Source organism: Pseudacidovorax sp. RU35E, from assembly GCF_900156165.1.
In the GTDB taxonomy this organism is placed as follows: Bacteria; Pseudomonadota; Gammaproteobacteria; order Burkholderiales; family Burkholderiaceae_C; genus Xenophilus.
Window position 1 is genome coordinate 108,707 of the sequence record NZ_FTMY01000009.1, and the last position, 56,735, is coordinate 165,441.

The 56,735-nt window shown below is 70.3% G+C and carries 46 protein-coding genes (2 of these 46 running past the window's edge); 26 read left to right on the plus strand and 20 right to left on the minus strand.

What is annotated here, in order from left to right; all coding sequences use genetic code 11:
- The 6 genes from tmk to BXA03_RS17250 all read left to right on the plus strand — a co-directional run.
- Positions 1-647, plus strand: the 3' portion of a protein-coding gene (tmk, locus tag BXA03_RS17225) for a dTMP kinase (RefSeq protein ID WP_076510078.1). 4 nt of this gene lie to the left of the window's left edge; only the last 647 of its 651 coding nucleotides appear in the window; its start codon lies beyond the left edge, outside the window; its stop codon occupies positions 645-647.
- Positions 635-1,660: a DNA polymerase III subunit delta' gene (locus BXA03_RS17230; RefSeq protein WP_076510423.1), complete on the plus strand. Its 1,026-nt coding sequence runs from the start codon at positions 635-637 to the stop codon at positions 1,658-1,660. Before tmk ends, BXA03_RS17230 begins: the two co-directional genes overlap by 13 nt.
- Positions 1,657-2,028: a PilZ domain-containing protein gene (locus tag BXA03_RS17235; RefSeq protein ID WP_076510080.1), complete on the plus strand. Its 372-nt coding sequence runs from the start codon at positions 1,657-1,659 to the stop codon at positions 2,026-2,028. Before BXA03_RS17230 ends, BXA03_RS17235 begins: the two co-directional genes overlap by 4 nt.
- A gap of 54 nt (positions 2,029-2,082) precedes the next feature.
- Positions 2,083-2,889 carry a TatD family hydrolase gene (locus BXA03_RS17240; protein WP_076510082.1) on the plus strand — a complete coding sequence of 269 codons (807 nt, stop codon included), beginning with the start codon at positions 2,083-2,085 and terminating at the stop codon, positions 2,887-2,889.
- Positions 2,886-3,575 (plus strand): ankyrin repeat domain-containing protein, encoded by a 690-nt coding sequence (locus BXA03_RS17245; protein ID WP_076510084.1) that lies wholly within the window; start codon positions 2,886-2,888, stop codon positions 3,573-3,575. Before BXA03_RS17240 ends, BXA03_RS17245 begins: the two co-directional genes overlap by 4 nt.
- A 214-nt stretch (positions 3,576-3,789) precedes the next feature.
- Positions 3,790-5,787: a putative bifunctional diguanylate cyclase/phosphodiesterase gene (locus BXA03_RS17250; RefSeq protein ID WP_083716149.1), complete on the plus strand. Its 1,998-nt coding sequence runs from the start codon at positions 3,790-3,792 to the stop codon at positions 5,785-5,787.
- Positions 5,788-5,835: 48 nt separating this feature from the next.
- Here BXA03_RS17250 and mdeB read toward each other — a convergent pair whose 3' ends face one another.
- Positions 5,836-8,499: an alpha-ketoglutarate dehydrogenase gene (mdeB, locus tag BXA03_RS17255; protein WP_076510088.1), complete on the minus strand. Its 2,664-nt coding sequence runs from the start codon at positions 8,497-8,499 to the stop codon at positions 5,836-5,838.
- Positions 8,500-8,601: 102 nt separating this feature from the next.
- Here mdeB and BXA03_RS17260 point away from each other — a divergent pair, with 102 nt between their 5' ends.
- From BXA03_RS17260 to BXA03_RS17270, 3 genes are all read left to right on the plus strand, one after another.
- Complete coding sequence (locus tag BXA03_RS17260; RefSeq protein ID WP_076510090.1) at positions 8,602-9,078, plus strand: Lrp/AsnC family transcriptional regulator; 477 nt, start codon at positions 8,602-8,604, stop codon at positions 9,076-9,078.
- Between the two features lie 100 nt (positions 9,079-9,178).
- The gene (locus BXA03_RS17265; RefSeq protein ID WP_076510092.1) at positions 9,179-10,690 is read left to right on the plus strand and encodes a DegQ family serine endoprotease; all 1,512 of its coding nucleotides are present in this window, start codon (positions 9,179-9,181) and stop codon (positions 10,688-10,690) included.
- A 262-nt stretch (positions 10,691-10,952) separates the two neighbouring features.
- Positions 10,953-11,735: a 3-hydroxybutyrate dehydrogenase gene (locus BXA03_RS17270; protein ID WP_076510094.1), complete on the plus strand. Its 783-nt coding sequence runs from the start codon at positions 10,953-10,955 to the stop codon at positions 11,733-11,735.
- Here BXA03_RS17270 and BXA03_RS17275 read toward each other — a convergent pair.
- From BXA03_RS17275 to BXA03_RS17300, 6 genes are all read right to left on the minus strand, one after another.
- Positions 11,725-12,693 carry a bifunctional helix-turn-helix transcriptional regulator/GNAT family N-acetyltransferase gene (locus tag BXA03_RS17275; protein WP_076510096.1) on the minus strand — a complete coding sequence of 323 codons (969 nt, stop codon included), beginning with the start codon at positions 12,691-12,693 and terminating at the stop codon, positions 11,725-11,727. The two genes, BXA03_RS17270 and BXA03_RS17275, sit on opposite strands and share 11 nt — an antisense overlap.
- A gap of 69 nt (positions 12,694-12,762) precedes the next feature.
- Complete coding sequence (locus BXA03_RS17280; RefSeq protein WP_076510098.1) at positions 12,763-15,882, minus strand: efflux RND transporter permease subunit; 3,120 nt, start codon at positions 15,880-15,882, stop codon at positions 12,763-12,765.
- A 13-nt stretch (positions 15,883-15,895) separates the two neighbouring features.
- Positions 15,896-17,026 (minus strand): efflux RND transporter periplasmic adaptor subunit, encoded by a 1,131-nt coding sequence (locus BXA03_RS17285; protein ID WP_076510100.1) that lies wholly within the window; start codon positions 17,024-17,026, stop codon positions 15,896-15,898.
- The gene (locus tag BXA03_RS17290; RefSeq protein WP_076510102.1) at positions 17,023-17,589 is read right to left on the minus strand and encodes a hypothetical protein; all 567 of its coding nucleotides are present in this window, start codon (positions 17,587-17,589) and stop codon (positions 17,023-17,025) included. The genes BXA03_RS17285 and BXA03_RS17290 overlap by 4 nt, the downstream gene beginning before the upstream one ends.
- A gap of 22 nt (positions 17,590-17,611) precedes the next feature.
- Positions 17,612-18,943, minus strand: a complete 1,332-nt coding sequence (locus tag BXA03_RS17295) for a TolC family protein (RefSeq protein ID WP_076510104.1) — start codon at positions 18,941-18,943, stop codon at positions 17,612-17,614.
- Positions 18,944-19,087: 144 nt separating this feature from the next.
- The gene (locus BXA03_RS17300; RefSeq protein ID WP_076510106.1) at positions 19,088-19,435 is read right to left on the minus strand and encodes a hypothetical protein; all 348 of its coding nucleotides are present in this window, start codon (positions 19,433-19,435) and stop codon (positions 19,088-19,090) included.
- 180 nt (positions 19,436-19,615) lie between these two features.
- On the opposite strand from BXA03_RS17300, the gene BXA03_RS17305 reads away from it, so the two are divergent.
- Together BXA03_RS17305 and BXA03_RS17310 are read left to right on the plus strand one after the other, a co-directional pair.
- Complete coding sequence (locus tag BXA03_RS17305) at positions 19,616-22,054, plus strand: YgiQ family radical SAM protein (protein WP_076510108.1); 2,439 nt, start codon at positions 19,616-19,618, stop codon at positions 22,052-22,054.
- A gap of 76 nt (positions 22,055-22,130) precedes the next feature.
- Complete coding sequence (locus tag BXA03_RS17310) at positions 22,131-23,231, plus strand: DNA glycosylase AlkZ-like family protein (RefSeq protein WP_076510110.1); 1,101 nt, start codon at positions 22,131-22,133, stop codon at positions 23,229-23,231.
- 37 nt (positions 23,232-23,268) lie between these two features.
- Here the strand turns inward: BXA03_RS17310 and BXA03_RS17315 are convergent, their stop codons facing one another.
- On the minus strand, positions 23,269-24,243 hold the full coding sequence (locus BXA03_RS17315; RefSeq protein ID WP_076510112.1) for a LysR family transcriptional regulator: 975 nt from the start codon (positions 24,241-24,243) through the stop codon (positions 23,269-23,271).
- 152 nt (positions 24,244-24,395) lie between these two features.
- Between BXA03_RS17315 and BXA03_RS17320 the strand changes: the two genes are divergently transcribed.
- The 6 genes from BXA03_RS17320 to BXA03_RS17345 all read left to right on the plus strand — a co-directional run bounded on the left by BXA03_RS17320 (position 24,396) and on the right by BXA03_RS17345 (position 30,768).
- Positions 24,396-25,403 carry a Bug family tripartite tricarboxylate transporter substrate binding protein gene (locus tag BXA03_RS17320; protein ID WP_076510425.1) on the plus strand — a complete coding sequence of 336 codons (1,008 nt, stop codon included), beginning with the start codon at positions 24,396-24,398 and terminating at the stop codon, positions 25,401-25,403.
- A 60-nt stretch (positions 25,404-25,463) separates the two neighbouring features.
- A complete protein-coding gene (locus BXA03_RS17325) occupies positions 25,464-26,180 on the plus strand; it encodes an arylmalonate decarboxylase (RefSeq protein WP_076510114.1) in 717 nt (238 codons plus the stop codon).
- Positions 26,173-27,084 carry a LysR substrate-binding domain-containing protein gene (locus BXA03_RS17330; protein ID WP_159444729.1) on the plus strand — a complete coding sequence of 304 codons (912 nt, stop codon included), beginning with the start codon at positions 26,173-26,175 and terminating at the stop codon, positions 27,082-27,084. Before BXA03_RS17325 ends, BXA03_RS17330 begins: the two co-directional genes overlap by 8 nt.
- A 118-nt stretch (positions 27,085-27,202) precedes the next feature.
- Positions 27,203-28,357, plus strand: coding sequence for a mandelate racemase/muconate lactonizing enzyme family protein (locus tag BXA03_RS17335; RefSeq protein WP_076510118.1), 1,155 nt, complete (start codon positions 27,203-27,205; stop codon positions 28,355-28,357).
- Between the two features lie 199 nt (positions 28,358-28,556).
- Complete coding sequence (locus BXA03_RS17340; RefSeq protein ID WP_076510120.1) at positions 28,557-29,540, plus strand: Bug family tripartite tricarboxylate transporter substrate binding protein; 984 nt, start codon at positions 28,557-28,559, stop codon at positions 29,538-29,540.
- A gap of 46 nt (positions 29,541-29,586) precedes the next feature.
- Complete coding sequence (locus BXA03_RS17345) at positions 29,587-30,768, plus strand: alpha-hydroxy acid oxidase (protein WP_076510122.1); 1,182 nt, start codon at positions 29,587-29,589, stop codon at positions 30,766-30,768.
- Between the two features lie 30 nt (positions 30,769-30,798).
- Here the strand turns inward: BXA03_RS17345 and BXA03_RS17350 are convergent, their stop codons facing one another.
- Together BXA03_RS17350 and BXA03_RS17355 are read right to left on the minus strand one after the other, a co-directional pair.
- Positions 30,799-31,491, minus strand: a complete 693-nt coding sequence (locus BXA03_RS17350; RefSeq protein ID WP_076510124.1) for a P-loop NTPase family protein — start codon at positions 31,489-31,491, stop codon at positions 30,799-30,801.
- A 144-nt stretch (positions 31,492-31,635) separates the two neighbouring features.
- Positions 31,636-32,367: a hypothetical protein gene (locus BXA03_RS17355; protein ID WP_234983725.1), complete on the minus strand. Its 732-nt coding sequence runs from the start codon at positions 32,365-32,367 to the stop codon at positions 31,636-31,638.
- Positions 32,368-32,494: 127 nt separating this feature from the next.
- Between BXA03_RS17355 and smc the strand changes: the two genes are divergently transcribed.
- The 5 genes from smc to def all read left to right on the plus strand — a co-directional run bounded on the left by smc (position 32,495) and on the right by def (position 40,643).
- Complete coding sequence (smc, locus tag BXA03_RS17360; protein WP_076510128.1) at positions 32,495-36,010, plus strand: chromosome segregation protein SMC; 3,516 nt, start codon at positions 32,495-32,497, stop codon at positions 36,008-36,010.
- A 52-nt stretch (positions 36,011-36,062) separates the two neighbouring features.
- Positions 36,063-37,172: a cell division protein ZipA C-terminal FtsZ-binding domain-containing protein gene (locus BXA03_RS17365; protein ID WP_076510130.1), complete on the plus strand. Its 1,110-nt coding sequence runs from the start codon at positions 36,063-36,065 to the stop codon at positions 37,170-37,172.
- A 17-nt stretch (positions 37,173-37,189) separates the two neighbouring features.
- Complete coding sequence (gene ligA / locus BXA03_RS17370) at positions 37,190-39,349, plus strand: NAD-dependent DNA ligase LigA (protein ID WP_076510132.1); 2,160 nt, start codon at positions 37,190-37,192, stop codon at positions 39,347-39,349.
- 128 nt (positions 39,350-39,477) lie between these two features.
- Positions 39,478-40,029, plus strand: a complete 552-nt coding sequence (locus BXA03_RS17375; RefSeq protein WP_143476350.1) for a hypothetical protein — start codon at positions 39,478-39,480, stop codon at positions 40,027-40,029.
- Between the two features lie 74 nt (positions 40,030-40,103).
- Complete coding sequence (gene def / locus BXA03_RS17380; RefSeq protein ID WP_076510136.1) at positions 40,104-40,643, plus strand: peptide deformylase; 540 nt, start codon at positions 40,104-40,106, stop codon at positions 40,641-40,643.
- Positions 40,644-40,712: 69 nt separating this feature from the next.
- Here the strand turns inward: def and BXA03_RS17385 are convergent, their stop codons facing one another.
- The 4 genes from BXA03_RS17385 to mfd form a co-directional block, all read right to left on the minus strand.
- Positions 40,713-41,108, minus strand: a complete 396-nt coding sequence (locus BXA03_RS17385; RefSeq protein WP_076510138.1) for a DoxX family protein — start codon at positions 41,106-41,108, stop codon at positions 40,713-40,715.
- Positions 41,109-41,186: 78 nt separating this feature from the next.
- Positions 41,187-41,912 carry a phosphoserine phosphatase SerB gene (gene serB / locus BXA03_RS17390; protein ID WP_076510140.1) on the minus strand — a complete coding sequence of 242 codons (726 nt, stop codon included), beginning with the start codon at positions 41,910-41,912 and terminating at the stop codon, positions 41,187-41,189.
- Between the two features lie 93 nt (positions 41,913-42,005).
- A complete protein-coding gene (locus tag BXA03_RS17395; protein ID WP_076510142.1) occupies positions 42,006-42,983 on the minus strand; it encodes a Bug family tripartite tricarboxylate transporter substrate binding protein in 978 nt (325 codons plus the stop codon).
- Between the two features lie 139 nt (positions 42,984-43,122).
- Positions 43,123-46,650, minus strand: a complete 3,528-nt coding sequence (mfd, locus tag BXA03_RS17400; RefSeq protein ID WP_076510144.1) for a transcription-repair coupling factor — start codon at positions 46,648-46,650, stop codon at positions 43,123-43,125.
- Between the two features lie 225 nt (positions 46,651-46,875).
- On the opposite strand from mfd, the gene ispD reads away from it, so the two are divergent.
- Entirely contained in the window at positions 46,876-47,601 is a 726-nt protein-coding gene (ispD, locus tag BXA03_RS17405; protein ID WP_076510145.1) for a 2-C-methyl-D-erythritol 4-phosphate cytidylyltransferase, read from the plus strand.
- Positions 47,602-47,615: 14 nt separating this feature from the next.
- Positions 47,616-48,149: a 2-C-methyl-D-erythritol 2,4-cyclodiphosphate synthase gene (gene ispF / locus BXA03_RS17410; RefSeq protein WP_076510147.1), complete on the plus strand. Its 534-nt coding sequence runs from the start codon at positions 47,616-47,618 to the stop codon at positions 48,147-48,149.
- On the opposite strand, the gene BXA03_RS17415 is transcribed toward ispF, so the two are convergent.
- The 3 genes from BXA03_RS17415 to BXA03_RS17425 all read right to left on the minus strand — a co-directional run bounded on the left by BXA03_RS17415 (position 48,136) and on the right by BXA03_RS17425 (position 51,420).
- The gene (locus BXA03_RS17415) at positions 48,136-49,857 is read right to left on the minus strand and encodes a tannase/feruloyl esterase family alpha/beta hydrolase (protein ID WP_076510149.1); all 1,722 of its coding nucleotides are present in this window, start codon (positions 49,855-49,857) and stop codon (positions 48,136-48,138) included. The genes ispF and BXA03_RS17415 overlap by 14 nt on opposite strands.
- A 3-nt stretch (positions 49,858-49,860) precedes the next feature.
- Complete coding sequence (locus BXA03_RS17420; RefSeq protein WP_083716151.1) at positions 49,861-50,850, minus strand: Bug family tripartite tricarboxylate transporter substrate binding protein; 990 nt, start codon at positions 50,848-50,850, stop codon at positions 49,861-49,863.
- Between the two features lie 93 nt (positions 50,851-50,943).
- Positions 50,944-51,420: a DUF3237 domain-containing protein gene (locus BXA03_RS17425; protein ID WP_076510429.1), complete on the minus strand. Its 477-nt coding sequence runs from the start codon at positions 51,418-51,420 to the stop codon at positions 50,944-50,946.
- A gap of 96 nt (positions 51,421-51,516) precedes the next feature.
- Between BXA03_RS17425 and BXA03_RS17430 the strand changes: the two genes are divergently transcribed.
- A complete protein-coding gene (locus BXA03_RS17430) occupies positions 51,517-52,317 on the plus strand; it encodes a helix-turn-helix transcriptional regulator (RefSeq protein WP_200803395.1) in 801 nt (266 codons plus the stop codon).
- Positions 52,318-52,380: 63 nt separating this feature from the next.
- Here the strand turns inward: BXA03_RS17430 and BXA03_RS17435 are convergent, their stop codons facing one another.
- From BXA03_RS17435 to ompR, 3 genes are all read right to left on the minus strand, one after another.
- Positions 52,381-53,340 (minus strand): aldo/keto reductase, encoded by a 960-nt coding sequence (locus tag BXA03_RS17435; protein WP_076510151.1) that lies wholly within the window; start codon positions 53,338-53,340, stop codon positions 52,381-52,383.
- Between the two features lie 4 nt (positions 53,341-53,344).
- Positions 53,345-54,757: a sensor histidine kinase gene (locus BXA03_RS17440; protein WP_083716152.1), complete on the minus strand. Its 1,413-nt coding sequence runs from the start codon at positions 54,755-54,757 to the stop codon at positions 53,345-53,347.
- 92 nt (positions 54,758-54,849) lie between these two features.
- Positions 54,850-55,581, minus strand: a complete 732-nt coding sequence (gene ompR, locus BXA03_RS17445) for an osmolarity response regulator transcription factor OmpR (RefSeq protein ID WP_017759953.1) — start codon at positions 55,579-55,581, stop codon at positions 54,850-54,852.
- Between the two features lie 566 nt (positions 55,582-56,147).
- On the opposite strand from ompR, the gene BXA03_RS17450 reads away from it, so the two are divergent.
- Positions 56,148-56,735, plus strand: the 5' portion of a protein-coding gene (locus BXA03_RS17450; protein WP_369822447.1) for an SIMPL domain-containing protein. It continues 129 nt past the right edge of the window; only the first 588 of its 717 coding nucleotides appear in the window; the start codon lies at positions 56,148-56,150; its stop codon lies off the right edge, out of view.

The following is a 56,735-nucleotide window of genomic DNA, read 5'->3' on the forward strand; positions in this document are numbered from 1 at the left end:
GTCAGCAGCCGGGCCAGGGGCGCTTCATCAGCCTGGAAGGCATCGACGGCGCAGGCAAGTCCAGCCATCTCGACGCCATCGAACAGCGCCTCACTGCGACGGGCCGCGAGGTGGTGCGCACGCGCGAGCCTGGCGGCACGCCGCTGGCGGAGTCGCTGCGGGCGCTGGTGCTCAACGCGCCCATGGATCCGCTGACCGAGTCGCTGCTGGTCTTCGCGGCCCGGCGCGATCACGTCGTGCAGGTGATCCAGCCCGCCCTTGCACGCGGCGCGGTGGTGCTGTGCGACCGTTTCACCGACGCCACCTTCGCCTACCAGGGCGCCGGCCGCGGTTTCGACCTCGACGTGCTGCAGACGCTGGAGCGGTGGGTGCAGCAGCAGGAAGCCGGCGCTGCGCTGCTGCAGCCCGAACTCACGCTGTGGTTCGACGTGGCACCCGAGGTCGCCGCCGAGCGCCTGGCTGGCGCCCGGCTGCCCGACCGTTTCGAGGCGCAGCCCGCCGAGTTCTTCCGCCGCGTGCGCGACGGCTATGCCCGCCGTGCCGCGCAGGAGCCCGACCGCTTTGCCCGCATCGACGGCGGCGTGCGCCGAGAGGCCGTCTGGGCCCAGGTCGAAGCCGCCTTGCAGGAGCGCGGATGGCTGAACTGAACGAGGCGCCGGCGCTCTCGCCCTGGCTGGCCCGCGCGCGCGACCAGCTGCTGCGTCAGCGAGGCCACGCACTGTTGCTGCAGGGGCCATCGGGCCTCGGCCAATACGACTTGGCGCTGGCTCTGGCCGCAGCCTGGCTGTGCGAGCAGCCCACGCCCGAGGGCGCGTGCGGCCATTGCGCCAGTTGCCATGCCATCGCCGTGCGCACCCACGCCGATCTGGCGGTGCTGATGCCCGAGGTGGCCATGATGGAACTGGCCTGGCCGATCGACGAGAAGGCCCAGGCCGAGATCGACGACAAGAAGCGCAAGCCCAGCCGCGAGATCCGTGTCGAGGCCATGCGCGACGCGGTCGGCTTTGCCCAGCGCACCAGCGGCCGCGGCCGCGGCAAGGTCGTGCTGGTGTACCCGGCCGAGCGCATGAACGCCATCTCGGCCAATGCGCTGCTCAAGACGCTGGAGGAACCCGTGGGCGACGTGCGCTTCGTGCTCGCCACCGAGGCCGCCTGGCAGTTGCTGCCCACCATCCGCAGCCGCTGCCAGGCCTTCACGCTGCCGTGGCCGGCCGAGGGCGAATCCGAAGCCTGGCTGGCCGCGCAGGGCGTACCGGCGGCCGAGGCGCCAGCGCTGCTGCGGGCGGCGGGCGGGCGACCGTCCGACGCGCTGCGGATGGCGCGCAGCGGCACATCCGCCAGGGCGTGGTCGCTGCTGCCGCAGGCCATGCGCCGCGGCGACGTCACGGCGCTGGCCGACCAGCCGCCTCCCGCGGCCATCGACACGTTGCAGAAGCTGTGCCACGACCTGATGGCCGTGGCGGGCGGCGGGCAGCCGCGCTTCTTCGAGGCCGCGTCGCTGCCGCCACCGCCTTCGGCGCCCGTGCTCGCGCGTTGGTCGGCGTCGCTGCTCAAGGCGGCGCGTACCGCCGAGCACCCATTCAATGCGGGGTTGATGATCGAGGCGCTGGTGAGCGAGGCGCACGCCGCCCTAAACTCCCGCAGCCCCGAACGCCCATGAACGCGACCGCCGCCCCGTCCGCCCCCCTGCCGCGGCCCAGCGTCATCCAGCTGGCGATCAAGGAGAAGGGCGCGCTGTATGCGGCCTACATCCCGCTGTTCGCCGAGGGCGGCATCTTCATTCCCACTTCGCGCGAGTACCGCCTCGGCGACGACGTCTACGTGCTGCTGAGCCTGCCGGAGGATCCCCAACGCTATCCGGTGGCCGGCAAGGTGGCGTGGATCACGCCGCCACGGGCGGCGGGCAATCGCTCGCCCGGCATCGGCATCCGCTTTCCGGGCGACGAGAAGTCGCGCCAGCTCAAGGCCCGCATCGAGGAGATCCTCGGCGCCAGCCTGGCCTCCGACCGGCCGACCCAGACCCTCTGACGCGCCGGCCTCGTACGAGGCGCCGCGTCCCTTGCCTTCCTCTTCGCTTCGCCCATGTTCGTCGACTCCCATTGCCATCTGACCGAGCCCTCGCTGCTGCAGGACATCGACCGCATCCGCGCCGACATGGCGCAGGCGCAGGTCGACCGCGCGCTGTGCATCTGCACCACGCTGGAGGAGTTCGAGGCCGTCCAGGGCCTGGCTGCGCGCTTCGACAACTTCTGGGCCAGCGTGGGTGTGCATCCGGACAACGAGAACGTGCGCGAACCCGACGTGGACATGCTGGTCGCGCTGTCGGCGCAGCCCAAGGTGGTGGCCATCGGTGAGACCGGTCTGGACTACTACCAGATGGACGCCCGCAAGGGCGGCCGCAGCGTGGCCGACCTAGACTGGCAGCGCGAGCGATTCCGCGTGCACATCCGCGCGGCGCAGCGGGTGGCCAAGCCGCTGGTGATCCACACGCGCGAGGCCTCGGCCGACACACTGGCCATCCTGCGCGAGGAGGGCGAAGACGGCCGCGAGCGCGCCGCCGGTGGCGTCTTCCATTGCTTCACCGAGACGGCCGAGGTGGCGCGTGCCGCGCTCGACCTGGGCTTCTACATCTCCTTCTCGGGCATCCTGACCTTCAAGAACGCCCAGCACCTGCGCGATGTGGCCGCCTTCGTGCCCATGGACCGCGTGCTGATCGAGACCGACAGCCCTTACCTGGCGCCCGTGCCCTTCCGTGGCAAGACCAACAACCCATCCTACGTGCCCTACGTGGCCCAACAGATCGCGCAGTTGCGCGGCATGACGGTCGAGGCGGTGGCCAAGGCCACCAGCCGCAATTTCGAACAGCTTTTCAAGGTCCCCGCCCCATGAGCCTTCCTGCCCGCGCTTCCATCGCCCGCCGCACGCTGCTCGCCTTCGCGGCGGCACTGGCTGCGGCCTCCTGCGCCACCGCGAGTCCCAACGACGACTTCTTCCGTGCCGTCATCAGCGACAACCCCGGGGCGGTGGAGCGGCTGCTCAAGCAGGGCTTCGATCCGAACGGCCGCGACCCCAAGGGTCAGACCGGGCTGATCCTCGCGCTGCGTGAGCCCTCGCCGCGCGTGGCCAAGGTGCTGATCGCGTCGCCGCGCGTGAATGTCGATGCCACCAACGGCAGCGACGAGACACCGCTGATGATGGCGGCGCTCAAGGGCCAGCAGGAGTACGTCAACCTGCTGCTGGCGCGGGACGCGGCGGTCAACAAGCCGGGCTGGGCGCCGCTGCACTACGCCGCCACCAACGGCCACATCGCGATCATGAAGCAGCTGCTGGAGCAGCATGCCTTCATCGATGCCCAATCGCCCAACGGCACCACGCCCTTGATGATGGCCGCGATGTACGGCTCGGCCGAGGCCGTGAAGCTGCTGCTGGACGAGGGCGCCGACACCGCCATCAAGAACCAGCTCGGCATGACCGCGCTGGACTTCGCCAAGCGCGGCAACCGGCCCGATGCGATCGAAATGCTGAGTCGCGCGCAGCAGCTCAAGCCCCGTCCGGCGGGCAGCGGCAAGTGGTGAGCCGCGCAGCGTAGAACTTTCGGATTCAAGCAGTCGACCGGGTGACGGGCCCGGCGCGAAAGTGCTTGCAAGCGGGCGGCAAGCGATGGCCCAATGCCTCTGTTACCTCCCGTTTCAGGCTGACATCGGGCGCCCGTCATGCCTTGCCATGGCGAGCCTCGGCTGTGTGCTCCTGCCCTGTGGTCCGCCTGCGCGTGGCCGCCGTCCTGTGTCTATGAGTTCCCTTTCCGTCCCTGCTCCGGCGGCTCCTGCCGAGCATCTCGACGCGGCCGAGCTGCGCAGCATGGTGCAGCACGACCAGATGGTCTCCGTGCGCCAGAGCGTGCGGGCGGCCATTCCCATCAATGCAGTGCTGACGCTTGCGGCGCTGCTCATGGCCTACAGCGGCGACAAACTCGCGCTGGGCCTGCTGTGGGCCTTGCTGTCCGCCCTCGTCAATGTGTCCCGCGCCGTGGTCTGCCGGCTGCCCTATCGCCGGCCGCACGAGCCCGCGTCCGATGCCGCCGCCCCGAGTGCCCGCTGGTGGCGCACCCGCGGCGTGCACTGGCACCTGCGGCTGACCTCGCTGCTCGGCCTGTGCTCGGGGCTGGTGTGGGCGCTGGTCGCGCTGCTCTGCGATGCCTATACCTCGCCGCAGACGCTCTTCTACCTCACGGTGGTGTGCGGCATCACGGCGGGCTCGGTCACCTATGGCATCGCCTATGCGCGCGTGCCCATCATGTTCATCACGCCGGCGCTGTTGTCGGTGGCCGGCTGCCTGCTCGTCGCGGGCGGATTCGACCGGCAGATGCTGGCCGTGATGGTCTTCGTCTATCTCGCGGCGCTGATCCGCAGTGCCATGCAGAGCGAAGCGGCCTTCAAGCGCGGCAGCCTGCTGAAGAACGAGGCGACCGTGCTGGCCGACCGGCTTCGGCAGGCGCATGAAGCCTCGCACGCCGCAACCCGGGAGCTGGAGTTCCGGGCCAACCACGACCCGCTCACGCGCCTGTTCAACCGCGACGGCTTCGCCGAGGTGGCGCGCTGGCGCCTGGAGGCCGCACAGGAGCACGAGCAATGCCTGCTGATGCTGGACCTGGATGGCTTCAAGGCCATCAACGACATGTTCGGCCACGGCGTGGGCGACCGTGTTCTGCAGGATGTGGGCGCGTGGCTGGGCCGCGAGCTGGCGCCGCTCGGTGCCGTCGTCGGGCGCTGGGGGGGCGATGAGTTCGTGGTGCTCTACGACACGTCCACTGCCGCGCTTTCGCCCGAGGATGTGGCGCGGCTGCTGACGCAGCGTGTCGCGCAGGCGAGTGCGCTGGAGGGCGGCCAGCTCGGCTTGAGCGTGGGCCTGTGCGTGGGCCGCGGCCTGTGCGTGACGGACATGCTGGCCTTCGCCGACGAAGCGCTCTACAGCGCCAAGCGTTCGGGCGGCGACGGCTTCCGCTTCTTCGACCACGGCCTGCAGCAGGCCCTGGTCGTGCGACGCGATGTGGAGCGCGACCTCGGTCTGGGCCTGGACACCGGCGGCATCGTGCTGTGGTATCAGCCCATCTTCACGGCAGGTGGCCAGTTGCACAGCTTCGAGGCGCTGCTGCGCTGGCTGCATCCCCGGCACGGCTGGGTGTCGCCCGAGCAGGTGGTGCATGCTGCGGCCGCCACGGGCAGGGCGCGGCGGCTGCTCGCCCATGTGCTCACGCAGGTGTGCGAAGCCGCCCGTCGGCTCGATGCCGCGGGCCTGGCCCATCTGCCGCTGGCCGTCAACGTCTCACCGCGCGAGATGGCCCACCTGGAAGTGGACGAACTGGTCCTGGAGACACTGCGCGCGCATGCCGTGTCACCCCATCGGCTGCAGATCGAGATCACCGAGGAAGTCGCCCTCAACGCGGAGAACACACACGGCAAGCTGGCACGGCTGGCGGCTGCCGGCGTCGCCATCTCCATCGACGACTTTGGCGTCGGCTATTCCTCGCTGGCCTCGCTGCGCGGAGAACACGTGCGGCAGGTCAAGATCGATCGCAGTTTCATCTCGGGCCTGGACGGCTCGCGTGACAACCAGTTGCTGGTGCGCACGATCCTGCAGATGGCGCGCTCATTGGGCATCGACGCGGTGGCCGAGGGCGTCGAGCGGGCGGAGGAGCTCATGACGCTGCGCACGCTGGAATGCCCTCTGGTGCAGGGCTACCACCTGCGCCGCCCGGCGCCGTTGGAAGAGATCATCCAGCAGCCCTGAGTGGCGCAGAGCGCTGCCCGGCCGCGCAGGCGCCGCGACGCGGCATGTTCACAGGGGCTGCAGCAGGCGTCGCGCCGCGGTCGTGATGGCCGCCGCATCCACGCCGAAGAAGTCGCGCAGCGCGGCGCGCGTGTCGCTGCGGCCGAAGCCATCGGTGCCGAGCGTGAGGTAGCGCCGGCCCTCGGGCACGTAGGCGCGGATGGACTCCGGCACCGCGCGCACGTAGTCGGTGGCGGCGATCACCGGGCCTTCGCTGGCGGCCAGCAGGCGCGTGATGAAGGGCTCGATGCGCACGGCGGCGGCCTCGCTGGTCAGCACCCGTGCCTCGCAGGCCAGACCTTCGCGCGACAGCTCGCTCCAACTGGTGATGCTGAACACCGTGGCCTCGATGCCTTCCATGGCAAGCGCCTGCGCCGCCTTGACCACCTCGGTGAGGATGGCCCCCGAGCCCAGCAGCGTGATGCGCTGCGTGGCTGCCGGTGCGCCCTCGGGCCGTTGCCAGCCGTCGTAGCGCCAGCCGCCGCGCAGCAGGTCCTCGTGCGCACTCGCGGGCACGTCGGGCTGGGCGTAGTTCTCGTTCATCAGCGTGATGTAGTGGAAGACGTCGCGCTGCTCCACCAGCATCTCGCGCATGCCAGCATCGACGATCACGGCCATCTCGCCGGCGAAGGCCGGGTCCCAGGCGCGGCAGTTGGGAATGGTGGCCGCCACCAGGTGGCTGCTGCCATCCTGGTGCTGCAGCCCTTCGCCACCCAGCGTGGTGCGGCCGGACGTCGCGCCCAGCAGGAAGCCGCGCGCCCGCTGGTCGGCCGCCGCCCAGATGGCGTCGCCCACGCGCTGGAAGCCGAACATCGAGTAGTAGATGTAGAAGGGCAGCATGGCCAGGCCGTGCACGCTGTAGCTGGTGGCCGCCGCCGTCCAGCTGGCGATGGCACCGGCCTCGCTGATGCCTTCCTCCAGGATCTGGCCGTCGATGGCCTCGCGGTAGCTCAGCACCGAGCCGATGTCCTCCGGCGCATAGCGCTGGCCCACGCTGCTGTAGATGCCGACCTGCTTGAACAGGTTGGCCATGCCGAAGGTGCGTGCCTCGTCGGCCACGATGGGCACGATGCGCGGGCCCAGCTCGCCGTCCTTGAGCAGGTTGCCCAGCAGGCGCACGAAGGCCATGGTGGTGCTCATCTCCTTGCCCGCGGCCTCGGTGGCGAAGCGGGCGTAGCTTTCGAGCGGCGGCACGGGCAGCGTGGCGCAGTCGGTGCGGCGTTGGGGCAGGGCGCCGCCAAGGGCGGCGCGGCGCTCGCGCAGGTAGCGCATCTCCGGGCTGTCTTCGGCGGGCTTGTAGAAGGCGAGCGAGGTGGCCTGTTCATCGCTCAAGGGCAGGTTGAAGCGGTTGCGGAAGCCGATCAGGTCGGCCTCGTCCAGCTTCTTCTGCGAGTGCGTGGTCATCTTGCCCTGGCCGGCCGTGCCCATGCCGTAGCCCTTCTTGGTGTGGGCCAGGATCACCGTGGGTTGGCCGCGGTGGGCGGCCGCCGCGGCATAGGCGGCGTGGATCTTCACCAGGTCGTGGCCGCCGCGCTTGAGGCGGTCGATCTGCTCGTCGGTCATGCCCTGGGCCAGGCGCTGCAGGGCGTCGTTCTGGCCGAAGAAATGGTCGCGGTTGAAGCGGCCGTCCTTGGCGGCGAAGGTCTGCATCTGGCCGTCCACCGTCTCGGCGAAGGCGCGCAGCAGGGCCCCTTCGGTGTCGCGGGCGAACAGGCCGTCCCAGTCGCTGCCCCAGACCAGCTTGACCACGTTCCAGCCGGCGCCGGCGAAGAGCTTTTCCAGCTCGTCGATGATGCGGCCGTTGCCGCGCACCGGGCCGTCCAGGCGCTGCAGGTTGCAGTTGACCACCCAGACCAGGTTGTCCAGCTTTTCGCGCGCGGCGAGCGTGAGGGCGCTCATGGACTCGGGCTCGTCCATCTCGCCATCGCCGAAGAAGCCCCAGACCTTGCGGCCCTCGCAGTCCAGCAGCCCGCGGTGCGTGAGGTAGCGCATGAAGCGCGCGTGGTAGATGGCGCTGATCGGCCCGATGCCCATGGAGCCGGTCGGGAACTGCCAGAAGTCCGGCATCAGCCAGGGATGCGGATAGCTCGACAGGCCGCGGGCACCGTTGATCGGCGCGGTGATCTCCTGGCGGTAGTGGGCCAGGTCGTCCTCGCTCAGCCGGCCTTCGAGGAAGGCACGGGCATACACGCCGGGCGCGCTGTGGGGCTGGAAGAACACCAGGTCGCCCCCGTGCACGTCGGTGCGGCCGTGGAAGAAGTGGTGGAAGCCCGTCTCGAACAGGTCGGCCGCGCTCGCATAGCTGGCGATGTGGCCGCCGAGCTCACCATAGGCCTGGTTGGCGCGCACCACCATCGCGAGCGCGTTCCAGCGCATCAGTGAGCCGATGCGCTCCTCGATGGCCAGGTCGCCGGGGAAGGGCGGCTGGCGATCCACCCGCACGGTGTTGGCATAGGGCGTGGCCAGCTCGGGCTGCCAGCCGATGCGCTGGGCGCGGGCCACGCGTGCCAGTTCATGAAGCATCCAGCGGGCGCGGTCGGGGCCATGCGCATGCAGCAGCGCGACGAATGCCTCGCGCCATTCGGCGGTCTCGACGGGGTCGGCGTCGGCGGAGGACGGGGTGTCGGTGGTGGCGAGGGCCAGCAGCTGCGCGGCGGAGGTCGGGGCATTCATGCCCGGCACTTTAGGCAGGCAGCCGGCGAATGTGCTGTCGGAATCGGGCGCGTCGACCCTGAGGCCGCGGCATAAAATGCCGCCCGATCACATGGACGCAGCATGAACAACCTCCCGCTCGACGCCACGGATCTGCGCATCCTCGACGAGCTGCAGCGCGACGGCAGCCTGTCGAACGTGGAACTGGCCCGGCGCGTGCACCTGTCGCCCTCGCCCTGCCTGGCGCGCGTGAAGGCGCTGGAGGCCGCGGGCGTCATCGCCCGCTATGTGGCGCTGTGCAGCGCCCCGGCCCTCGGCCTGGGCCTGAACGTCTTCATCTCGATCAGCCTGCGCACGCAGAGCAAGGAGGCGCTGGCGTCCTTCGAGCGACGCATCGCCGAGCACGACGAGGTGATGGAGTGCTACCTCATGACGGGCGACAGCGACTACCTGATCCGCGTCGCCGTGGCCGACATGGCCGCGCTCGAGCGCTTCATCCTGGAGCAGCTCACGCCGATCCCCGGTGTCGAGAAGATCCGCTCCAGCTTTGCGTTGAAGCAGGTGCGCTACAAGACGGCACTGCCGCTGCCGCGACGCTGAGGGCACCGGCCCGTAGGGCCTCCGGGTATTTAAGTCATGCCTAAGCGATGGCTTCCACAGTCACGCCATCGCAACTCGTTGCATATCCCGGAGGCTCCTCATGAACACCCAGACCATCCTGCAGTCGCCCAAGCGGCTGGTGATCGCACTTGCTGCCGCAGGCGTGCTCGGCGCCGCAGCCGGCGGGGCCTACACCAGCGCCCATGCCTTGGGCTCCGCACCCCAGCCGCCGGTGGTGGCCGCCTCGCCCATGGTGGCGCCCATCGCCGCGCCCGACTTCTCGGTCATCACCGCCCAGCAGGGGCCGGCGGTGGTCAACATCAGCGTCTCGGGCATGACCAAGACGGCGCTGGACACCAGCGGCGATGACGACGACAGCGGCAGCGCGGCCATGCCGCCCGGCATGTCGCCGAACGATCCGTTCTACCAGTTCTTCCGCCAGTTCGGCGGCGTCCCCGGCCATCGCCAAGGGCCCCAGCGCTCGGTGCCGACCCGGGCCGAAGGCTCGGGCTTCATCCTGAGCCCGGACGGCATCATCCTGACCAATGCCCACGTGGTGGACGGCGCCAAGGAAGTGACGGTCAAGCTCACCGACCGCCGCGAGTACCGCGCCAAGGTGCTGGGCGCCGATCCCAAGACCGACGTGGCGGTGCTCAAGATCAATGCCAAGGACCTGCCCACGGTCAAGCTGGGCAGCCCCAAGGACCTGAAGGTGGGCGAATGGGTGCTGGCCATCGGCTCGCCCTTCGGCTTCGAGAACAGCGTGACGGCCGGCGTGGTCAGCGCCAAGGGCCGGTCGCTGCCCGACGACGGCTTCACGCCCTTCATCCAGACCGACGTGCCGATCAACCCCGGCAATTCGGGTGGCCCGCTGTTCAATGCGCGCGGCGAGGTGGTGGGCATCAACTCGCAGATCTACAGCCGCAGCGGCGGCTACCAGGGTGTCTCGTTCTCGATCCCGATCGACATCGCCATGCGCGTGAAGGACCAGATCGTCGCCACCGGCCATGCCGACCATGCCAAGCTGGGCGTGGCCGTGCAGGAGGTGAACCAGGCCTTTGCCGATTCCTTCAAGCTCGACAAGCCCCAGGGCGCGCTGGTTTCGAATGTGGAGAAGGGCGGGCCTGCCGACAAGGCCGGCCTGAAGTCGGGCGACGTGATCCTGAAGGTGGATGGCGAGCCCATCACGACCTCGGGCGATCTGCCGGCCATCATCGGCCAGAAGGCACCGGGCCAGAAGGCGCAGATCGAAATCTGGCGCGATGGCGGCGCGCGTGAGCTGACAGCCCAGCTCGGCAATGCTGGCGACAAGGCCAAGGTCGCCAAGGCCGAGGAGGCCGTCGGCAAGGGCAAGCTGGGTCTGGCGCTGCGTCCGCTGCAGCCGCAGGAGCAGAAGGAGGTCGGCACCAGCGGCGGCCTGCTGATCGAGGATGCGCGCGGTCCAGCGGCCAGTGCGGGCATCCAGCAGGGCGACGTGCTGCTGGCCATCAACGGCACGCCGGCCAAGAGCGTGGATCAGGTGCGCGAGGCGGTGGCCAAGGCCGACAAGTCGGTGGCGCTGTTGATCCAGCGCGGCGACGAGAAGATCTTCGTGCCGGTGAACATCGGCTGACGGCTGCGTGCCCCGCAGGGGCGCCGCCACCATCACGCCAAGCCGAGCGGTGCCGCATGCGCCGCTCGGCTTTTTTCACTCACGTCGCCCCGGCCGCAGCAGTCGCGCGAAACGCGACACCCGCAGAGTGGCCTGGGAGCGAGGCGTAGGACGATGCCGCGAACAGGCGATCGCGCGCACGGCCTCAGCTTCCCCTAAGTTGTGCATCGCAGCATGAACCCTCAATATTTCCCATCCCAACCTCGCATCGAAAGGAAGCACTGTGCAACTCAAGGACAAGGTCGCCTACATCACCGGCTCGGCCAGCGGCATCGGCAAGGAGATCGCGACGCTCTTCGCACAGGAAGGCGCCAAGATCGTGATCGCCGACCTCAACAAGCAGGCGGCTGATGCCGCCGCCGCCGAGATGAAGGCGACGGGGGCCGAGGCCATCGGCGTGGCGGTGGACGTCACCAACGAAGAGCAGGTCGATGCGTCGGTCGAAGAGGCCGTCAAGGCCTTCGGTGGCATCGACATCCTGGTCAGCAACGCCGGCATCCAGATCGTCCACCCAGTCGAGGAGTTCGGCTTTGCCGACTGGAAGAAGATGCTGGGCATCCACCTGGACGGCGCCTTCCTCACCACGCGCGCCTGTCTGAAGCACATGTACGCCCAGGGCCGCGGCGGCAGCGTGATCTACATGGGCTCGGTGCATTCCAAGGAGGCCTCGATGCTCAAGGCGCCCTATGTCACGGCCAAGCACGGGCTGATCGGCCTGGCCAAGACGGTCGCCAAGGAAGGCGCCAAGCACGGCGTGCGGGCCAACGTGATCTGCCCCGGCTTCGTGCGTACGCCGCTGGTGGAAAAGCAGATCCCGGAGCAGGCGAAGACGCTGGGCATCACCGAGGAAGAGGTGGTCAAGAACGTGATGCTCAAGGAGACGGTGGATGGCGAATTCACCACCACCGACGACGTGGCCCGCGTGGCGCTGCTCTTCGCCGCCTTCCCGAGCAATGCGCTGACCGGCCAGTCGCTGGTGGTCAGCCACGGCTGGTTCATGCAGTGAGCGTCATCGACCAGCGCTCGGCCACCAGCGGGCCGCTGCCGTAGCCCTCGTGCGGCTCGGTGGCGTCGAGCACGAATCCGCGCGCGGCATACAGGGCGCGGGCGGCTTCGAGGCAGCTGTGGGTCCACAGGATCATCTGGCGGTAGCCACGGGCGCGCGCGAAGGCGATGCATCCGTCGACCAGCTTGCCGCCCAGGCCCAGGCCGCGCGCCTCGGACTTCAGCACCAGCAGGCGCAGCTGCGCCACACCGGGGCTGTGGCGGATCAAGAACACGGAGCCGACGCGCTGGCCGTCCAGCTCGGCGATCCAGCCCTTCTCCCAGGCGGGGTCGGTGGCGCGCAGCCATTGGGCGGCGATGTCGGCGACGGCAGCCTCGAAGCGGCCGTCCCAGCCGTATTCGCGGGCGTAGACCTCGCCATGCTGCTGCACCACCCAGCCCAGGTCGCCCGGGGCCGGGTCGCGCAGCACGGCGGTGCGCAGCGGCGCGGGCGTGGCGTCGAACAGCGTCTCCACGCGTGCAAGGGCCCGGACCAGTTCGTCGCGCGCGGCCGGCGCGAGCGGCGCCAGCAAGTCGGCCGCGGCATCGCGCGAGCGCTGCTGCAGCGGCGCAAAGGCCGCATGGCCCGCCTCGGTGAGCGACAGCCGCTGCTGTCGCGCATCGCGCGCATCGGTGGCGCGCCCGAGCCAGCCCAGTGACTCGAAGCGCTTGAGCATGCGACTGAGGTAGCCCGCATCCAGGCTCAGCGCCTGCGCCAGCTCGCGGGCGGTCAGCCCGGGCCGATGCGCCAGCTCGTAAAGCACTCGCACCTCGGTCAGCGAGAGATCGCTGCCGAGGTAGGGCTCCAGCACGCCGATGCGCTGGGTGAAGAAGCGGTTGAAACGGCGCAGGGCCTTGACGGCCTCCACCGGAACGGCGGAGGCGGCGGGCGACGAAGCAGAAGCAGGCAGTTCAGGCATGTGTGCCATTGTCAACCAATAAAGTTGACTAAGGCAACTAAATCCGCTTCTGCTTTGCCTCGCGCGTCCTCAAAGCGCCTGCCTGTCCCCATCCGCCGCCAGCCGCTCGGCGCTGCGGCGGCCGAACAGCCAGAACAGCGCCGGCGTCAGGAAGGTGTCGAGCAGCGTGGCGCTCACCAGTCCCGAGAAGATCACCACCGCCACCGGATGCAGCACCTCGGTGCCCGGCCGCTCGGCCTCGAACAGCAGCGGCGCCAGCGCGAAGGCGGTCACCAGCGCCGTCATGAGCACCGGCGACAGCCGCTCCAGCGAGCCGCGCACGATCATGCGCGGCCCGAAGGACTCGCCCTCGAAGCGCATCAGGTTGACGTAGTGGCTCACCTTGAGGATGCCGTTGCGCACCGAGATGCCCGCCAGCGTGATGAAGCCCACCAGCGCCGCCACCGACAGCGGCTGCCCGGACAGCGCCAGGCCGGCCACGGCCCCCACCAGCGCCAGCGGGATGTTGGCCATGATGAGCGCCGACAGCACCGCCGAGCGGTAGCGGCTGTACAGCACCACGAACATCAGCGCCAGCGAGACCAGCGACAGCAGGCCGACCAGCCGCGAGGCTTCTTCCTGCGCCTGGAACTGTCCGCCCAGGGTGATGAAATAGCCGGCCGGTAGCCGGGTCTGCGCCACCACCGCGCGCATGTCCGTCACCACGTCGGACAGCGGCCGGCCCGAGGCATTGGCCGAGAGCACGATGCGCCGCCGGCCGTCGTCGCGGCTGACCTGGTTGGGGCCGTCGCCTTCCTCGATGGTGGCCAGGCGCGACAGCGGCACAGCGCCCAGGGGCGTGTCGATCAGCAGCCGGCCCAGGCCGTCGACCGAGCGCGCCGGCTCGGGCAGGCGCAGCACCAGCGCGAAGCGGCGGCCGTCCTCCACGATCTGCGACAGCTTCTCGCCCTCGACCATGCGTTCGAGTGTCTGCAGCACCTGCGGCGCGGGCACGCCGTACTGGGCGGCGCGGTCGTAGTCCACGCGCACCTTGATCTGCGGCGCCAGCACCTGCTTCTCGACCTCCAGGTCGGCCACGCCGGGGATGGCGGCCAGCCGCGCACGCAGCAACTCGGCCTGGCCGCGCAGCACGTCCAGGTCCTCGCCGAAGACCTTGATGGCGATCTGTGCCCGCACGCCAGAGAGCATGTGGTCGATGCGGTGCGAGATCGGCTGGCCGATGCCGATGGCCGCCGGCAGCGGGGCCAGGCGCTGGCGGATGTCGGCGGTGATGGCCGCCATGGGGCGCGTGAGTTCGCTGGCGGGCTTGAGGCCCACGTCCAGCTCGCTCACGTGCACGCCCTCGGCATGCTCGTCCAGCTCGGCCCGCCCGCTGCGGCGGCCGACGTGCGTCACCTCCGGCACCTGCCGCACCAGGCGCTCGGCCTGGCGGGCGAGCGCGCTGCTTTCCTCCAGCGTCACGCCCGGGTTCAGCCGCAGGCCAACGAGCAGCGTGCCCTCGTTGAAGGGCGGCAGAAAGGTGGTCGGGAAGAAAGGCACGGCCACGGTCGCGGCCGTCACCGCCACGGCCGCGGCGGCGACCGCGATGCGGGGCCGGCGCAGCACCGCCTCCAGCCCGCGCGCATAGCGGGACTTGAGCCAGGCCAGCAGCCGCGTGTCGCCATGCTCCAGCCGCTTCATGCGCGGCAGCAGCCAGTAGCTCAGCACCGGCGTCACCGTCACCGACACCAGCAGCGAGGCCAGCGTGGAGACGATGAAGGCGATGCCCAGCGGCACGAAGAGCCGGCCTTCCAGCCCTGGCAGCGCGAACAGCGGCACGAAGACCAGCACGATGATCACCGTGGCATAGAGGATGGCCGAGCGCACCTCCATCGAGGCGCGCGTGACCACCGTGAGCACGCCCAGCCGCTCGGCCTCGGGCCGGGCGCGGTTCTCCTTCAGGCGCCGCATGATGTTCTCCACGTCCACCACCGCGTCGTCCACCAGCCCGCCGATGGCGATGGCCAGGCCGCCCAGGGTCATGGTGTTGATCGACAGCCCGAAGGAGCGGAACACCAGCGCCGTCGCCAGGATGGAGACCGGAATGGCCACCAGCGCGATCAGCGTGGGCCGCAGCGTGCCCAGGAAGAAGAACAGGATCAGCGCCACGAACACCGCCGCGCCCACCAGCTTGCCCTGCAGCGTGTCGATGGAGGCCTCGATGAAGCTGGCCTGGCGGAAGGTGACGCGCGGCTTTTCCATGCCGGGCGGCAGTGCGGCGGCCAGGCCGTCGAGTGCGGACTCGATCTGCCGCGTGAGCGCGATGGTGTCGGCCGCCGGCTGCTTCTGCACGCCCAGGATGACGGCGGGCCGGCCTTCGAAGCCGGCGTCGCCGCGGCGGATGGCGGGCGCGAAGTCCACCTGCGCCACCTGCTGCAGCAGGATCGGCTGGCCGTTGCGCGCGCCCAGCGCCAGGCGGCGCAGGTCGTCCAGCCGCGCGGTGCGGCCCAGGTGGCGGATCAGGTACTCGCGGCCGTTGAGCGACAGGAAGCCGCCCGAGGTGTTGGCCGCGAAGCCGCGCAGCGCGCTGGCCAGCGACTCGGCCGAGATGCCCAACTGCGCCAAGCGCGCCGCATCGGGCTGCACCTGGAACTGCCGCACCTCGCCGCCGATGGGAATGACCTGCGCCACGCCCGGCACCGACATCAGCCGCGGGCGCAGCACCCAGTCCGCGTACTCGCGCACGGCCATCGGCGAGATTCTTTGGGGATCGACCGGAATCGCGATCTGCATGATCTCGCCCATCACCGAGCTGACCGGGCCCATGCGCGGCACGGTGCCGGCGGGCAGGCCTTCTTCCATGGCCGACACGCGTTCGGACACCAGCTGCCGGGCGCGGAAGATCTCGGTGCGCCAGTCGAAGGTCACGTACAGGAAGGACAGGCCGGCCGAAGACACCGAGCGCACCGTCTCCACGCTGGGCAGGCCGCTCATGGCGGTTTCCAGCGGGAAGGTGATGAGCTGCTCCACCTCTTCGGGGGCCATGCCGCCGGCTTCGGTCATGACCGTCACCGTGGGCTTGTTGAGGTCGGGGAACACGTCCACCGGCGTGCGCGTCAGCGTGTACGCGCCATAGGCCATCGCCGCGAGGGCGAGCACGATCACCAGCAGCCGGTTGCCCAGGCTGCGTTCGAGGAGCCACTTGAACATGGTGGGTGCGGCCTCAGCGGATCTGGTTGATGAGCGTGGCGCCGTCGGTGACGACGCGCTCGCCGGGCGCGACGCCCGACGTCAGGGCCACGCGCACGCCGTCCAGCGGCGCGGTGGTGACGGTGCGCGGCGCGAAGCGCTCCGGCGCCGTCTTGACCCAGACGATGGTCTCGTTGGCGGCGTTGCGCATCAGCGCGGCACGCGGCACGGCGATGGCCTCGTGCGTGCTGCGGCTGTGCACCTGCAGCCGCACCGGCTGGCCCACCGCCAGCGTCGACAACGCGGCGCCCTGGGCGCGGAAGGCCAGCGGCAGGGCCTGGTCGCGCAGCGCGCGGGCGGCGCCGACGAACTGCAGCGGCACCTGCGTGCCGCCGACGGCCAACGAGGCGCCGCCGATGTCGCTGGTGAGCGCCGGGTCGTAGGCCAGGGCCTCGATGCGCAGGCGCGCCGGGTCGACGATCTCGAACACCAGCTCGCGCGCATCGACCACCTGGCCGGCGACCACGGACGAGGACGCGATGACGCCCGAGGCCGGCGCGACCAGCGCATCGCGGCCCGACAGGCCGGCGCCGATGGCCCCGGCCCGCTCGCGGGCGGCGGCCACTTCGCTCTCGAGCGCCTCGATCTCCTTGCGGGGCACGGTGTCGGCCAGCTCGCGCAGGCGCGCCAAGCGCTTTTCGGCCAGCGTTCCGGCGGCCCGCAGTTCGGCCAGCTGGGCGGCCTGCGTTGCCCGCTCCAGCGGTGCGGCAGCGGGCTGCACCCAGGCCAGCACCTCGCCCTTGCGCACGGCCTGGCCAGGCTCGGGCAGTCCGCGCGGGCCGGGCTCGATGCGGCCGGCGATCAGGGCCTGCACCTTGCCGCCACTTTGCGGATCGCTGACCACGCGGCCATCGAGTTCGATGCTGCGCGGCAGGACGGCGACGGTGGTCACGACGGTGCGCACCGCCAGCTGGCGCTGGCTGGGCTTGGGCAGGAAGACGCTGCCGTCCGGCTGGCGCTGCGGGCCGTTGGCCGCGGCGGCCGGCGGTGCGCCGCCGTGGTCGTGGCCGGCGTCGGCCAGGGCGCTCGTCGGCAGTGCCAGGGCGAACAGGAGGGCGAGCGTGGCAGTGAGCTGCCGCGGGGCAGAAGAAGGAAGGCGGTTCATGCGGCGGCTCCGGTGGCGGGACGGCGGCGCAGCAGCCAGGCGACTGCGGCGGCGAGGACGAGGGCGAGGGCGGCGAGGGCCGCGGCGGCCCAGGGCAGCAGGCGCCGCCAGGCTGGAGTGGCGTTGGCGTCGTGGCCGTGGCCATCGGCGGCCTCGATGTGCCATTCGCCGCGCAGCTCGTCGCGCGCGTCGCCAACGCTCAGGCGGGCGATCAGCGGCAGCTCGCCGGTGGCCTCGGCCGTGGCCTCGTCCAGTTCGACTTCGTACGTGCCTTCGCCGTGCGGCTCGGCGACGAAATCCTTCTCGCCGATCCGCAGTTCGAGGCGGGCGTCGTTCACGGGCTGGTTGTCGGCATGGCGGTCCAGGTAGAGCGCGAGTTCATGGCCCTGCCGCACGCCGACCAGTTCGAAGGCCTCGGATTCGAGGGCGAAGCGGGGCAGGGCGGCTGTGGCCGGCGCGGCGGGCGCCGCGTCGTGGCTGTGGCCTTCGTCGGCCAGGGCAGTGGGCAGGAAGACGGCGGCGGCCAGGGCCAGCGCGGTGCCTGCGAGGAATTGGAAGTTCATGGGAGGGTTGGGTGTCGGGTTGTCATTCGGGCAGCAGGCCCAGGGCCTGGCGCCATTGCGAGACGGCGGCCGCCAGCTCGATGCGGCTGGCGGCCAGCTGGCGGGCGGCGTCGCCGGCTTCCTGCGTGGTGCGCAGGCGCGTGGGCAGGTCGGATTCGCCGAGCCGGAAGGACTTCTCGATCAGGCCGAGGGTCTGGCTGGCGAGGGCGTCGCGTTCCTCGGCGGCGGCCAGGCGGATGCGGGCCGCGTCCACGCGGGCCCGGGCGGCCTGCTGTTCGGCGGCCAAGCGGCCTTCCTCCAGCCGCCACTGCGCTTCCAGCTCGAGGGCCTCGGCCAATGCCGTGGCCTGGCGGGCCTCCTGCCGCGCGCTTGCGCCGAAGGGAATGCGCAGGCCCACATTGAGCGTGCTGCGCGCCGCCTCGTCGGCACTGCCGCGCTCGCGGGTGGTGCCCAGGGTCAGCTCCGGGTTGCCGGCGCCCTGGCGGGCGGCCAGCTCGGCCTGGGCGCGGGCGATGGCGAGACGCTGGGTGAGTTCGGCCAGCGCGGGGTGCGTGGCAGTGGGCGCCCCGGGCTCAGCGCGCGGCTCGGGTTCTGCCTCGGCGCCGACGTCATCGACCAGGCGCGCAGGCCCGGCATTGGCCCCGGCGTTGCCGCCGGTCAGCGCCTCCCAGCGGAGCGCGGCTTCGACCGCCGCACGGGCCGCCTCAGCCTGCGCCGCGCGGGCCGCGGCCACCGTGCCCTGTGCCTGCAGCAGGTCGCTGCGCGCCAGGTCGCCCGCGCGCCAGCGGCGCTCCACATCCGCAGCCAGCGTGCGGGCATGGGCCAGCTGGGCATCGGCCACCTGCTGCTCGACGCGGGCGCGGGCCCAGGGCCACCAGGCCTCGCGCAGCGCGCCGGCCAGCCGCAGCCGTGCTGTCTGCTCGCGCAGGGACACGGCGGCCGCTTCGGCCGCGGCCACGGCCTGACCGCGGCTGCGCTCGCCCGGTCGCCAGAGCGGAATGGCCAGGCCTGCCTCCCATTCGCGCTGGCCGTCGTTGGCGTTGGCGCGGTCGGTGCGGTGGGTGAGTTCGAGCGCCATCGGCTCGGGCGTCCAGGCTGACGCGGCGCGCTGGCCGGCCTCGGCCGCCTGCTGGCGCGCCGCCAGCGCCCGGGCTTCGGGCTGGCGCGCCCAGGCCTCGTCGAAGGCCTGGCGCAGCGGACCGGGTGCCGTCGGGGCGGCGGGTGTCGGCGGCGCCGGCGGTTGGGCCAGCGCCCAGGGCGCCAGCAGGAGCCCGAGCGTCAGCGCAAGTCGCGGCCGCCAGGCAGGATGGGGCCGGGGCGACGAGCGCCGCGGCCGAAGGGGTGTGAAAGGCATTCCAGTTCTCCAAGGCAAATCGATGTGCGAGGGAGACCGGCAGGCCGCACGCACCCCCGGCGGGGGCGCGCGCATGCAGCGCGTCGCTGGCGCGCCAGGCGCGTCAGGCGGAGGGGAAGGGGGTGAAGCTGCAGGCCTTGCCGGTCAGGCAAGGCCGGGCCACTGGGGCCGTTCGGGCGGGGCCAGCGCGCGCACCGCCAGCGGAGCAGCGGCGCCTTCGCGCAGTTCGGCCTTGGGAATGGCCGGGGCCCCGGGCGCGATCGCGGTGGCCAGCGCGACGCAGTGCGCGTGGCAGTGGCCGCAGTCCAGATGGCCCAGCGCGGGCGGCGTGCCCGGCTCGTCGTCGTTGTCGGCGACGTCGAAATGCTGGTGCTCGTGGTGGCCCAGGTGCGTCATGCCGCCGGCCTCGTGCTGGCAGTAGGCCTTCAGCGCAGCAACGCTGAACTGAAGCGGCATCAAGACCAGCAGGAGGATGAAGAAAAGGCGGCGCACGACGGGCGCGGATTCTAGGTGTGGCCGGTGTCCCGCTCGCGCGGCTTCCCTTCGGGATGAGGGGAGAAGGCCCCCGCCCTTAAAATCGCTGCCTTCTTTCCGCCCGGGCGCCAGCGCGGTTCCCGAACGCAGCATCACAGCGCAGCGCCGCCCTCCCGCGCCGCCGGATCCACCCCACGCATGAACGCACCCGTCGACGTCTCCTTCTTTGCGCGCGCCGCCAAGCCGATCACCAGCTACCGCAAGTACTGGGCGCAGCGCTTCGGCACGGCGAAGTTCCTGCCGACCTCGCGCGAGGAGATGGCCGCCCTGGGCTGGGACAGCTGCGACATCATCGTGGTGACCGGCGACGCCTATGTGGACCACCCGAGCTTCGGCATGTCCGTCATCGGCCGGGTGCTGGAGGCGCAGGGCTTTCGCGTGGGCATCATCGCCCAGCCCGACTGGCAGAGTGCCGAGCCCTTCCGCGCGCTGGGCAAGCCCAACCTGTTCTGGGGCGTGACCAGCGGCAACATGGATTCGATGATCAACCGGTACACCGCCGACCGGAAGATCCGCAGCGACGATGCCTACACCCCCGGCGATGTCGGCGGCAAGCGCCCCGACCGCGCCGCCATCGTCTACAGCCAGCGCTGCCGCGAGGCCTTTCCGGAGGTGCCCATCGTGCTCGGCGGCATCGAAGGCAGCCTGCGCCGCATCGCCCACTACGACTACTGGAGCGACAAGGTCCGCCGCTCGATCGTGGTGGACAGCAAGTGCGACCTGCTGCTGTACGGCAACGCCGAGCGCGCCATCGTCGAGGTGGCTCACCGTCTGGCCGCGCGCGAGCCGGTGCAGCAGATCACCGACGTGCGTGGCACCGCCTTCGTGCGCCGCGAGACGCCGGAGGGCTGGTTCGAGCTGGACTCCACCGAGGTCGACCAGCCCGGCCGCGTCGATGCGCACCTGAACCCCTACCTGATGGTGTCGGAGCAGGCCAAGGCGCAAGGGCAGACCTGCGCGCGCGAGGACGAAGCGAATGCGGTGGCCGACGAGGCCAACGGTCAGGCGGGGGCCGCGACCATCGCCCAGGCTGCTGCTGTCAAGCCCATCACCTTCATCGCCAACCCCGCCGTCCGCCTCAAGGCCCCGGCGCGCGAGAAGACCGTGATCCGCCTGCCCAGCTACGAGCAGGTCAAGGCCGACCCGATCCTCTACGCCCACGCCAACCGCGTGCTGCACCTGGAGACCAACCCCGGCAACGCCCGCGCCCTGGTCCAGGCCCACGGCGAGGGCACCACCGCCCGCGACGTATGGATCAACCCGCCGCCCATCCCGCTGACCACGGCCGAGATGGACTACGTGTTCGACCTGCCCTACGCTCGCAGCCCGCATCCGCGCTATGCGGACGAGCAGGGCCGCCACGACGGCGCCACCAAGATCCCGGCCTGGGAGATGATCCGCTTCAGCGTGAACATCATGCGCGGCTGCTTCGGCGGCTGCACCTTCTGCTCCATCACCGAGCACGAGGGCCGCATCATCCAGAGCCGCAGCGAGGACTCGATCATTCGCGAGGTCGAGGACATCCGCGACAAGGTCGAGGGCTTCACCGGCGTCATCTCCGACCTGGGCGGCCCCACCGCCAACATGTATCGCCTGGGCTGCCGCAGCCCCGAGATCGAGGCCGCCTGCCGCAAGCCCAGCTGCGTGTATCCCGGCATCTGCCCGAACCTCACCACCGACCACGGCCCGCTGATCCAGATCTACCGCCGGGCGCGGGCGCTGCGCGGCATCAAGAAGATCCTGATCGGCTCGGGCCTGCGCTACGACCTGGCCGTGAAGTCGCCCGAGTACGTCAAGGAGCTGGTGCAGCACCACGTCGGCGGCTACCTCAAGATCGCGCCCGAGCACACCGAGGAGGGCCCGCTCTCCAAGATGATGAAGCCCGGCATCGGCAGCTACGACCGCTTCAAGAGCCTGTTCGAGAAGTTCAGCGCCGAGGCGGGCAAGAAGCAGTACCTCATCCCGTACTTCATCGCGGCCCACCCGGGCACCCGCGACGAGGACATGATGAATCTGGCGCTGTGGCTCAAGAAGAACGGCTTCCGCGCCGACCAGGTGCAGACCTTCTACCCCAGCCCCATGGCCACCGCCACGGCCATGTACCACTCGGGCCGCAACACGCTCACCAAGGTACGCCGCAGCATGCGCGACGAGGCCGAGGAGTCGGTGGACATCGTGCGCGGCGAGAAGCGCCGCCGCCTGCACAAGGCCTTCCTGCGCTACCACGACCCCAACAACTGGCCGCTGCTGCGCGAGGCCCTCAAGGCCATGGGCCGCGCCGACCTGATCGGCAACGGCAAGCACCACCTGATCCCGACCTTCCAGCCGGCGACCGATGGCGGCTACCAGAGCGCGCGGCGCAAGAACTCGACGCCTGCGCCGTCGGCCGCGGTGCCGTCCAGCGCCCGCCGCGTGGGCGCCGCGCCGCGGCCGGGCACCGTGCTGACGCAGCACACGGGCCTGCCGCCGCGGGAGACGGGCAGCCGCCCCCTGGCGGGCAAGGGGGCCGGCAAGCCGAGTGCGCCGCGCGGCCCCGGCGCGTCGCAAGCGCCTCGGGCACCGCGCCGACCGCGCTGATCGCGGGCCCTCCGCATCGCCGCATCGGCGATAACGTGGCGCGCTGCAGGGCTGGCTCTGTGCTGCAATGGCTCGCATGGCCTCCGCCGCCCTCAGCCTCGACCACCTGCGCCTTTACGCCGTCGCGCGCTCGCTGTTCACGCCGACCACGCTGCCGGCCGCCATCCGGCGGCTGGGGTTCGTGCAGGCGGACCCGATCCGCGCGCCCGCCCGCGCACAGGACCTGACGCTGCGCCACCGCGTCGCCGACTACCGCGCCGGCGACCTGGAAGCGCGCTACCCGCGGCTGCAGATCGACGAGGACTGCCTTGTCAACTACGGCTTCCTGCCACGCGAGCACTTGGCGCTGGTGCATCCGCGCGAGCCGAGACGCCCCTGGGACGCCGAGGCCCAGCGCAAGGCGGATGACGTGCTGGCCTTCGTGCGCGAGCGCCGCATCGCGCATCCGCGCGACGTGGAACTGCACTTCGCTCACGGAAGGCGGCAAAACGCCTGGGGCGGCGGCGGCAACCTGGCCACCCACTTGCTCGACGGCCTCCACTACCGCGGCCTGCTGCGCGTGAAGCGCCGCGACAGTGGCACGCGCGTCTATGAGATCGCGGCACACCCGCCCGCCGACGAAAGCCCTGCCGGCCGCGCCCGTCGGGCTGCGGGCCTCATCGACCTGGTGGTGCGCAAGTACGCGCCGCTGCCGGCGTCCAGCCTGACCTACCTTGTGCGCCTGCTCGGCTATGGCGCGCCGCACCTGAGCGCGCACACGCAGATCGCGCTGCGCCTCGCGCGTGAGCATCTCGCCAGCGCCACCCTCGACGGCACGACGTGGTACTGGCCAGCCGACGAGAACCCGCGTTCACGTCGGTGGGTCGTGGACGACCAGTTGCGCCTGCTCGCCCCGTTCGACCCCATCGTCTGGGACCGCCGCCGCTTCACGCTGTTGTGGGGCTGGACGTATAAGTTCGAGGCCTACACGCCGCCGGCGCAGCGGCAGTTCGGGTATTACGCATTGCCGATGTTGTGGGGCGATCGGGTGGTCGGATGGGCGAATGTGGCGGGACAGGCGGCGAGCGGCGTGCCGATCGTGGGCTACGCCGATGCAGCCGCGGCCCGGGATCGGACCGCATCGACGCTGCTGGAAGAGGAAATGACGCGCCTTCACGGATTCCTGGTTCCGCGCTGAGCGCGCTGGCTCACGGACCTGCTGGCGGCGACGGCCTTCAGGACCTCGGGGCCTGAATCCGTCGGTCCGTCGGCGTGTCGCGGAGATGCCGTGCCGCCCCCACCGTCCTCACCACCGCCGACAGCAACGACCGAAACCACACATGCCCCGGCGCCGGCTGCGTGCGCCCATGCCACAGCTGGTAGAAGCGCATCGGCGGAAAGTCCACCGGCGCGGGCACGATGGCCAGGGGCAGCAGGCCGGCGTAGTACTGCGCAAAGTGCCGGCTGGTGGTGAAGATCAGGTCGGTGCCGGGCAGCAGGTGCGGCGCCAGGCCGAAGTAGGGCACCGTGACGGTGCCGGTGCGGCTCATGCGCTGTGAGGCGAGGGCGGTCTCGACCACGCCGCGCTGGGTCACGCTGTAGAGCAGCGGCACCACGTGCGAGCCCTGCAGGTAGTCGGCCAGCGTCATGCGTGCGGCGCAGGGGTGGCGTTCGTCGACCAGGCAGACGATCTCGTCCTCCAGCAAGAGCGTGGTGCGCAGGTGTTCCGGCGGCTGCGGCCAGTTGCCGATGACCACATCCAGTTCGCCTTCGGCCAGCGCGGCCTCGAAGTCGTAGTCGGGGCCAAGCGGCTGCAACGCCAGCCTGGCCGCGGGTGCGGTCTCGCGCATGTACTGCGCCACGGCGGCCATCAGCGGCGGGGCCAGGTAGTCCGGCGTGCCGATGCGGAACACCTGCCGCGTGGTGGCCGGGTCGAAGCTGGATTCGGGCGCGAGCAGCGCATCCAGCTCGCCCAGCACCAGCCGCACCGACGCATGCAGCTGCATCGCCCGCTCGGTGGGCACCATGCGCTGCTTGTCCTTGATGAGCAGCGGGTCGCCGAATACCTCGCGCAGACGCTTGAGGGCGCTGCTGATCGCGGGCTGCGACTGGTTCATGCGCGCGGCGGTGCGCGAGACGCTGCGCTCCGCCATCAAGGTGTGGAAGACGCGCAGCAGGTAGGTGTCGAAAGGGTCGTCGGGTCGGGACATGCGATGCTGGGTTGCACCGCCTTGGTGCCTCGCCCTCGGAATGACGGGTCGCTGGCGCCATTCGGCTGATACGGTGCATTCCTTCTTGGCAATTGGCGTGCCGGAGAACGCTTCGAACAATGCGGGCATTCCCATTGCTTGCGGCCTTCACCATGTCCGAATTCTTTCTTCCTACACGCGGATCGACCCTGCCGCGCCTGAGCCGACGCGGCGCATTGCGCCTGATGGCCGCGGGGGCGGCGGCCGGCGCCCTGCCTGCCTTCGCCCAGTGGCCCGAGCGGCCGATCAAGATCGTCGTCACCTTTGCACCCGGTGGCGCCAGCGACATCCTGGCACGCGTGGTGGCCGAACAGCTGGGCCGCAAGCTCGGCCAGCCGGTGGTGGTGGACAACCGCCCCGGTGCGGGCGGCACCATCGGCGGCCAGGTGGTGGCCACGGCGGCGCCGGATGGCTACACGCTGATGCTCTCCAACACCACGCCGATTGCGCTGGGCCCCTTCACGCTGGACAAGCAGCCCTACGACCCGGTCGCCGCCTTCAGCCATGTGGCCTACCTGGGCTCGGCGCCGCTGGTGGTCATGGCGAGCAAGGAGTCCGGCATCAAGAGCTGGGCCGATCTGGAGGCGCGCGCCAAGAAGGACGGGCGGCTGGACTTCGGCTCCGGCGGCCCGGGCTCGGTCGGCCACATCCATGGTGAGCTGATCAAGCGCGTGACGGGCGCCAACATGGTGCATGTGCCCTACCGCGGCGGCGCGCCCATGACGACCGACCTGCTGGCCAACATCGTGCCCGTGGGCATCGACGTGATCACGGCCTACGTGCAGTACTTCAAGACCGGCCAGCTGGTGCCGCTGGCCGTCACCGGCACCACCCGCTCGCCGCTGATGCCCGAGGTGCCCACCATGGTCGAACTGGGCCAGCCCAAGCTGGTGCTGGAGAACTTCTTCGGCATCTCCGGCCCGGCCAGGTTGCCGGCCGAGACGAGCGCCCGCCTGCACGACGCGACCAACGCGGTGCTGGCCATGCCCGAAGTGCAGAAGAAGATGGTCGACCTGGGCATCGTGGCCCAGCCCGAGAGCACCGCGCGCTTCGAAGGCTTCGTGCGCGACCAAGTGGCGGTGCTGGGACCGACGGTGAAGGGCGCGGGCATCAAGCTCTGAGCGTGGGCGGGGGCCGCCGCGGGCGGCCCCACAATCCGCAGCTTTGCCCCAGGAGCTGCGATGACCGATTCCGCCATGCCCGTGCTCGGGCTGATCGTGCCGCCCGCCGCTGGCGAGGTGCCGCCCGAAGGCCCGGCGCTGTACGACGGCCGCGCACGCTTCCTCGCCCGCGGCCTCGCACTGGCGGGCATCCATCCCGAAGGCTTCGACGAGGTGGAAGGGCGTATCGTCGACCTGGCCCGCGAGCTGAAGGCAGCAGGCGCGCAGGCCGTCTCGCTCATGGGCACCTCGCTCAGCTTCTATCGCGGCGCCGCCTTCACCGAGGATCTCCGTGCCCGGATGGCGGCCGCGACCGGTCTGCCGTGCACGACCATGAGTCATGCCATCGTGCGCAGCCTGCGCCAACTGGGCATGCGTCGGGTGGCGGTGGCCACGGCCTACATCGACACGCTCAACGACCGGCTCGCCGCCTACCTGGAAGCCGAGGGCTTCGAGGTCACGGCCATCCGCGGCCTGTCGATGACGGGCGTCGAGGCGGTCGGTCAGGTCGATGCCGGGACGCTCGCCCAGCTCGCCCGCAGCGTCAGCGCTGAAGGGCAGCCGGACGGCCTGCTCATCTCCTGCGGCGGCCTGCGCACGCTGGACCTGCATCCGCGCCTGGAGCGCGAACTGGGCCTGCCCGTCACCTCCAGTTCGCCGGCCGGCTTCTGGGACCTGATGCGAACCGCCGGCCTGGATGCCGCATCGCCCGGCCACGGCCGCCTCTTCGATGCCTGAGGGCCTTCAGCTGGACCTGGCCACGCTGCGCGTCGTGGTCACGGCGGCCGAGCTGGGCTCGATCAGCGCCGCGAGCGACCGGCTGAACCTGGCCATCGCCGCCGCCAGCGCCCGCATCAGCGCGCTGGAGGAATCGCTGGGCCTGCGCATCTTCGAGCGCTCATCGCGCGGCGTACGGCTCACGCCGGCGGGTCAGATGCTGGTGCGCCGCGGGCGCGAGTTGCTGGCCGATGCCGACCGCCTGTCGCTCGACCTTCACGACCATGCCCGCGGCCTGCAGGGTCATGTGCGCCTGGCGGCCAACACCTCGGCGCTGGTGGAGGTGATGCCCGCCCACCTGCAGCACATGGCCCGCGCCCATCCGCTGATCCGCATCGACGTGGAAGAGCATGGCAGCCTCGACATTCCGCTGCTGCTGCTCGAAGGCCGCGCCGACCTGGGCATCGTGCACATGGCGCATGCGCCGCACGGCATCGCGCTGACCGACTGCTTCGTCGACACGCTGGTGCTGGTGGTGCCGCAGGGGCACGCACTGGCCATGCGCGAGGCCGCGGCGCTGGCGGATGCGCTGGATGAGGACTTCATCTCCCTGGGCGACGGCACCGCACTCTCCAGCCGGCTGGCCGCCGCCGCGTCGGTGGCGGGCCGCCTGCTCAAGATCCGCATGCAGATGCGCAGCTTCGACGTGGTCTGCCGCATGGTGGCCGGCGGCCTGGGTGTGGCGGTGCTGCCGCGCGAGGCCGTCGCGCCGCAGCTGGCCAGCCTGCCGATCCGGGCCGTGCCGCTGACGGACGCCTGGGCCGTGCGCACGCACCGCATCGCCGTGCGCGAGGGCGTGGAGCTGGCGCCGCCCGCGCGCACGCTGTTCGACGTGCTGGCCGGCCGCGCGCCGCGCCCCGCGTAAACCCTCGTCTTCGCGGATCGCGAAAGCGGCCTTCGCGCCGCGGCGTTGTGGCGGGCGGGGGCGGCTTCCTAGACTGGCCGCGTTCCCCCGAAGACCCGAAGCCAGGAGACACCGCCCCATGAAGATTGCCCGCGTCCACGCCACGCCGCTGAACCTGCCGGTCAGCGTCGGCCATGGCGGCCGCACCAAGACCACCTCGCTCTCGCTGTGCCTGGTCGACATCGAGACCGACGATGGCCGCATCGGCACCGGCATGACCGCCATCACCGAGGAAGAGGCCGTGGCCGCCATCGTCAACGAGGTGGCCGCCCATCACCTGAAGGGGCTGGACCCGCTCAACCACGAGCAGGTGTGGGAGCGGCTCTACTGGCTGCTCACGCCCCGCGGCCAGTCGGGTTATGCCAGCCATGCCATCGCCGCCATCGACCTCGCCCTGTGGGACCTGAAGGGCCAGGCCTTGGGGCAGCCCTGCTGGAAGCTGCTGGGCGGCGCACGCGCCCAGGTGCCGGTGTATGCCACCTTCGGCTTCGCCTTCTACGACCGCGACGAGCTGGCCCAGGCCGCGCGCGACTGGGTGGGCCGCGGCTTCTCGCGCCTGAAGATGACGGTGGGCCACCACGGGCTGGCGCGCCGCGACGAGCCCCGGCCGCTCGACACGCTGATCGCCGAGGACGTGCAGCGCATCCGTGCCGTCCGCGAGGCGGTGGGCCCCGACGTGCAGATCTACATCGACGCCAACTGCAGCCTGGACTATTTCCATGCGCTGTCGCTGGCCCGCCGGGTGGAGGCCTACGACATCGCCTTCTTCGAGGAGCCGGTGACGCAGAACGACATTCCCAACCTGGCCAAGCTGCGGGCCAAGACGGCGATCCCGCTGGCGGCCGGCCAGAACGAGGGCCATGCCAGCCGCTTCCGCGACATGCTGGTGGCGCAGGCGGTGGACGTGGTGCAGCCCAATGCCTGCATCACCGGCGGCTTCACGCAGTGCGCGCGCATCGCCGGCATGGCCGCGGCCTTCAACACGCGCTTTGCCAACGGCGGCGCCTGGCCGCACCACAACATGCACCTGCATGCGGGCCTGGCCAACGGCTCGCTGGTCGAGTACCACTCGGTGGCCGTGGAATGCTGCAAGCAGGTGTTCGACGGCCTGCCCGAGCCGCAGGCCGGCGTGCTCGACCTGCCGCAGGCGCCGGGCCTGGGCTTCGCGCCGAACCGCGAGCGGCTGCGCGAGCTGGCCAAGCGCCCGGGCTCGCGCGGTGCCGGAAAAGCGTGACATGAAGTGCCCTCGCATCGCCAGTTCCCCGAGCGTTCGTTCCCCGTCCCCATACCGGTTCCAGACATGCGGGTGAACCGCGGCGCATCAACCCGTTCGCCCTGAAACCGCGGCGCCCCAAGCCGTTCGCCCTGAGCCTGTCGAAGGGCAGAACGGCGCGCAGCCCAAGTCCGCGCCCGAACAAGAAAAGGAGACAACCATGACGACCCATCCATTGACTCGCCGCCACGCCTTCGCCCTGGCCGCCGCGATGCTGGCCGCCGCGCCGGCCGTGCAGGCGCAGTCCGGAACGTATCCCGAGCGCCCGATCCGCCTGCTGGTCGGCTATTCGGCCGGCGGCGGCGTGGACGCCATGGCCCGGCTGCTCACGCCGCGCCTGTCCACGCTGCTGGGCCAGCAGGTCGTGGTCGAGAACCGGGCGGGCGCCGCCGGCCTGATCGCCGGTGACCTGGCGGCCAAGGCGCCCGCCGACGGCTACACGCTGCTGCTGGGCGACAGCTCCACGCTGATCGCGCAATACATGCAGCCGAAGATGTCCTTCGACCCCATCAAGAGCTTCGTGCCGGTGGCAGGTCTGTTCACGCTGCCGCTGGTCGTCGTGGCGGGCAACGACTTCCCGGCGAAGACGCCGCAGGAGCTGGTGGCCGCCCTCAAGGCGAGGCCCGGCCACTATTCCTTCGCCACCTCGGGCGTGGGCACGGTGCAGCACCTGGGCTTCGAGCTGTTCAAGGGCAAGACCGGCACCTTCGTCACGCACATCCCGTATCGCGGCGCGGCCCAGATCGTGCCGGACGTGATCAGCGGGCAGGTGCCGCTGGGCGTCGTCAGCGCCACCTCGGCCCTGGCGCAGGCCAAGGGCGGACGGCTCAAGGCGCTGGCGGTGATGAGCCCGGTCAAGCTGGCGGGTGCCGAGGACGTGGCGCCGCTGGCGGCGGCGGTGCCGGGCTTCGATGCCGCGCCGCGCGTGTTCCTGCTGGCACCGGCCGGTACGCCCGATGCGGTGGTAGAGCGGCTGGGCAGCGCCGTGCGCACGGTGATGGCTGCGCCCGACCTGGCCCAGGTCGTCGCGCAGCAGGGCGCCGTGCCGGCCTTCGAGCCGCCGGCCGAACTGGGCCGCAGCCTCGTGCAGGAGTCGCAGCGCTGGGGCCAGCTGATCCGCGAGCAGAACATCGTCGCCCAATGAGCCCCCTTGCACCGTCGCCGAGCGGGTTGGCGCGCAGGGCGTGCGCATGAGTGCGCCGGCCGCACTGGCGCGCATGACCTGCGTGGAAGATCTGCGCCAGGTGGCCCGGGCGCGGGTGCCGCGCATGTTCTACGAGTACGTCGATTCGGGCTCCTGGCGCGAATCGACCTACCGCGCCAACGAGCGCGACTTCCAGCAACTACTGCTGCGCCAGCGCGTGGCGCGGGACATCTCGCAGCGCACCGTCGCCACCACGATGCTCGGCCATCACGTGGCCATGCCGGTGGCGCTGGCGCCGACGGGCCTCACGGGCATGCAGCATGCCGATGGCGAGATCCTGGCCGCGCGCGCCGCACGCGACTTCGGCGTGCCCTTCACGCTCTCGACCATGAGCATCTGCTCGCTGGAGGACGTGGCCGCGCACACCGGGCGGCATCCCTTCTGGTTCCAGCTCTACGTGATGCGCGACCGTACGTTCATCGAGTCGCTGATCGAGCGGGCGAGGGCGGCCAACTGCAGCGCGCTCCAACTCACGCTCGACTTGCCGGTGATGGGGCAGCGCCATGCCGACATCCGCAACGGCCTGTCGGTGCCGCCGCGGCCCACGCTGCGCAACCTGCTGGACCTGGCCCTGCGCACGCGCTGGTGCCTGGGCATGCTGGGCACGCGGCGGCGCAGCTTCGGCAACATCGTGGGCCATGTGAAGGGCGTGGACGACATGGCCTCGCTGGCCGCCTGGACCAACGCCCAGTTCGATCCCACGCTGTCGTGGGCGGACGTGGAATGGATCAAGCGCCGCTGGGGCGGGCCGCTGGTGCTCAAGGGCATCCTCGACGCGGAGGATGCTCGCCGGGCCGTGGACTGCGGCGCGGATGCGATCGTGGTCTCCAACCATGGTGGCCGGCAGCTGGACGGGGCGCCCTCCGCCATCCGCGCGCTGCCGGCCATTGCCGATGCCGTGGGGCTGGAGATCGAGGTCTGGCTCGACAGCGGCGTGCGCAGCGGCCAGGACGTGCTCAAGGCCCGGGCGCTGGGCGCCCGCGGCACCATGATCGGTCGCGCCTTCCTCTATGGGCTGGGGGCCTTCGGCGAGGCGGGCGTCATGCGGGTGCTGCAGATCATCCGGCGCGAGCTGGACCTGACCATGGCCTTCTGCGGCCGCACGCACATCGACGATGTGGATGCGTCGATCCTGCTCGGACCGCAGCGTGGCGGCCCTTGGGACTGAGGGCCGGCACGCCGGCGAGCAGGGGCCGGGTCAGAGCCCCAGCGTGTCGAACTGCGCGTAGACCTGCGCCAGCCAGCCCTTGACGCGCTGGCGCTCCAGCAGGCCCAACGCCTCGGGGCCGGTCTTGTCGTTGACGGCCTTCCAGAAGCTCGTGTTGTTGGCGTCGATCTTGCGCATCGTCGCTTCCTGCAGGCGGGGCAGGGTGATGAACTGGGCGCCGTGCTCGCGGGCCTTGATCTGCGCGGGCGAGCCTTCCAGCGTCGAGAAGTCGCTGCCGCGGCCCTGGTTCTGCACCACCACGTACCGGGCACGGGTGCCGTAGGTATCGACCAGGCGACCCAGCATGTCGGTGGAGTCGCGGCCATCGTCCATCACGTGCCAGAACACGACCGGGATCTCCAGCTCGTCGAACACCTCGAAGAGCTGCGATTCGGCGATCCAGCGCGCCAGCGGCGCCTGCGTCTGCGCGGCCAGGTCGACGATCACGCTGCGCTCGGGGTGCTCCTCGAAGCCGTTGACCACCGTGTCGAGTCCCTCGAAGCTGTCCACCGCCACAGGCGAGGCGAAGCCCTCGTAGAAGCGGGTGAAGGAGTTGTGCGAACGGTCGGTGTCGAAGCCGATGAAGGGGCGGCTGCGGTCGATGAAGTACTGGGCCAGCAGGCGCGAGGTGACGGACTTGCCGACGCCGCCTTTTTCGCCACCGATGAAGTTCAGGGTGCTCATGTGCAGGAGGGGAGATGGTGGAGAAGTTGCGCGCCGCGCGGCGCGGAGGCCGGGTTTGCACGGGTTGCGCGGCTCATTCTAGAAAGTGGTCCGTGTCTGCGGTGTGCAAAGACGGCCTGCCCGAAGGGTCGGCACCGGCCCGCCTCAGCGCGGCACCATCGCCAGCAGCGGCCCCAGGTTGCCCATCAGCCAGTTCTGGCTGAAGTCCAGCGCGGCGCGGCGGTATTTCTCGTCGGCCTGGGCGGCCAGCAGATCGAGCCGCGCCACCACCTTCGACAGCTCCCGGTCCACCAGCAGGTTGCGGCCGCGCTCGCTGATCTCGGTGGACAGCAGCAGGGGCTGGCCGTCGGTGCCGGTGCGCGAGGTCAGCAGCCAAAGCGAGATCTCGAAGTTGCGTGCGGCGCGGAAGGCGTTCTCGGCGCTGACGCCGTCGATCATGGTCTGCCGCCAGGTGTCGCCGTTGGCCTGCTTGAGCATGGCGGACCAGCCGTTCACGAGCGCGGCCACGCGGTCGCCCGCATAGGTCTCGGGCGGTGCGAAGGCCAGACGCACGGCGTCGATGCCGGTGGCGCCGCGCAGCCAGGGCAGGGGGCGCTCCTGGTCGATGGCCTGCCAGGTGCGGGCCACGGCGTCGTCGGCGCTGGTGGCCCATTTGCGCCATTCACGTGGGTTGCGGCGGTACAGCGACAGCTGCACGCGGCGCACGGACTCCAGGTTGTCGCGCAGCGCCAGGTTGGCCACGCGGTTGGCGCCGGACTCCATCCATTCGCCCTGCGTGTAGGGCTCGGCGCGCTGGGTGTCGTGGAACATTCCGCAGCCGGCGAGCAGGGCGCAGGCACCGATCAGGCCGGGCAGCAGCAGGGGCCGCGCGTGCATGGGCGCGAGGGAAGCGGGCAGGGGAAGGCGCATGGGTGCACGTTATCATCCTGCCCTTGCGCGGCAAGGCACGGCCTGCGCACTTTCTCCTTGAATATCAACATCTTGGCCTTGCTGCCCGTCTGCGGTGCGTCTCAACTCCATCAAGCTTTCCGGGTTCAAGTCCTTCGCTGAGCCGACCAACTTCATGCTCCCGGGCCAGCTGGTGGGCGTGGTGGGCCCCAACGGCTGCGGCAAGTCCAACATCATGGACGCGGTGCGCTGGGTGCTGGGCGAGTCGCGCGCCTCCGAGCTGCGCGGCGAGTCCATGCAGGACGTGATCTTCAACGGCACCACCAGCCGCAAGCAGGCCAGCCGGGCCAGCGTGGAGCTGGTGTTCGACAACGCCGACCACCGCGCCGGCGGCCAGTGGAGCCAGTTCACCGAGATCGCGGTCAAGCGCGTGCTCACGCGCGACGGCAACAGCAGCTACTTCATCAACAACCAGCCGGTACGTCGCCGCGACGTGCAGGACGTGTTCCTGGGCACCGGCCTGGGCCCGCGGGCCTACGCCATCATCGGCCAGGGCACGATCAGCCGGATCATCGAGTCCAAGCCCGAGGAACTGCGGCTCTTCCTCGAAGAGGCCGCTGGCGTCTCCAAGTACAAGGAGCGCCGCCGCGAGACCGAGAACCGTCTGTCGGACACGCGCGAGAACCTGACCCGGGTAGAGGACATCCTGCGCGAACTCAACGCCAACCTCGAGAAGCTGGAGAAGCAGGCCGAGGTGGCGGCGCGCTACAACCAGCTGCAGGCCGAGGCCACGCGCAAGCAGCACCAGCTGTGGTTCCTCAAGCGCGCCGATGCCGAGGCCGACCAGCTGCGCGTGCAGGCCGAGGGCCGCCAGGCCGTCAACGACCTCGAATCGCGCATGGCCGACCTGCGCCACATCGAGGCCGAGCTGGAGACCATCCGCCAGGCCCACTACGGCGCCGGCGACCAGGTCAACCAGGCCCAGGGCAAGCTCTACGAGGCCAGTGCCGAGGTGGGCCGGCTGGAGGGCGAGATCCGCTACGTGGTCGAAGGCCGCCAGCGCGTGCAGCAGCGCCTGGCCCAGCTGGCCGAGCAGATCCAGCAATGGGACACCCGCCGCGCCGATGCCGAGGTCGAGCTGGAGAACCTGGCCGGCGCCGGCATGGACGCCGAGGAGCAGGCCGCCATCCTGGCCGCGCAGCTGGAAGAGCAGGAAGCCCGCCTGCCCGAGCTGGAAGACGCCCGCCAGCGCGCGCAGGAGACGGCCAACGGTCAGCGCGGCGCGGTGGTGCAGGTGCAGCAGCAGATCCAGGTGCTGGCCGCCGACCAGCGCAACATCGACGACCAGGTGCGCCAGCTCGCTCAGCGCAGCGATCGCCTGCGTGCCGACCGGCAGGCGCTGAACGCACCCGACGAGGCGAAGCTGGACGCGCTGCGCGAGGAATTCGCCATGGCCGAAGAAGCCGCCAGCGAATCCGAGGCGCGCCTGATGGACCTGCAGGAGCGCGTGCCGCAGCTGGACGACGACCGCCGCGCCCGCCAGCAGGCCGTCAACACCGAAGGCGCGCGCCAGGCCGAACTGTCCGCCCGGCTGGAGGCGCTGCGTGCCCTGCAGGAGAAGGTCAAGACCGACGGCAAGCTGCGCCCCTGGCTCGCCAAGCACGGTCTCGATGGCCTGCAAGGCCTGTGGAGCCGCCTGCATGTGGAGCCGGGCTGGGAGGCCGCCCTCGAAGCCGCGCTCCGCGACCGCATGGGTGCACTCGAGATTTCCCGCCTGGAGATGGCCCGCGCCTTCGCCAACGACGCGCCGCCGGCCAAGCTCAGCTTCTACACGCCACCCGCCGCGCCGGCCGCCTCTATGCCTGCCGTCATGCCCCGCCTCGCGGACCTGCTGCGGCTGCATGACGCCGGCCTGCAGTCGCTCCTGGCCGACTGGCTGCATGGCTGCTTCACCGCCGCCAGCCTGGACGAAGCGCTGGCCGCCCGCGAGCGACTCCAGCCCGGCGAGGCCATCTACGTGGCGGCCGGCCACGTCGTCACGCGCCACAGCGTCGGCCTCTATGCGCAGGACTCCGAACAGTCCGGCCTGCTGGCCCGCCAGCAGGAGATGGAGAACCTGGAGCGCGAACTGCGCGCCCAGGCCCTGATCGCCGAGGAGGCCCGCACCGCCCTCGTGCGGGCCGAAAGCGCCTATGGCGAGGCCGCCGGCCGCCTGGTCGGCGCACGACGCGAGGCCGACCAGACCCGCGCCCGCGCCCATGAATTGCAGGTCGAGACGCTGCGTCTGTCGCAGCAGGCCGAGCAGGCCCGCGCCCGCAGCGAACAACTCAATGCTGATCTGGGCGAGGTCGAGGCCCAGCTTGAAGAATTGCAGGAGCGCCGCGTCGCCGCCGAGGCCCGCTTCGAGGAGCTGGACCTGCAGCTGGCCGACAGCCAGGAGCGCCATGCCGAGCTGGAAGAGCGGGTGATCGAGGCCAGCCGCAAGCTGGACGCCGCCCGCGAGCAGCACCGCAGCCTGGAGCGGCAGGTGCAGGAATCCACCTTCTCCCAGCGCACGCTGGAGGCGCGCCGCGCCGAACTCGGCCGCGGCATCGACACCGCCCGCCAGCAGACCGTGGCGCTGGCCGACGAGCGCGAGCGGGCCGAGGGCGAACTGGCCCGCCTGTCGGACGCCGCTGCGCAGGCCGGCCTGCAGGACGCCCTCGACCTCAAGGCCGAGCGTGAGGCCGCGCTGGGCGCCATGCGCAGCCAGTACGACGACCTGACGCAGAAGCTGCGCGCCAGCGACGAGCGACGGCTGCAGATCGAGCGCGCGCTCGACCCGCTGCGCCAGCGCATCACCGAGATGCAGCTCAAGGAACAGGCCGCGCGCCTGGGCCTGGAGCAGTACGAGCAGTTGCTGACAGACGCACAGGCCGACCGCGAGGCCATCGCCGCCTCCATCGAGGCCGACAAGGTGCGCCTGGCCGGGCTGCAGGGCGAGATCGACCGCCTGCACCGCGAGGTGGCCGGCCTGGGCGCCGTCAACCTGGCGGCGCTGGACGAACTCACCAGCGCCCGCGAGCGCAAGACCTTCCTCGACGCCCAGTCGGCCGACCTGAACGAGGCCATCACCACGCTGGAAGACGCCATCCGCAAGATCGATGGCGAGACGCGCGAACTGCTGGGCGGCACCTTCAACACCGTCAACGAGCACTTCAGCCGCATGTTCCCGGAGCTGTTCGGCGGCGGCAACGCGCGGCTGATCATGACCGGCGACGAGATCCTGGATGCGGGCGTTCAGGTCATGGCCCAGCCGCCCGGCAAGAAGAACCAGACCATCCACCTGCTCTCGGGCGGCGAGAAGGCGCTGACGGCCATCGCGCTGGTGTTCGCCATCTTCCAGCTCAACCCCGCGCCCTTCTGCCTGCTGGACGAGGTGGACGCGCCGCTGGACGATGCCAACACCGAGCGTTACGCCCGGCTGGTGTCGGCCATGAGCCGGGGCACGCAGTTCCTCTTCATCAGCCACAACAAGATCGCGATGGAGATGGCGCAGCAGCTGATCGGCGTGACCATGCAGGAGCAGGGCGTCTCGCGCATCGTGGCGGTGGACATGGAATCCGCCGCCGGCATGGCCGAAGTCGGCTGACGCGCAGGCACGTCCGCGCCCCTTACAACAAGAACACGGAAGAGCAATCCCAATGAGCAATCTCACGATCGCGGTGGCCATCGCCGGCGGCCTGGTGCTGGCGGCCCTGATCGCCTACAACACCTGGACGCTGCGCCGCAACGCCCCCCGCCAGCCGGAGGGCGACGGCCCGCATTCCGGCCTGGCGCCGCTGGACGGGGCCCAGGGCGGGCCGGACGATCCGGTGCTGCATGTGGACCCGAACGACGTGCATTCGGCCGACCGGCATGAGCCCTTGTTCGATCCGGACCTGCCGCCGCCCACCGGCCAGCCCGGCGCCGCGGCCCTGATGGGCAACCGCCGCGGCGGGCTCGACCCGCTGATCGACGTGATCGCGCCGGTGGTGCTGGAAGGGCTGGTTTCGGGTGCCGCCGTGCTCGCCGCCATGCCGTCCACGCGCCGCGCCGGCAGCAAGCCCATCGCCGTCGAGGGGCTGCGCGACGGTGCGGCCGAGTGGGAACCGCCCGCGTCCAGCGCCCGCTACCGCGCATTGCAGATCGGCGTGCAGTTGGCCAACCGCACCGGCGCCCTCAACGAGATCGAGTATTCGGAGTTCGTGGTCAAGGCCCAGGCCTTCGCCGATGCGCTCAATGGCGCGCCCGAGTTCCCCGAGATGCTGGACGAAGTGGCCCGCGCCCGCGAGCTGGACCAGTTCGCCAGTGCGCACGACGCGCAACTGGCCTTCGTGCTGCGCGCTCGCCATGCCGCCTGGAGCCCCGGCTACGTGCAGCAGAACGCCGCGCGCCTGGGCTTCGTGCCCGGCATGCTGCCCGGCCGCATGGTGCTGCCGAACAGCGATGCCGGCGCGCCGCCGGTGCTTGGTCTCGTCTTCGACACCCAGGCGGCTCTGGCCGACGACCCGGCGCAATCTGCCATCCGCGAGTTGATGCTGAGCCTGGACGTGCCGCAGGTCGACCGCGCGCTGGAGCCCTTCGCCCGCATGCGCGAGATCGCCGAGGCCCTGGCACGCGAGATGGACGGCGTGGTCACCGACAGCGATGGCCAGCCCCTGCGCACCGAGACGCTGGATGCCATCGGCCAGGATCTGGAACAGCTCTACGACACGCTGGACGGCCGCGAGCTGTCCGCCGGCTCGGCGCTGGCGCGCCGCCTGTTCTCCTGATCCGCACACCGACCGCGATGACCGACACCGTTCCCGCAGCGGTGGCCCAGGAGGCCGCCGAGCTGCGCATGGCGCTGAACCATCACGCGCACCAGTACTACGTGCTGGATGCGCCGCAGATCCCCGACGCCGAATACGACCGGCTGTTCCGCCGTCTCTCCGAGCTGGAAGAGGCGCATCCGGCGTTGCGCACCCCCGATTCGCCCACCCAGCGCGTGGGCGGCGCGGTGCTGCCCTTCTTCGCCAAGGTGCGGCATCAGGTGCCGATGCTGTCCATCCGCACCGAGACCGACATCGAGGCCACCGGCGCCGAAGCCTTCGACGCCCGCGTGCGCCGCGAACTGGGCCTGGCGGCCGATGCGCCGGCCGTCGAGTACGTCGCCGAACTCAAGTTCGACGGTCTGGCCATCAACCTGCGCTACGAGAACGGCACGCTGGTGCAGGCCGCGACCCGCGGCGACGGCGAGGTGGGCGAGGACGTGACGCAGAACATCCGCACCATCGGCCAGATTCCCTTGAAGCTGCCGAAGGACGCGCCGCCCGTCCTGGAAGTGCGCGGCGAGGTCTACATGAAGCGGGCCGACTTCGACCGCCTCAACGAACGGCAGCGCCAGAAGATCGAGGCCGGCCAGAAGAACGAGAAGACCTACGTCAACCCGCGCAATGCCGCGGCCGGCGCGGTGCGCCAGCTCGACCCCGCCATCGCGCGGCAGCGGCCGCTGTCCTTCTTCGCCTATGGCTGGGGCGAGGTCACCCCAGTGGCGCAGGGCGGGCCGGACTTCGGCACGCAATACCAGGCGCTGCTGACGCTGCGCTCCTGGGGCTTTCCGGTGTCTGACCGCACGCAGGTCTGCAACGGCCCGCAGGAGTTGGCCGAGTTCCACCGCCAGATCGGCGCGCTGCGCGACCAGTTGCCCTTCGACATCGACGGCGTGGTCTACAAGGTGAACAGCCTGGCGCTCCAGCGGCAGTTGGGGTTTGTCTCGCGCGAGCCGCGCTGGGCCGTGGCCCACAAGTACCCGGCGCAGGAGCAGATGACCCGCATGCTGGGCATTGATGTGCAGGTGGGTCGTACCGGCAAGCTGACGCCGGTGGCGCGGCTGGACCCGGTGTTCGTCGGCGGCACCACCGTCTCCAATGCCACGCTGCACAACCTGTTCGAGCTGCGGCGCAAGGAATTGCGCGTGGGCGACATGGTCGTCATCCGCCGCGCCGGCGATGTGATTCCCGAGGTGGTCGGCCGCGTGCCGCCGGCCGGCGTGGCGAAGGCGCGCGCCGAAGGCACGGCCAGCGAGGCGGCCATCGACCAGGCAGTGGGCGAGGGCGAGAGCCACCGCCTGCCCCCACGTGACCCCTACGTGCCCAACTTCCGCATGCCGCGGCAATGTCCGATCTGCGGCAGCGCCGTGGTGCGGGAGAAGGGCGAGGTCAACCACCGCTGCTCGGGCGGACTCTTCTGCGGGGCACAGCGCAAGCAGGCAATCCTGCACTACGCGCAGCGTAGGGCGGTGGACATCGAGGGCCTGGGCGAGAAGCTGGTCGACCAGCTGGTGGACGCCGGCATCGTCAAGACGTTGCCCGACCTCTACCGCATCGGCCTGACCGCGCTGGCGGCGCTGGACCGCATGGCCGAGAAGTCCGCGCAGAACGTGCTCGAAGGGCTGGAAGCCTCCAAGACGACCACGCTGCCGCGTTTCCTGTACGGCCTGGGCATCCGGCATGTGGGCGAGACCACGGCCAAGGACCTGGCGCGCCACTTCGGCCGGCTGGACGGCATCATGGACGCGAGCGCGGAGCAGCTGCTGGAGGTGAACGACGTCGGCCCCATCGTGGCCGAGGCCATCCACACCTTCTTCGCCCAGCCCCACAACCGCGAGGTGATCGAGCAGCTGCGGGCCTGCGGCGTGCAGTGGCCGGAAGGCGATCCCGCGCCACGTGCGGCGCTGCCTCTGGCGGGCAAGACCTTCGTCATCACAGGCACGCTGCCTACGCTCTCGCGCGAGGACGCGAAGGAAAAGCTGGAGGCGGCTGGCGCCAAGGTGGCTGGCTCGGTCAGCAAGAAGACGCACTATGTGGTGGCCGGGGAGGCTGCCGGCAGCAAGCTCGACAAGGCGCGCGAGCTGGGCGTCGAGGTGCTGGACGAGGCAGGCATGCTTGCGCTGTTGGCAGCGGCCTGACGGCAGTCCGATTGCTACGGTCCGTGCGCTGACTCTTACGGGGCGTTACCCGTGTAAAGGGAGTCCCTCGTCGGCATCCGGGCTCCAACCGCGTTGAACATCCATGGCTGCGGCCACGAGGACAAACGATGACGAAGAACTTCAGACGTGGTGGGGCTCGCGCTTTGGCGCTGGGTGTGGCAATCCTGCTGGGTGGCTGCGCCGCCTATGACGCTCCGGGCTATGCCACCAGCTATCCGGGCTACCAGACCTATCCGCAACCGGCTTATCCGGCCTATCCCGCGCAACCGTATTACGGCCAGCCGGCCGTGGTGCCCGGCGGCTATGTCGGTGTCGATGTGTACCGAGAGCCCAGTCCGCGCTACTGGGGCAGCCGGCCGGTGGCACCTGCTGCCTATCCGCCGGGGTACTACGGCGGAAGGCCCGGCTGGAACGACCGTGACCGTGGCCGCGATTGGGATCGGGATCGCAGCGACCGGGGCAATCGGGGTTGGCGCGGTGCGCCGCCGCCCCAGGCTCAATTGCCGGGCGCCGTGCCGGTGGTGCCCGTCGTGCCTCCGCGGGGCCCTGGTGCTGGCGGCGGTGGTCGTGGCCAGGGCGGCGTGCCCTTCGTGGATCCGCGCGTGGGCAGCGGCACGGTCATTCCGGTGCCGCGGCAGGATTCCGGCAACACGCCTTGACCGAGCTTGCGGGCTGATGGCGACCGAGCAGCGAAGACCGTTCGGAAAGACCGCTGCATCGGCAGAATCGGCCCATGACCATCCGGCGAATCCTCAAGATGGGCGACCCGCGGCTGCTGCGCATCGCCCAACCCGTCACCGCCTTCGACACCGACGAACTGCATCTGCTCGTGCGCGACATGTTCGAGACCATGCGCGCCGTCAATGGCGCCGGACTCGCGGCGCCCCAGATCGGCGTCGATCTGCAACTGGTGATATTCGGCACCGACGCGCCCAACCCGCGCTATCCGGATGCCCCCGTCGTTCCCCGTACCGTGCTGCTCAATCCGGTGATCGAGCCATTGGGCGACGAGGAGGAAGAAGGTTGGGAGGGCTGTCTGTCAGTGCCTGGGCTGCGCGGCGTGGTGCCACGCTGGAAGCACATCCGCTACCAAGGTTTCGACCCTTACGGCGATCCGATCCAGCGCGAAGCCGAGGGCTTTCATGCCCGGGTGGTGCAGCACGAATGCGACCACCTGATCGGCAAGCTCTATCCGATGAGAGTGCGGGACTTCACCCGCTTCGGTTTTACCGAGGTGCTGTTTCCCGGCCTTGACGCTTCGGACGACGACTGAGACACGTGCGGGTCTGACGATCGCCCACGGCAGCCGGCAAGGCAGCTCAGCAGACCGGTGGCACCGACCTCAGTTGAAGCGTCCGCCAGCGCCGATGCGGCCGCCGCCGATCATCGAGATGGTCAGTGCCGCCGCCAGGAACATGCCCTGCAGTTCCAGCGCCCAGCCGCCGTTGGCGCTGAACTTGCCCAGGTCGCCCATGTGGACCAGCCAGATGGCGACCACCATGTTGATGGCGATCACCAGCGCTGCGGGACGCGTCAAAAAGCCGACGATCAGCAGCGCCGGAGCCACGATCTCGCCCACGTAGACCAGGTTCGCGAGGATGCCCGGCACACCATGCGAGGCCAGCATGTGGCCGATGCCGTCGACCCCCTTGGGCAGTTTGGCGATGCCGTGCAGCAGGATCAGCACGCCCAGGGTGGCGCGCAGGAGGAACTTGCCGATGTCGTCGGTACGGTTCATGGACGGTAGGGTGAAAGGAAGTTGGGAGAGGAGGCCACACAGCGGCCAAGAGCGCGGAATGGTAGCCGCGCCGATCGGTCAGGGCTGCACCACCTCGAGCAGCCGGTCCAGCCCGCCCGCGTCGATGGCCACCATGGCCTGCTCCCGCACTTTGGGCTTGGCATGGAAGGCCACCGACAACCCCGCTGCGCCCATCATCGGCAGGTCGTTGGCGCCATCGCCGACCGCGATGGTCTGCGACGGCGCAAGGCGCAGCAGCGAGGCCACTTCGAGCAGCGTGCGGCGTTTTTCGGCGCCGTCGCAGATGTCGCCCCAGTCCTGCGCGCGCACCCGTCCGGTGAGCCGGCCGCCATCTTCCTCCAGCAGGTTGGAGCGTGCGAAGTCGATGCCCAGCCGGGCCATCACGCGATCGGCGAAGAAGGTGAAGCCGCCAGACACCAGCAGCACCTTGAGACCCGCCTCGCGGCAGGCGCCCACCAGCTCGGGCGCGCCGGGCGACAGGCGCAGCCGCTGGTCGTAGACCTCCTGCAGCGCGCCCACCGGCACGCCTTCGAGCAGCGCGACGCGGCGGCGCAGGCTTTCCTTGAAGTCCTTGATCTCGCCGCGCATGGTGGCCTCGGTGATGGCCGCGACTTCTGCCTTCTTGCCCACCGCATCGGCGATCTCGTCGATGCATTCGATGGTGATCAGCGTCGAGTCCATGTCGAAGGCGATCAGGCCGAAGTCGGCCAGCTTCAGCGGCCTGGGGATGTGCCGGACGACAAGGCCTGGCGAGATGGATGGCGTGGGAACGGCGACAGTCATGACGTCGATTTTCTCATCGCGATCCGTGGGCGCCGGGCTTGCGTCGCAACGGGCTGCGACGGACCTCGCCGCGATGCTGCAGGACGCGGTGGCTTACTGCGGCACCAATCCCGCTGCCTTCACCAACTGCGCGTGCAGCTTGATGTCCGCGGCGATGATGCGCTGCAGCTCCTCGGGCGAGCTAGGCGCCACCTCGATCCCGTTGGTGGCCAGCTTGGCCTTGAGGTCTGCATCCAGTGCGGCGCGCACGGCTGCGTTCAGCTGGTCGATGAGGGGCTTGGGCGTGCGGGCCGGCGCCAGGATGCCCACCCAGGCCGAGAGATTCAGGTCGGGGATGCCGCTTTCGGCCATGGTCGGCACATTGGGCAGCACGGGCGAGCGCTGCGGGCTCAGCACGCCCAGTGCGAACAGCTTGCCCGCCTGCACATGCGGCAGCGCCTCGGGCATGACGGCGAACATGCCGTCCACGCTGCCGGCCAGCGTGTCGTTGATGGCCGGCGCGCCACCCTTGTAGGGCACGTGGAGCATCTTCGCGCCGGTGCGGGTCTCGAACATGAGCGCACCCAGGTGCTGGGGGCTGCCGTCGCCCGACGATGCGTAGGTGAGCTTGCCCGGCTCCGCTTTGGCGGCGGCGAGGAATGCCGCGACCGTGGGGTACTTGGCCTTGTCCTTCACGATCAGCACCATGGGCTGGTTCACCAGTCGCGAGATCGGCGCGAAGTCGGCTTCGGGGTCGTAGGGCAGGGTCTTGAAGACGCTCTTGTTGGTCGTGAGGAAAGAGGCGGGAGAGACGGTGAGCGTGTAGCCGTCCGGCGCCGCGCGGGCCACCGCAGGCATGCCGATCTGCCCCGACGCACCGGCACGGTTGTCCACGACGAAGGGCTGGCCGAGCGCCGCGCCGAGCTTCTGGCTCACCTCGCGCGCGATCATGTCCGCGCTGCCGCCCGCGGGCAGGCCCACGATGACCTTCACCGGCCGGTCGGGGTACCGGGGCTGCGCAAATGCCTGGCCGCTGGCGGCCAGCGTGCCCAGTGCGCCCGTGAACATCAGGGCTTGTCGTCGGGTGTGCATCGCTTCTCTCTCCGTTGCGTTTTGGAACGGTGAGTTTTAGCAAGCCCTGTGCCGATGCAAGCTTTCGCGCAGCCGACCCGGCGGACGAAAGCGACGGGCCACGCGACTCCTTCAGGGCTCGGAGCGACCCAGGCGCCCCTCAGGCCGCCACTGCCTCGGTCTTCGGCTGGCCCAGCGAGCGCAGCACGTCGCGCACCATCTGCGCCCGGTCCTTCGGGTCCGTCAGCTCGCGCTCGATGCGCAGCTTGTCGTTGCCCGCCAGCTTGATGTGCTTGTTCTTCTGGATCAGCCCGATGATGGCCATCGGGTCGATGGGCGGGTTGGGCTTGAAGCTGATGTTGATCACGCCCGGCGCCGCGTCCACCTTGGTCACGCCGTAGGGCCGCGCCAACACGCGCAGACGGTGCACGTCGATCAGCGTCTGCGTCTGCGGCGGCAGCTTGCCGAAGCGGTCCACCAGCTCTTCGAGCAGGGTGTCGATCTGGTCCGTCGTCTTGGCCGTGGCCAGCTTCTTGTAGAAGGACAGGCGCAGGTGCACGTCGCCGCAATAGTCGTCGGGCAGCAGTGCGGGGGCATGCAGGTTGATCTCGGTGGTGGCCGACAGCGGCGCCAGCAGGTCGGGCTCCTTGCCGGCCTTGAGCGAGGCCACGGCCTCGGCCAGCATCTCGTTGTAGAGCTGGAAGCCGATCTCCATCATGTTGCCGCTCTGGTGCTCGCCCAGCACCTCGCCGGCGCCGCGGATCTCCAGGTCGTGCATGGCCAGGTAGAAGCCGGAGCCCAGCTCTTCCATGGCCTGGATGGCATCCAGCCGCTGGGCCGCCTGCTTGGTCAGGCCCTCGATGTCCGGCACCATGAGATAGGCATAGGCCTGGTGGTGGCTGCGGCCCACGCGGCCGCGCAGCTGGTGCAACTGCGCCAGGCCGAACTTGTCGGCCCGGCTGATGACGATGGTGTTGGCACTGGGCACGTCGATGCCGGTCTCGATGATGGTCGAGCACAGCAGCAGGTTGAAGCGCTGGCCGACGAAGTCGCGCATCACGCGTTCCAGCTCGCGCTCGGGCATCTGGCCGTGGGCCACGGCGATGCGCGCCTCGGGCAGGATCTCCTGCAGCTTCTGGCGCCGGTTCTCGATGGTCTCGACCTCGTTGTGCAGGAAGTAAACCTGCCCGCCGCGTTTCAATTCGCGCAGCACGGCCTCGCGGATCACGCCGGTGCCCTCGTTGCGCACGAAGGTCTTGATGGCCAGGCGCCGCTGCGGCGCGGTGGCGATGACCGACAGGTCGCGCAGGCCCTCCAGCGCCATGCCCAGCGTGCGCGGGATGGGCGTGGCGGTGAGTGTCAGCACGTCCACCTCGGCGCGCATGGCTTTCATCGCCTCCTTGTGGCGCACGCCGAAGCGGTGCTCCTCGTCGATGATGAGCAGGCCCAGGTTCTTGAACTTGACGCTCTCGGAAAGCAGCTTGTGCGTGCCGACGACGATGTCGACGCTGCCGTCGGCCAGGCCCTTGGCAGCGGCCGAGATCTCCTTGGCGGAGCGGAAGCGGCTCATCTCGGCCACCTTGACAGGCCACTTGGAGAAGCGGTCCACCAGCGTCTGGTAGTGCTGCTCGGCCAGCAGCGTGGTGGGCGCCAGGAAGGCCACCTGCTTGCCGCCGGTGATGGCCACGAAGGCCGCCCGCAGCGCCACCTCGGTCTTGCCGAAGCCCACGTCGCCGCAGACCAGCCGGTCCATCGGCTGGGGCGAGATCATGTCCTGGATCACGGCATGGATCGCCGCTTTCTGGTCGGCCGTCTCCTCGAAGCCGAAGTCGTTGGCGAAGACCTCGTAGTCCGCTGCCTGGAAGCGGAAGGCATGGCCCTCGCGCGCGGCGCGGCGGGCGTAGATGTTGAGCAGCTCGGCCGCGGCGTCGCGCACCTGCTCGGCGGCCTTGCGCTTGGCCTTGTCCCACTGGCCGCTGCCCAGCTTGTGCAGCGGCGCCTCGTCGGCGCTGACGCCGGTGTAGCGGCTGATCAGGTGCAGCTGGCTCACCGGCACGTAGAGCGTGGCCTTGTCGGCGTACTCCAGGTGCAGGAATTCCTGCAGCAGTGGCTTGCCGTCCGGCCCCACGCCCTGGCCCAGGTCCATGTTGACCAGGCCCTGGTAGCGGCCGATGCCGTGCGCGCTGTGCACGACCGGGTCGCCCAGGGCGAGTTCAGAGAGGTCCTTGATCAGCGCGTCGACGTCGCTCGTGGCCTCCTGCCGGTTGTTGCGGCGCCGGCCGCTGCCGGTGCCGGTGGCGAAGAGCTCGGTCTCGGTGACGAAGTCGATGCCGGCCTCGTTCCAGGCAAAGCCGGCGGCCAGCGCGGCGGTGGCGATGCCGATCTTCTCGGTCGCGTCGGCCTCGAATTCGGCCAGGGTGTCGAAGGCTGGCGGGCTGACACCGCTGGCGCGCAGGAAGTCCAGCAGGCTCTCGCGCCGGCCGGCCGTTTCGGCCAGCAGCAGCACGCGGTGGCGCGTGGCCTGGATGTGTTCCTTGAGGCGGGCGAGGGGGTCGTCCGCGCCGCGCACGGCGGCCATCGGGGGCAGCAGCGCGAATTCGGGGAAGGCTTCGACAGGCTCAGCCTGAGCGGATGAGGCCCGCAGCGACAGTTGCCGGTGCGGCTTAGTCTGTCCGTAGAACTGCTCGGCATTGAGGAACAGCGCCTCGGGCGGCAGCACCGGTCGCTCCGGGTCGCCGTGGGCCAGGCGGTAGCGCTCGCGCGTGTCCTGCCAGAAATGCTGGAAGGCGGCCTCCAGGTCGCCGTGCAGCACCAGCGTGACGGAGGAGGGCGCATCGCCGTCCCGGCGTTCCGCACCGGCGCCGGCCAGGTAGTCGAACACCGTGGCCGTCTGGTCGAAGAACAGCGGCAGGTAGTACTCGATCCCGGCGGTGGCGACGCCGTTGCCCATGTCCTTGTAGATGCGGCTCTTGGTCGGGTCGCCTTCGAGCAGTTCGCGCCAGCGGCTGCGGAAATGCGCGCGGGCGTCGTCGTCCATCGGGAACTCGCGGCCGGGCAGCAGGCGCACCTCGGGCACGGGGTACAGGCTGCGCTGGCTGTCGGGGTCGAAGGTGCGGATCGAATCGATTTCGTCGTCGAACAGGTCGACGCGGAAGGGCTGCGGCGAACCCATCGGAAACAGGTCGATCAGTCCGCCGCGCACCGCGTATTCGCCGGGGCTCACCACCTGCGTCACATGGCTGTAGCCCGCCAGCGTGAGCTGGGCCTTCAGGCGCGCCTCGTCCAGCTTCTGCTTGGTGCGGAAGTGGAAGGTATAGCCCGCCATGAATCCTGGCGGCGCCAGGCGGTAGAGCGCCGTGGTCGCCGGCACCAGCACCACGTCCACCTCCTTCTGCAGGATGCGCCACAGCGTCGCCAGGCGTTCGCTGATCAGGTCCTGGTGCGGCGAAAAGCTGTCGTAGGGCAGCGTCTCCCAGTCCGGGAAGACGGCGCAGCGCAGTTCGGGCGCGAAGAAGGCCAGTTCGTCCGTCAGGCGCTGGGTGTCGGTGGCGTCCGCCGTGAAGATGGCGGTCGTGCGACCGGCCGACTTTTCACGCACTGCCAGCCGAGCGAGCAGCAGTGCATCGCTGGAGGATGGCGGACGGGGAAGGGTGAAGCGTTTGCCGGGGGAGAGGGCGGGCAGGTCCATGCGGGGGCGGCACCAAAGGCAGACCCTCCCGGCCGCGATGGCGGGGAGGGCGAAGCGCGCAATTTTAGAATGCGGGGCTTTTCCCTGGACGGGGCCGGCCCGGTCGCCGTTCCGTCCGCGCAGAACCGGTCGACTCCCCCTCCGGTTCGCGCTGAGCTTGTCCACGTGCCGTGCCCACGGCGCCCCATCCCACCGTTGCCCGTCCCGTTCCCGCCCGCCTCGCCCATGCCCTTGCCGCCGCCGCGCCTGTTCGTGCTCATCCCCTGCGCCGGGACGGGCTCCCGCTCCGGCGCCGCCGGCCCCAAGCAGTACGAGCCGCTGGCAGGACGGCCGCTGGTGGCGCACACGCTGGACGTCTTCCGCGCCCTGGGCGACCGGCTGGCGGCCATCGCGCTGGTGGTGGCGCCCCAGGACGAGCGCATCGCGCAGGTGCTCCCGGGCTTTCCGGGCCCCGGCGAATGGCTGCTGCGTGCCGGCGGCGCGACGCGGGCGCAGAGCGTGGCCCAGGGCCTGGGCGCCCTGCGCGAGCAGGCCGGCGCGCTGCCGCACGACTGGGTGCTGGTGCACGACGCCGCCCGCTGCCTGCTGCAACCCACCCAGGTCGATGCACTCATCGGCGCCTGCGAGCACGACGCCGTCGGTGGCCTGCTGGCGCTGCCGCTGCCGGACACGCTCAAGGCCGCCACGGCCGACGGCCGCGTGGCCGGCACCGTGACCCGCGCCGACAAATGGCTGGCCCAGACGCCCCAGATGTTCCGCATCGGCCTGCTGCAGGAGGCGCTGGCGCGCATGGGCGACGCGGTGACCGACGAATCCAGCGCCATCGAAGGCCTGGGCCTGACGCCACGGCTGGTGCCCGGCAGCGCCCAGAACTTCAAAGTGACCTTCCCCGACGACTTTGCCCTGGCGGCGGCAGTGCTTCAGGCTCGCCGCGCCGGGGCCGACCAATGACGAGCCCGACGACCATGGCCCACGCTGCCGACTTCGACTTTCCCTTCCGCATCGGCGAGGGCTGGGACGTGCACCAGCTGGCCGCTGGCCGCAAGCTCATCCTGGGCGGCGTGGAGGTGCCCCACACCGTCGGCCTGCTGGGCCATTCCGACGCCGATGTGCTGCTGCATGCCATCACCGACGCGCTGCTGGGCGCGGCGGCGCTGGGCGACATCGGCCGGCACTTTCCGGACACCGACCCGCAATTCCGCGGTGCCGATTCGACCGTGCTGCTGGCCGAGGCTGCGCGCCGTGTGCGGTCGCAGGGCTGGGCGATCGGCAACGTGGACAGCACCATCGTGGCCCAGGCGCCCAAGCTGGCGCCGCACATCCCGGCCATGTGCGCCCGCATCGCCGAGGTGCTGGCGCTGGCGCCGGGCCAGGTCAACGTCAAGGCCAAGACGGCCGAGAAGCTCGGCCCCGTGGGCGAGGGCCGGGCGATGGAGGCGCGCGCGGCGGTGATGCTCTACCGCGCGCCTGCCGCGACTGCCGGGATCAGCGGCAGCTGAAGTTCGCCGCGTCTTCGATGCTGCCGCTGCCGTTGTAGCGCGCCTGCTTCGGATAGGCACACAGCGGGCGCGTACGGCCGGGCCAAGTCACGTCCGGGTTCTCGGGCCGGGCGCGGGCCACGATGCGCTCGGGCGGCTGTCCCTTCTCGACCCAGTTCACCAGCGCCGTCAGGCCGTCGTACTGGTCGGTGGCCGGGCCTCCGCTGCAGTGGGCCATGTTGGGCACCGTGAACAGCCGGGCCATGCCGTCGGTGGCAGCCCCGTAGCGCTGGCGCAGCTGGCCGAGGTAGCGCACGGTGTCGGTCACCGAGAACACCGGATCGCTCACGCCATGGAAGAACAGGATCTTGCCGCCATGGCGGGCATAGGCGTCCATGTCGGGCGAGTCGGCGGCCACCATGCGCATGGCGGACTCGCGGAAGGCGCCGTCGGTGGCGTAAACCTTGGCCGTGTCGCGCTGCGGATCGAAGCCCATCGCATAGGCCCAGAAGTCGCTCGTCACGGTGGGCGGCGTGGTGAAGAACATGGCCAGCCCACCGGTCATCAGCGTGAGGTTGCGGGCGTTGGCCGGGCCGCTGGTGGCGTCGCCGAACTTCCAGCGTGTCCAGTCGGCCGAATGCAGGCCGGCGTCGAACACCCAGTCCGAATAGACGGGCTTGCCCTGCGCATCGCGCGCACCGGCGAAGGAGCGCTGCAGCGCCTCGACCTGCGCCGGGCCCAGGCAGGCGTCCGTCTTGGCGCCGGTGCAGCGCAGCACCTCGGGCTTGAACTGGCAGGCCGGCCAGTTGTTGACCATGCCGTCGGCCAGGCCGTCCAGTGCATCGCACTGGCGCAGCACTTCGCGCGTGAGCAGCTTCATGTCGCCGGGCGAGAAGGCCTTGGACAGCACCGGTCGGCCGTCGGGGCCGGGCGGCGCCTGCTCGGCCGCGGCGCGGGCATAGAGCTGCGTGTCGTACACCGCCTGCACCGAGGCCAGCGGCACGCGGTAGGCTGGCGCCGAGGCGATGACGCCGTCGAACATCTCCGGGTAGCGCTGCGTCATCATCATGGCCTGCCGCCCACCGTTGGAGCAGCCCACGAAGTAGGAACGCTGTGGCGCCTGGCCGTAGTGGGCGCGGATCAGCGTCTTGGCCACGCGCGCCGTCTGCGCCATCGAGTTGTAGCCGTTGTCGGCGCGTGCCTGCGGGTCCAGCCCGAACTGGTAGGGGCCGTTGGGGCCAGGCTCGTTGAGGTGGCCGGTGTCGGTGAAGACCACCGCATAGCCCTGCATCAGGGCATTGCTGGTGTTGCCGCCGCCGGTGAGCACGCCGATGGCATCGCGCAGCACGCCGTCGGTGCCGCCGCCGCCCTGGAAGAAGAAGCGGCCGTTCCACTGCGCCGGCAGGCGCAGGTCGAAGCCGATGGCGTAGGACTTGCCGTCCAGGCCGGTGCGCTCGGCGATCCTGCCCTGGACATGGCAGTGGGCGGGCACCGGCGCGGTGGAGCCGGGCGCGCCGGGCTGGATGCCGGTGAGGTTGATGGTGCCGGCGGCGACTTCCTCGGTCAACGTGAGCCGGGCGCCGGGTGGCATGGCCCGCGCGAGCTGGGCGCATGCCAGCGGCGTGGTCGCGGCTTGCGCCGCGGGCGGAGCGTCGCCCGGGCTGGTGCAGGCGCTCAGCAGCGCGGCGGCGCCTGCGGCGGCCAGGCCGAATCCGACAGTGCGGCGCATGGCTCAGTCCGCCTTGAAACCGGTGGCCTGCACGGCCTTGCCCCAGGTCACCGTGTCGGCCGCGATGATGTTGCCGAACTCCTTGGCCGTGGTGCCGGTCACGCTGAAGCCGGCGTCTTCCATGCGCTGCTTGCCGTCGGCGGACTGCATGGCGCGGCGGATGTCGGCCTCCAGCTTGGCCAGCACCTCGGGCGGCGTGCGGCTGGGCGCCACGATGCCGAACCAGGACTGGAACACCAGCTGGCCGTAGCCCTGTTCCTTGAAGGTGGGCACGTCCGGCAGCAGCGCGGCGCGGGTTTCGCCGCTGGCGGCCAGGGCCACCAGCTTGCCGGCCTTGACGTTGGGCGCCGCCAGGCCGACGCTGGCGAAGGCACCGGACACGTCGCCGCTCATCAGGCCGGCCAGTGCGTCGCCGGTGTTGCGGTAGTGCACCGCCTCGGGCTTGACGCCGATGGCGTCGCCGAAGATGTAGGCGCCGAAGTGCCCGGGCGTGCCGGCGCCGAAGGTGCCCATGAACATGCCCTTCTGCTGCCGGCTCCATTCGACGAACTGCTTGACGTCGCGCGCCGGCACCTTCTGCGGGTTGACCACCAGCATGAAGTTGCTGGTGACGACCTGGCTCACGGGCGCGAAGTCCTTCTTCGGGTCGTAGGGCAGCTTGGTGTAGCTGCTGGGCGCGATCGACAGCTGGCCGGTCTCCCCCAGCATGAGGGTGTAGCCGTCGGGCTGGGCGCGTGCGGCCTCGCTGGCGGCGATGGTGCCGCCTGCGCCGGGCTTGTTGTCCACCACCACGCCGACCCCGTTCCAGCCTTCAGACAGCTTCTGGGCGAGCAGGCGCGCGACGATGTCCGGGCCGGTGCCGGCCGGGAAGCCGACGATGAGCCGAACCGGCCGGCTGGGATATGCGGCGGTCTGCGCCTGGGCGCCGGTCCAGGCTGCGGCCAGGGCGGCCGTGGCGGCGAGCAAGCGGAAGGATGTGCGGAATCGGGTCATGAAAGTCTCCTTGGAAATGTTCTGGGCGAGGAATCGCAGCGATGCGCGGGGTCGATGGCCAGGCCTTGCGAGCGGCTGGGGCCGGATGGGATTTCAGTTCAGCACGAAGAAGCGCATGGCGACCTGGGCGGGATGCCGCACGCCGCTGCCGACGAACAGCCGCTGCGTGATCCAGCGCAGCGCGGGCGAATCGGTCTCGAAGCTCGGCGTGCAGCGGAAGTACACCTCCGACGGCTGCACCGGCTCGCCGCGCATCAGGCGGGCCATCACCTCGGGCGCCGCAGCGCGCACAGCGTGGTTCTGCACGTAGATCAGGTCGCCGGCGTCGGTCTCCATGCCGTAGCGGGCATCGAGCACCGAGCAGCCTTCGGTGGCGAAGAGCTGAAAGTCGGCTCCGCCCGGCAGCACCCGTGCCGTCCAGCCGTCACCGTGGGCCGTGCCGCCGAGGATCGGCACCACCCGGCGCAGGCCCTGCGCGCCGCGGCCGAGCACCAGCGGCTGGCCCACGTCCACGGCCACGTCGGCAAAGTGCGCCAGACTGGGCGCTGCGAGGGGATCGTTGTCGGACATCATCATTTCGCTAGCGTAAGTCCCGTGGCGGCGGCGTCTCGTCATCCCAGAAGATGACGGACTTTCCCCAACATCGCTGCGGCCGTCCCGCCTGCCATGAGAACCTGGAGCCCCACCCTGCCTGCCGGCGCCAATGCGCATGCGCTGCTGGCGGCGCGCATGCCCGAGGTGGTACCAGCGCTGGGTGAGGCGGCCTTCGGCCCGCGGCTGCTGCAAGCCGTGGCGGCGACGCTGCCGGTCGCCTCCTTCTCCATCTACCGGACAGGGGCCAGGCCGGCCATCTTCATCAGCGGCAGCCTCGGGGTGCCCGACACCACGCGCGACTGCTGGCGCGCCTATCTGTCAGGTCCGGTGCAGCACGACCGCACCTTCCGCGATGGCGATGCCGCGCCGCTGCGCATGTGCCACATCACGGCCGGCGAGGTGCCGCCCGAGCATCGTGCCAAGGTCTACGACGCGCACGGCGTTCGCGAGCGGGTATCGGTGGTCGAGCGTGAAGCGTCGCCCGACGGCGCACTCTTCGCCGTCAATTTCTACCGGCATTCGGGCCAGCGGCCTCTCGCGGACGGCCAACTGGCCGATTTCGGCGAGGCAGGGGCGCTGTTGATGGCGCTGGTACGCAAGCATGTGGCGCTCGCATCGCCCCCGCCGGAATCCGCCGGTCAGCCGCAGCGTCTACTGGCCCGGTGTCCCGAGCTGACGCCCCGCGAACTGGACGTCTGCCTGCGACTGCTGCGGGGCATGACGCAGGAAGGCATCGCGGCCGATCTCGGTGTTGCGCTGCCCACGGTCAAGACCTACCGCAACCGGGCCTTCGCGCGGCTCGGCATCAATTTCAGGAGCGAGCTGTTCGCGTTGATGCTCGGGCCCGACGAGCGCGAGAGCGCCCGCATCTGAGCCATGGCGCGCCACTTGCGCGCGAAGAGCACTCTGCCGCAGCCGGTGCCGGGCCGGGCGCGATCAGGCCTTATCGGCGCTGGCTTCGTCCAGGCGCGCAATCTGCGCGACGTCGAGCTTCAGGTGCGCCGCGGCCACCAGCTCCCGCAGTTGCTCCAGCGATGTGGCACTCGCGATGGGTGCTGTGATCGACGGCCGCGCGATCTGCCACGCGAGCGCGACCTGACCGGGCTTGGCGCCCGTCTCGGCCGCAACCGCGTCCAGCGCCGCCAGGATGCGTCGTCCGCGGTCGTTGAGGTAGTTGGCCACGGCCCGCTCTCCGCGGGTGCTGCGGGAGGCATCGGCCGCGCTGCGGTACTTGCCGGTGAGGAAGCCCATCGCCAGTGCGAAGAAGTTGATCACTCCCAGCTGCTGCGCCTGGCACAGCGGCTCGAGCTCGGCCTCGTACACCTCGCGGTCGTACAGGTTGTACAGGGGCTGCAGACTCTCGTAGCGCGGAAGGCCCAGGCGCTCGGACACCGCCAGCGCTTCCGCCAGACGTGGCGCGGTGTGATTGGAGGCCCCGATGGCACGCACCTTGCCGGCCTGGATCAGCTCGGCGTACGCACCCAGTGTGTCCTCGAAGGGCGTGTCGGCATCGTCGTCGTGCGACTGATAGAGATCGATGCAGTCGCACTGCAGCCGGCGCAGCGAGGCTTCGACCGCTTCGCGGATATAGCGCGGCGACAGGCCCTTCTTGCCTTCGCCCATCGGCTTGCCGACCTTGGTGGCCAGCACGATGCGGTCGCGTTTGCCGCAGGCGCGCAGCCACTTGCCGATGATCGTCTCCGACTCGCCGCCGGTGTGCCCGGGCGCCCAGATGGAATAGACGTCGGCCGTGTCGATGAAGTTGAAGCCGGCGTCGACCCAGGCGTCGAGCAGGCGGAAGGAGGTGGCCTCGTCCACTGTCCAGCCGAAGACGTTGCCGCCGAAGGCGAGCGGGGAAACCTGGAGGCCGGAGCGGCCGAGGGGACGCAAGTTCATGGGTCTATGCCTGAAGCGTGGAAGAGGTGGATCCCGCGCGCCGGTCGATGGGGGCGGCCGCCGTGCCCTGGGCGCGAAGGAGCCGGATGTGGGCCGCAAAGCCGCGGCCCGGCGTGCTGGTGAGCGCGAAGGTGCCGCCCATACGCTCGATGTTCTTGGCCACGATCGACAGGCCGAGGCCAGCGCCCGCGGCGGACGTGCGTGCCGTGTCGCCGCGGAAGAAGGGCTTGGTCAGCTGCGCCAGCATCACCGGTGCCACGCCCGGGCCGTGGTCGCGCACCTTGATCAGGACGGCGGTGGGCTGTGTCTGGGCCTGGATGTCGATCTGCGTGACGTTCATGCCGGGCGTGCGGCCATAGCGGCGTGCGTTCTCCAGCAGGTTGGACAACACTCGCTTGAGCTCGACCTCATCCGCCATCACCATGGCTTCGTCGGGCACGTTGATCTGGATTTCGACATCGTCCTGGTCGCGCACCGGGAACACGCTGTCGTCCACCACGTCGCGCAGCCGCAGCGGTTGCAGCCGCACATGGTCGGGCCGCGCATAGTCGAGGAACTTGTCGATGATGCCGTCGAGCTGTGCTATGTCGGCCGCCATGTGGGCGCGGGCGTCCTCATCGGCCACGCTCATTTCCGTCTCCAGACGCAGGCGCGCGAGCGGCGTGCGCAGGTCGTGCGAGATGCCGGCCAGCATCACGGCCCGGTCCTGCTCGATCTTGGCGAGTTGGTCCGCCATGCGGTTGAAGCCGATATTGACGGCACGGATCTCGTTGGTGCGGGCATGCTCGTCCAGGCGGTGGGCCTCGTACTCGCCCTCGCGTACCTGCGTCGTGGCGCGCGACAACTGCTTGAGGGGACGGTTGATCAGCCGCGTGATCAGCGCCGATCCCGCCAGCGACATGAGGCCGGCGGTGATGAACCACGTGAACCATGTGCGTCCGCCGACGCGGGTGAAGCGCGCCGGGTCGAGCAGCAGCCAGTATTGGTCGCCGTCGATGCCGAAGCCGATCCACAGGCCGGCCTCGCCATTGACCTCGCTCGCGATGGTCGTGCCTTCGCCCAGGCGGCGGATCAACTCGTCACGCACGCGGCGGTCGAGTGCGCGGTCGGTGTAGCCCTCGTAGCGGTCGCGCGGTTCCCTCGGGACGATGCGCACACCTTCCTGGTCCGCCAAGGTCTTGATGAGCGAGACGCGGGTGATGGCGTCCGAGTACACCAGGGCGGCGCGCGTGAGGTTGACCAGCGAGGCGATCTGGTGCGCCGTCTGGACGGTGCGCGGCTCGTCTTCGAAGGCGCGAAAGGTCTGCAGCCAGCCGACGATGCAGCCCAGCAGCAGCAGCACAAGCAGGAAGAAGGTGCGCCAGAACAAGCTGAAGCCCACCCGGAAGCGAGCCTGAGCGCGGGCGCGCTCGGACATTTCGAGCGGGGAGGGCAGCGTTCCCTGGATGGAATCGTGCGAGGGAGGCGTTCGCCCCGAGGCGGGGTTCGCAGGGGCCGCGAGGGGCACGGTCAGGCGTTGCCGTCCGGCACGAACACGTAGCCCACACCCCACACCGTCTGGATGTAGCGCGGTGCGGCGGCGTCGGATTCGATGAGCTTGCGCAGGCGGGAGATCTGGACGTCGAGGCTTCGGTCGAACGGCTCGAATTCGCGGCCGCGGGCCAGCTGGGCCAGCTTCTCGCGCGAGAGCGGTTGGCGCGGGTGGCGCACCAGTGCCTTGAGCATCGCGAATTCGCCGGTGGTCAACGACAGCTCTTCGCCGTCCTTGCGCAGCGTGCGCGATCCCAGATCGAATTCGAACGGTCCGAAGGACACCATCTCGTTCTCGGAGGACGGCGCGCCCGGCGCTTCCTGCGGCGGCCGGCGGCGCAGCACTGCATGCACGCGGGCCAGCAGTTCACGGGGGTTGAAGGGCTTGCCCAGGTAATCGTCGGCACCCACTTCCAGGCCCACGATGCGATCCACATCCTCGCCCTTGGCCGTCAGCATGATGATGGGGGTGCGGTCGTTGGCTGCGCGCAAGCGTCGGCACACCGACAGTCCATCCTCACCCGGCATCATCAGATCCAGCACGATCAGATCGACCGTGTCGCGCAGCAGGATGCGATTGAGCGCCTTGCTGTCCTCGGCGACGATCACCTCGAAGCCCTCCTGGGTCAGGTAGCGTCGCAGCAGGTCGCGGATACGGGCGTCGTCATCGACGATCACGATCTTGTCGGTACGGGTCTGGTTTTGAGTCATAAGTACGACATTCCTCGGAGGCAGATTTGTAACAGAGCCGATTGTGTGGGTCGAGTTCACAGATTCTTCGGCGCGCCGCGACCCGCTGACACGACGTTACACAACTTGCGCGCGCTCGCGTGACAGCAAAATTCGCGCATTGAAGCAGTGGCAGAGTAGAGCCCATGAGCACGGCATGCTGCTTTTCGCGACCTCTCCGGGACTTTGGCCCCGGCCTGGTGATCGCTGCGGCCTGTGCAGGCGTTGTGCCAGTGAACGCGGCCGAGGGTCCGCGATGGCCAGCGCCGGCGACGCGTCAGGGTGCAATGCAACAGGAGGATCCGGGCAGCGATGTCGAGCTGCGTCAACTGTCGCCAGCCGAACGCGCCGAGCTTCGCCAGCAGCTTCGCAGCGAATGGAATGCGCGTCATGCCTCTGAGGCCGGCTCGCCCGATCCCGGCGCGACGCGAGCCGATGGCGCACCGCCGCGGCGTGGTTGGAACCTGCCCTTTCCCTGGCGTGAGCCTCGCCGCTGAGTGCGTGGCACGCCTTGTTTTCCCCCTTCCTGAATGAGGATCTGTTTGACCATTTCTCCCCCGCTATTTCGTACCGTTGCGCCTTTGGTGCTGGCCGCTTTGTCATTGCCCGCCTTGGCCCAGGAGGCGCCAGTCTGGTCCCCACCTCAGAACGTGGTGCAGCTCACGGCGTCGGGGTCGGTCGAGGTGCAACAGGACATGTTGACGATGACGCTGTCCACCACACGCGACGGCGCCTCGGCAGCAGCGGTCCAGAGTCAATTGAAGGCGGCTGTGGACGCCGCCCTGGCCGCGGCCCGGACGCAGGCCCAGGCAGGCGAACTGGATGTGCGCACCGGCAACTTCAGTCTTTCGCCGCGCTACAGCCGCGAAGGCAAGATCAACGGCTGGCAGGGGAGTGCCGAGGTGGTTCTCGAGGGGCGGGACTTTGCGCGCATCACGCAGGTTGCTGGCCGCATTGACAGCCTCAGCGTGGCCAATGTCGGCTTCAGTCTCAGCCGTGAGCAGACCCGCAAGGTCGAGGCCGAGGCACAGGCGCATGCCATCGAGAACTTCCGCCAGAGGGCCGCCTCACTGGCGCAGAACTTCGGCTTCGGCGGCTATTCGCTGCGGCAGGTGTCCGTCAACGGTCCGCAAGAC

Bases quoted from the DNA above. Each gene is read 5' to 3' on its own strand.
- BXA03_RS17305 (WP_076510108.1), top strand. From the start codon at position 19,616: ATGAACGCACCCGTCGACGTCTCCTTCTTTGCGCGCGCCGCCAAGCCG.
- BXA03_RS17280 (WP_076510098.1), bottom strand. From the start codon at position 15,882: ATGTTCAAGTGGCTCCTCGAACGCAGCCTGGGCAACCGGCTGCTGGTG.
- ligA (WP_076510132.1), top strand. From the start codon at position 37,190: ATGACCGACACCGTTCCCGCAGCGGTGGCCCAGGAGGCCGCCGAGCTG.
- BXA03_RS17365 (WP_076510130.1), top strand. From the start codon at position 36,063: ATGAGCAATCTCACGATCGCGGTGGCCATCGCCGGCGGCCTGGTGCTG.
- BXA03_RS17350 (WP_076510124.1), bottom strand. From the start codon at position 31,491: ATGAGCACCCTGAACTTCATCGGTGGCGAAAAAGGCGGCGTCGGCAAG.
- BXA03_RS17320 (WP_076510425.1), top strand. From the start codon at position 24,396: ATGTCCGAATTCTTTCTTCCTACACGCGGATCGACCCTGCCGCGCCTG.
- BXA03_RS17325 (WP_076510114.1), top strand. From the start codon at position 25,464: ATGACCGATTCCGCCATGCCCGTGCTCGGGCTGATCGTGCCGCCCGCC.
- BXA03_RS17235 (WP_076510080.1), top strand. From the start codon at position 1,657: ATGAACGCGACCGCCGCCCCGTCCGCCCCCCTGCCGCGGCCCAGCGTC.
- BXA03_RS17275 (WP_076510096.1), bottom strand. From the start codon at position 12,693: ATGCCTGAACTGCCTGCTTCTGCTTCGTCGCCCGCCGCCTCCGCCGTT.
- BXA03_RS17260 (WP_076510090.1), top strand. From the start codon at position 8,602: ATGAACAACCTCCCGCTCGACGCCACGGATCTGCGCATCCTCGACGAG.
- BXA03_RS17435 (WP_076510151.1), bottom strand. From the start codon at position 53,340: ATGAACTTGCGTCCCCTCGGCCGCTCCGGCCTCCAGGTTTCCCCGCTC.
- BXA03_RS17420 (WP_083716151.1), bottom strand. From the start codon at position 50,850: ATGACCCGATTCCGCACATCCTTCCGCTTGCTCGCCGCCACGGCCGCC.
- mdeB (WP_076510088.1), bottom strand. From the start codon at position 8,499: ATGAATGCCCCGACCTCCGCCGCGCAGCTGCTGGCCCTCGCCACCACC.
- BXA03_RS17340 (WP_076510120.1), top strand. From the start codon at position 28,557: ATGACGACCCATCCATTGACTCGCCGCCACGCCTTCGCCCTGGCCGCC.
- BXA03_RS17375 (WP_143476350.1), top strand. From the start codon at position 39,478: ATGACGAAGAACTTCAGACGTGGTGGGGCTCGCGCTTTGGCGCTGGGT.
- BXA03_RS17285 (WP_076510100.1), bottom strand. From the start codon at position 17,026: ATGAACCGCCTTCCTTCTTCTGCCCCGCGGCAGCTCACTGCCACGCTC.
- ispD (WP_076510145.1), top strand. From the start codon at position 46,876: ATGCCCTTGCCGCCGCCGCGCCTGTTCGTGCTCATCCCCTGCGCCGGG.
- mfd (WP_076510144.1), bottom strand. From the start codon at position 46,650: ATGGACCTGCCCGCCCTCTCCCCCGGCAAACGCTTCACCCTTCCCCGT.
- BXA03_RS17310 (WP_076510110.1), top strand. From the start codon at position 22,131: ATGGCCTCCGCCGCCCTCAGCCTCGACCACCTGCGCCTTTACGCCGTC.
- BXA03_RS17335 (WP_076510118.1), top strand. From the start codon at position 27,203: ATGAAGATTGCCCGCGTCCACGCCACGCCGCTGAACCTGCCGGTCAGC.
- def (WP_076510136.1), top strand. From the start codon at position 40,104: ATGACCATCCGGCGAATCCTCAAGATGGGCGACCCGCGGCTGCTGCGC.
- BXA03_RS17355 (WP_234983725.1), bottom strand. From the start codon at position 32,367: ATGCACGCGCGGCCCCTGCTGCTGCCCGGCCTGATCGGTGCCTGCGCC.
- ompR (WP_017759953.1), bottom strand. From the start codon at position 55,581: ATGACTCAAAACCAGACCCGTACCGACAAGATCGTGATCGTCGATGAC.
- BXA03_RS17425 (WP_076510429.1), bottom strand. From the start codon at position 51,420: ATGTCCGACAACGATCCCCTCGCAGCGCCCAGTCTGGCGCACTTTGCC.
- BXA03_RS17250 (WP_083716149.1), top strand. From the start codon at position 3,790: ATGAGTTCCCTTTCCGTCCCTGCTCCGGCGGCTCCTGCCGAGCATCTC.
- BXA03_RS17265 (WP_076510092.1), top strand. From the start codon at position 9,179: ATGAACACCCAGACCATCCTGCAGTCGCCCAAGCGGCTGGTGATCGCA.
- BXA03_RS17245 (WP_076510084.1), top strand. From the start codon at position 2,886: ATGAGCCTTCCTGCCCGCGCTTCCATCGCCCGCCGCACGCTGCTCGCC.
- BXA03_RS17395 (WP_076510142.1), bottom strand. From the start codon at position 42,983: ATGCACACCCGACGACAAGCCCTGATGTTCACGGGCGCACTGGGCACG.
- BXA03_RS17295 (WP_076510104.1), bottom strand. From the start codon at position 18,943: ATGCCTTTCACACCCCTTCGGCCGCGGCGCTCGTCGCCCCGGCCCCAT.
- BXA03_RS17330 (WP_159444729.1), top strand. From the start codon at position 26,173: ATGCCTGAGGGCCTTCAGCTGGACCTGGCCACGCTGCGCGTCGTGGTC.
- BXA03_RS17385 (WP_076510138.1), bottom strand. From the start codon at position 41,108: ATGAACCGTACCGACGACATCGGCAAGTTCCTCCTGCGCGCCACCCTG.
- BXA03_RS17345 (WP_076510122.1), top strand. From the start codon at position 29,587: ATGAGTGCGCCGGCCGCACTGGCGCGCATGACCTGCGTGGAAGATCTG.
- serB (WP_076510140.1), bottom strand. From the start codon at position 41,912: ATGACTGTCGCCGTTCCCACGCCATCCATCTCGCCAGGCCTTGTCGTC.
- BXA03_RS17440 (WP_083716152.1), bottom strand. From the start codon at position 54,757: ATGTCCGAGCGCGCCCGCGCTCAGGCTCGCTTCCGGGTGGGCTTCAGC.
- ispF (WP_076510147.1), top strand. From the start codon at position 47,616: ATGGCCCACGCTGCCGACTTCGACTTTCCCTTCCGCATCGGCGAGGGC.
- BXA03_RS17240 (WP_076510082.1), top strand. From the start codon at position 2,083: ATGTTCGTCGACTCCCATTGCCATCTGACCGAGCCCTCGCTGCTGCAG.
- BXA03_RS17430 (WP_200803395.1), top strand. From the start codon at position 51,517: ATGAGAACCTGGAGCCCCACCCTGCCTGCCGGCGCCAATGCGCATGCG.
- BXA03_RS17315 (WP_076510112.1), bottom strand. From the start codon at position 24,243: ATGTCCCGACCCGACGACCCTTTCGACACCTACCTGCTGCGCGTCTTC.
- BXA03_RS17230 (WP_076510423.1), top strand. From the start codon at position 635: ATGGCTGAACTGAACGAGGCGCCGGCGCTCTCGCCCTGGCTGGCCCGC.
- BXA03_RS17415 (WP_076510149.1), bottom strand. From the start codon at position 49,857: ATGCGCCGCACTGTCGGATTCGGCCTGGCCGCCGCAGGCGCCGCCGCG.
- BXA03_RS17290 (WP_076510102.1), bottom strand. From the start codon at position 17,589: ATGAACTTCCAATTCCTCGCAGGCACCGCGCTGGCCCTGGCCGCCGCC.